At 46.9% G+C, this 57,671-nt stretch carries 47 protein-coding genes (2 of these 47 running past the window's edge); 24 read left to right on the forward strand and 23 right to left on the reverse strand.

The window, feature by feature from the left end:
• Positions 1-352, reverse strand: partial view of an aspartate ammonia-lyase gene (locus tag NST33_RS05655; RefSeq protein WP_221819019.1) — the start only. 1,082 nt of this gene lie to the left of the window's left edge; only the first 352 of its 1,434 coding nucleotides appear in the window; its start codon is at positions 350-352; its stop codon lies beyond the left edge, outside the window.
• 334 nt (positions 353-686) lie between these two features.
• On the opposite strand from NST33_RS05655, the gene NST33_RS05660 reads away from it, so the two are divergent.
• The 3 genes from NST33_RS05660 to NST33_RS05670 all read left to right on the forward strand — a co-directional run bounded on the left by NST33_RS05660 (position 687) and on the right by NST33_RS05670 (position 3,985).
• The gene (locus tag NST33_RS05660) at positions 687-1,964 is read left to right on the forward strand and encodes a methyl-accepting chemotaxis protein (protein WP_221819020.1); all 1,278 of its coding nucleotides are present in this window, start codon (positions 687-689) and stop codon (positions 1,962-1,964) included.
• Positions 1,965-2,163: 199 nt separating this feature from the next.
• Positions 2,164-3,009 (forward strand): hypothetical protein, encoded by an 846-nt coding sequence (locus NST33_RS05665; protein WP_221819021.1) that lies wholly within the window; start codon positions 2,164-2,166, stop codon positions 3,007-3,009.
• Positions 3,010-3,277: 268 nt separating this feature from the next.
• Positions 3,278-3,985: a stalk domain-containing protein gene (locus NST33_RS05670; RefSeq protein ID WP_221819022.1), complete on the forward strand. Its 708-nt coding sequence runs from the start codon at positions 3,278-3,280 to the stop codon at positions 3,983-3,985.
• Positions 3,986-4,069: 84 nt separating this feature from the next.
• Here NST33_RS05670 and NST33_RS05675 read toward each other — a convergent pair whose 3' ends face one another.
• Positions 4,070-5,044, reverse strand: coding sequence for a ring-cleaving dioxygenase (locus NST33_RS05675; protein WP_221819023.1), 975 nt, complete (start codon positions 5,042-5,044; stop codon positions 4,070-4,072).
• 264 nt (positions 5,045-5,308) lie between these two features.
• Here NST33_RS05675 and NST33_RS05680 point away from each other — a divergent pair, with 264 nt between their 5' ends.
• Entirely contained in the window at positions 5,309-6,070 is a 762-nt protein-coding gene (locus tag NST33_RS05680; RefSeq protein WP_221819024.1) for a TIGR02206 family membrane protein, read from the forward strand.
• A gap of 142 nt (positions 6,071-6,212) precedes the next feature.
• On the opposite strand, the gene NST33_RS05685 is transcribed toward NST33_RS05680, so the two are convergent.
• From NST33_RS05685 to NST33_RS05695, 3 genes are all read right to left on the reverse strand, one after another.
• A complete protein-coding gene (locus NST33_RS05685; RefSeq protein ID WP_076214533.1) occupies positions 6,213-7,007 on the reverse strand; it encodes an SDR family NAD(P)-dependent oxidoreductase in 795 nt (264 codons plus the stop codon).
• A 209-nt stretch (positions 7,008-7,216) separates the two neighbouring features.
• Positions 7,217-7,480, reverse strand: coding sequence for a YqkE family protein (locus NST33_RS05690; protein WP_036612099.1), 264 nt, complete (start codon positions 7,478-7,480; stop codon positions 7,217-7,219).
• Between the two features lie 483 nt (positions 7,481-7,963).
• Complete coding sequence (locus NST33_RS05695; protein ID WP_221819025.1) at positions 7,964-8,611, reverse strand: peptidylprolyl isomerase; 648 nt, start codon at positions 8,609-8,611, stop codon at positions 7,964-7,966.
• Positions 8,612-8,868: 257 nt separating this feature from the next.
• Between NST33_RS05695 and NST33_RS05700 the strand changes: the two genes are divergently transcribed.
• A complete protein-coding gene (locus NST33_RS05700) occupies positions 8,869-10,083 on the forward strand; it encodes an MFS transporter (RefSeq protein WP_339308621.1) in 1,215 nt (404 codons plus the stop codon).
• A gap of 102 nt (positions 10,084-10,185) precedes the next feature.
• Here the strand turns inward: NST33_RS05700 and NST33_RS05705 are convergent, their stop codons facing one another.
• The 3 genes from NST33_RS05705 to NST33_RS05715 form a co-directional block, all read right to left on the reverse strand.
• Positions 10,186-10,377 carry a hypothetical protein gene (locus tag NST33_RS05705; RefSeq protein WP_221819027.1) on the reverse strand — a complete coding sequence of 64 codons (192 nt, stop codon included), beginning with the start codon at positions 10,375-10,377 and terminating at the stop codon, positions 10,186-10,188.
• 39 nt (positions 10,378-10,416) lie between these two features.
• Positions 10,417-10,788 (reverse strand): hypothetical protein, encoded by a 372-nt coding sequence (locus NST33_RS05710; RefSeq protein WP_221819355.1) that lies wholly within the window; start codon positions 10,786-10,788, stop codon positions 10,417-10,419.
• 121 nt (positions 10,789-10,909) lie between these two features.
• Entirely contained in the window at positions 10,910-11,071 is a 162-nt protein-coding gene (locus tag NST33_RS05715) for a hypothetical protein (RefSeq protein ID WP_221819028.1), read from the reverse strand.
• Positions 11,072-11,216: 145 nt separating this feature from the next.
• On the opposite strand from NST33_RS05715, the gene NST33_RS05720 reads away from it, so the two are divergent.
• Both NST33_RS05720 and NST33_RS05725 read left to right on the forward strand, forming a co-directional pair.
• On the forward strand, positions 11,217-11,498 hold the full coding sequence (locus NST33_RS05720) for a hypothetical protein (RefSeq protein ID WP_017690238.1): 282 nt from the start codon (positions 11,217-11,219) through the stop codon (positions 11,496-11,498).
• Between the two features lie 153 nt (positions 11,499-11,651).
• Complete coding sequence (locus NST33_RS05725) at positions 11,652-13,550, forward strand: HAMP domain-containing sensor histidine kinase (protein ID WP_221819029.1); 1,899 nt, start codon at positions 11,652-11,654, stop codon at positions 13,548-13,550.
• A gap of 74 nt (positions 13,551-13,624) precedes the next feature.
• Here NST33_RS05725 and NST33_RS05730 read toward each other — a convergent pair whose 3' ends face one another.
• Positions 13,625-13,867, reverse strand: coding sequence for an NHLP leader peptide family RiPP precursor (locus NST33_RS05730; protein ID WP_091015589.1), 243 nt, complete (start codon positions 13,865-13,867; stop codon positions 13,625-13,627).
• Positions 13,868-13,921: 54 nt separating this feature from the next.
• Positions 13,922-14,869 (reverse strand): hypothetical protein, encoded by a 948-nt coding sequence (locus tag NST33_RS05735; RefSeq protein WP_221819030.1) that lies wholly within the window; start codon positions 14,867-14,869, stop codon positions 13,922-13,924.
• A 219-nt stretch (positions 14,870-15,088) separates the two neighbouring features.
• On the opposite strand from NST33_RS05735, the gene NST33_RS05740 reads away from it, so the two are divergent.
• Positions 15,089-15,826, forward strand: coding sequence for a hypothetical protein (locus NST33_RS05740; protein ID WP_221819031.1), 738 nt, complete (start codon positions 15,089-15,091; stop codon positions 15,824-15,826).
• A gap of 38 nt (positions 15,827-15,864) precedes the next feature.
• On the opposite strand, the gene NST33_RS05745 is transcribed toward NST33_RS05740, so the two are convergent.
• Positions 15,865-17,118, reverse strand: a complete 1,254-nt coding sequence (locus tag NST33_RS05745) for an acyltransferase (protein ID WP_221819032.1) — start codon at positions 17,116-17,118, stop codon at positions 15,865-15,867.
• A gap of 175 nt (positions 17,119-17,293) precedes the next feature.
• Complete coding sequence (locus NST33_RS05750; RefSeq protein WP_221819033.1) at positions 17,294-18,289, reverse strand: LCP family protein; 996 nt, start codon at positions 18,287-18,289, stop codon at positions 17,294-17,296.
• 184 nt (positions 18,290-18,473) lie between these two features.
• Here NST33_RS05750 and NST33_RS05755 point away from each other — a divergent pair, with 184 nt between their 5' ends.
• The 5 genes from NST33_RS05755 to NST33_RS05775 all read left to right on the forward strand — a co-directional run bounded on the left by NST33_RS05755 (position 18,474) and on the right by NST33_RS05775 (position 28,977).
• A complete protein-coding gene (locus tag NST33_RS05755) occupies positions 18,474-19,025 on the forward strand; it encodes an undecaprenyl-diphosphatase (protein WP_221819034.1) in 552 nt (183 codons plus the stop codon).
• A 208-nt stretch (positions 19,026-19,233) separates the two neighbouring features.
• Complete coding sequence (locus tag NST33_RS05760) at positions 19,234-20,970, forward strand: methyl-accepting chemotaxis protein (RefSeq protein WP_260632570.1); 1,737 nt, start codon at positions 19,234-19,236, stop codon at positions 20,968-20,970.
• 336 nt (positions 20,971-21,306) lie between these two features.
• Positions 21,307-24,291, forward strand: coding sequence for a glycoside hydrolase family 9 protein (locus tag NST33_RS05765; RefSeq protein ID WP_339308623.1), 2,985 nt, complete (start codon positions 21,307-21,309; stop codon positions 24,289-24,291).
• Between the two features lie 88 nt (positions 24,292-24,379).
• Positions 24,380-27,655, forward strand: coding sequence for a glycoside hydrolase family 48 protein (locus tag NST33_RS05770; RefSeq protein ID WP_339307200.1), 3,276 nt, complete (start codon positions 24,380-24,382; stop codon positions 27,653-27,655).
• Between the two features lie 527 nt (positions 27,656-28,182).
• On the forward strand, positions 28,183-28,977 hold the full coding sequence (locus tag NST33_RS05775; protein ID WP_221819036.1) for an SH3 domain-containing C40 family peptidase: 795 nt from the start codon (positions 28,183-28,185) through the stop codon (positions 28,975-28,977).
• Positions 28,978-29,097: 120 nt separating this feature from the next.
• Here the strand turns inward: NST33_RS05775 and NST33_RS05780 are convergent, their stop codons facing one another.
• A complete protein-coding gene (locus NST33_RS05780) occupies positions 29,098-30,006 on the reverse strand; it encodes an ArsR family transcriptional regulator (protein ID WP_221819037.1) in 909 nt (302 codons plus the stop codon).
• 179 nt (positions 30,007-30,185) lie between these two features.
• Between NST33_RS05780 and NST33_RS05785 the strand changes: the two genes are divergently transcribed.
• Positions 30,186-31,691 carry an alpha-N-arabinofuranosidase gene (locus tag NST33_RS05785; protein WP_221819038.1) on the forward strand — a complete coding sequence of 502 codons (1,506 nt, stop codon included), beginning with the start codon at positions 30,186-30,188 and terminating at the stop codon, positions 31,689-31,691.
• A 151-nt stretch (positions 31,692-31,842) separates the two neighbouring features.
• Here NST33_RS05785 and NST33_RS05790 read toward each other — a convergent pair whose 3' ends face one another.
• Positions 31,843-32,601 (reverse strand): MBL fold metallo-hydrolase, encoded by a 759-nt coding sequence (locus NST33_RS05790; protein ID WP_221819039.1) that lies wholly within the window; start codon positions 32,599-32,601, stop codon positions 31,843-31,845.
• Positions 32,602-32,730: 129 nt separating this feature from the next.
• On the opposite strand from NST33_RS05790, the gene NST33_RS05795 reads away from it, so the two are divergent.
• Complete coding sequence (locus NST33_RS05795) at positions 32,731-33,162, forward strand: Lrp/AsnC family transcriptional regulator (RefSeq protein WP_221819040.1); 432 nt, start codon at positions 32,731-32,733, stop codon at positions 33,160-33,162.
• Between the two features lie 34 nt (positions 33,163-33,196).
• Here the strand turns inward: NST33_RS05795 and NST33_RS05800 are convergent, their stop codons facing one another.
• The 3 genes from NST33_RS05800 to NST33_RS05810 form a co-directional block, all read right to left on the reverse strand.
• Positions 33,197-33,697: a hypothetical protein gene (locus tag NST33_RS05800; RefSeq protein WP_221819041.1), complete on the reverse strand. Its 501-nt coding sequence runs from the start codon at positions 33,695-33,697 to the stop codon at positions 33,197-33,199.
• A gap of 104 nt (positions 33,698-33,801) precedes the next feature.
• Positions 33,802-35,619 (reverse strand): ABC transporter ATP-binding protein, encoded by a 1,818-nt coding sequence (locus NST33_RS05805; protein ID WP_221819042.1) that lies wholly within the window; start codon positions 35,617-35,619, stop codon positions 33,802-33,804.
• Complete coding sequence (locus NST33_RS05810; RefSeq protein ID WP_221819043.1) at positions 35,612-37,354, reverse strand: ABC transporter ATP-binding protein; 1,743 nt, start codon at positions 37,352-37,354, stop codon at positions 35,612-35,614. Before NST33_RS05810 ends, NST33_RS05805 begins: the two co-directional genes overlap by 8 nt.
• A gap of 361 nt (positions 37,355-37,715) precedes the next feature.
• On the opposite strand from NST33_RS05810, the gene NST33_RS05815 reads away from it, so the two are divergent.
• The 8 genes from NST33_RS05815 (at position 37,716) to NST33_RS05850 (ending at position 49,270) form a co-directional block, all read left to right on the forward strand.
• Entirely contained in the window at positions 37,716-38,639 is a 924-nt protein-coding gene (locus NST33_RS05815) for an S-layer homology domain-containing protein (RefSeq protein WP_339307206.1), read from the forward strand.
• A 977-nt stretch (positions 38,640-39,616) separates the two neighbouring features.
• Complete coding sequence (locus tag NST33_RS05820) at positions 39,617-40,588, forward strand: ABC transporter permease subunit (RefSeq protein ID WP_221819045.1); 972 nt, start codon at positions 39,617-39,619, stop codon at positions 40,586-40,588.
• Positions 40,589-40,603: 15 nt separating this feature from the next.
• Positions 40,604-41,512 carry a carbohydrate ABC transporter permease gene (locus NST33_RS05825; RefSeq protein WP_036668765.1) on the forward strand — a complete coding sequence of 303 codons (909 nt, stop codon included), beginning with the start codon at positions 40,604-40,606 and terminating at the stop codon, positions 41,510-41,512.
• Between the two features lie 41 nt (positions 41,513-41,553).
• Complete coding sequence (locus NST33_RS05830; RefSeq protein ID WP_221819046.1) at positions 41,554-43,149, forward strand: extracellular solute-binding protein; 1,596 nt, start codon at positions 41,554-41,556, stop codon at positions 43,147-43,149.
• Positions 43,150-43,198: 49 nt separating this feature from the next.
• The gene (locus tag NST33_RS05835) at positions 43,199-44,485 is read left to right on the forward strand and encodes an alpha-L-fucosidase (protein ID WP_221819047.1); all 1,287 of its coding nucleotides are present in this window, start codon (positions 43,199-43,201) and stop codon (positions 44,483-44,485) included.
• Between the two features lie 63 nt (positions 44,486-44,548).
• The gene (locus NST33_RS05840; protein ID WP_221819048.1) at positions 44,549-45,571 is read left to right on the forward strand and encodes a carbohydrate-binding family 9-like protein; all 1,023 of its coding nucleotides are present in this window, start codon (positions 44,549-44,551) and stop codon (positions 45,569-45,571) included.
• A 7-nt stretch (positions 45,572-45,578) separates the two neighbouring features.
• Complete coding sequence (locus NST33_RS05845) at positions 45,579-48,212, forward strand: transglutaminase domain-containing protein (protein WP_221819049.1); 2,634 nt, start codon at positions 45,579-45,581, stop codon at positions 48,210-48,212.
• 5 nt (positions 48,213-48,217) lie between these two features.
• Positions 48,218-49,270 (forward strand): glycoside hydrolase family 18 protein, encoded by a 1,053-nt coding sequence (locus NST33_RS05850; RefSeq protein WP_221819050.1) that lies wholly within the window; start codon positions 48,218-48,220, stop codon positions 49,268-49,270.
• 151 nt (positions 49,271-49,421) lie between these two features.
• Here the strand turns inward: NST33_RS05850 and NST33_RS05855 are convergent, their stop codons facing one another.
• Positions 49,422-51,722, reverse strand: a complete 2,301-nt coding sequence (locus NST33_RS05855; protein ID WP_221819051.1) for a helix-turn-helix domain-containing protein — start codon at positions 51,720-51,722, stop codon at positions 49,422-49,424.
• Between the two features lie 317 nt (positions 51,723-52,039).
• Positions 52,040-53,554 carry a glycoside hydrolase family 43 protein gene (locus tag NST33_RS05860; RefSeq protein WP_221819317.1) on the reverse strand — a complete coding sequence of 505 codons (1,515 nt, stop codon included), beginning with the start codon at positions 53,552-53,554 and terminating at the stop codon, positions 52,040-52,042.
• A gap of 171 nt (positions 53,555-53,725) precedes the next feature.
• Here NST33_RS05860 and NST33_RS05865 point away from each other — a divergent pair, with 171 nt between their 5' ends.
• On the forward strand, positions 53,726-54,592 hold the full coding sequence (locus NST33_RS05865) for a helix-turn-helix domain-containing protein (RefSeq protein WP_221819052.1): 867 nt from the start codon (positions 53,726-53,728) through the stop codon (positions 54,590-54,592).
• Positions 54,593-54,663: 71 nt separating this feature from the next.
• Here NST33_RS05865 and NST33_RS05870 read toward each other — a convergent pair whose 3' ends face one another.
• From NST33_RS05870 to NST33_RS05885, 4 genes are all read right to left on the reverse strand, one after another.
• On the reverse strand, positions 54,664-55,233 hold the full coding sequence (locus NST33_RS05870; RefSeq protein WP_221819053.1) for a YdeI/OmpD-associated family protein: 570 nt from the start codon (positions 55,231-55,233) through the stop codon (positions 54,664-54,666).
• Between the two features lie 11 nt (positions 55,234-55,244).
• Positions 55,245-55,754, reverse strand: a complete 510-nt coding sequence (locus tag NST33_RS05875; RefSeq protein ID WP_221819054.1) for a DinB family protein — start codon at positions 55,752-55,754, stop codon at positions 55,245-55,247.
• An 83-nt stretch (positions 55,755-55,837) separates the two neighbouring features.
• Positions 55,838-56,755, reverse strand: coding sequence for a YafY family protein (locus tag NST33_RS05880; RefSeq protein ID WP_221819055.1), 918 nt, complete (start codon positions 56,753-56,755; stop codon positions 55,838-55,840).
• Positions 56,756-57,029: 274 nt separating this feature from the next.
• Positions 57,030-57,671 carry the 3' portion of a winged helix-turn-helix transcriptional regulator gene (locus NST33_RS05885; RefSeq protein ID WP_017690213.1) on the reverse strand. Its footprint extends 276 nt past the window's final position, so the window shows 642 of its 918 coding nt (coding positions 277-918); its start codon lies beyond the right edge, outside the window; the stop codon is at positions 57,030-57,032.

Raw genomic sequence — 57,671 nt, forward strand, 5'->3', positions numbered from 1 at the left:
CCAGCCCGCGGTTGGCCAAAATTTCGTTCATATTCATATTCATGGAGGTGCCTGCACCACCCTGAATGGAGTCTACAATAAAATGATCCAAATGATGGCCTTTCATCATTTCTTCAGCCGCCATGACGATCACATCGCCAATCTTGCTCGGCAGCATTTTCAACTCCATGTTGGTAATCGCTGCTGCCTTCTTCACCGCAGCCAGAGCCGTGATCAGCTCCCGGTGTACCGGAACGCCGGTAATCGGGAAGTTTTCCACGGCCCGTACCGTCTGAATTCCGTAATAAGCATAAGCCGGGATTTCTTTTTCACCGATAAAATCTTTCTCCGTCCGTGTGGACATAGTAGACATCTCGTTCGCCTCCAGTGGCATCAATAAAAATAGTTCGGCTTCAGTGTTGCTGAAGCGCACTCAGTATATCATTTAAGCAAAATGGATGCCAATCTAAATCATTTGTCCTCTTGTGCCGATAATAAATAAAATTAGGGATATTAAATTGGGATATTATTCAATTTTTAAGAAAGGGAGGGGGGCCAAGCTTGTCTTATACATTATGCGCTTTATGATAGAGAAGTCATGCATGAACGGCAAGTATGGGAGGAATAGAACGTTTTCAGTGATGTATATCACATGATATTTGGTACCTGATTGGTAAAATAGGAAAAAAGGACTACGGGGTGTGCACATGAAATGGACTTTAGGAGCAAAGACTGTCGCAGGTCTGGTACTGATTTCGATTATTACCTACGGAACTAGCGGCTTTTTTATATTTTTTGTCAAAGACTGGATTACGTTAGATATTCCGAATTGGGTGTACATATCGATTATCCTGATCATGGGAGTATGCTGGAACGGGATTCTGGGATGGTTTGCCTCACGCTGGCTGACTCGTCCAATCGTTCACCTGTCCCGGGCTGCACAGCAGGTTTCAGCGGGTGACCTGACAACCGAAATTCCGCAGCGACGCACGCAGGATGAACTTACCGTATTATATGATGCTTTTCGCGCAATGGTTTCTAACCTTCGAAGCATTGTAAATGATATTGCAGACAGCACAAGAACGACTTCACAGAACGCACAGTCTCTGAGTGAAGCGATTACCCAGGCCGCGGAACAGATCGAGATGATGTCGGATGCGGTGGATCATATTGCGGTAGGCGTAGAAGAACAGAAGGTCACTTCCCATCAATCTCTGATCACTGCGGATGAGATGCTGAACGATTTCCAGCGTATGCATAGCCAGTCCATGGACATGACAGAGATGTCCGGTCAGATGGAACGATCGGTGGATCATACTAAACAGACTTTTTCATCGTTGATGAAAGGGATGGACGAGCTGGCCGAGTCGCACAATCGTTCCCGTGACATTATGCTGCTGCTGGAGAAGGAAGCCTCCGATATCGAGGTAATTACCCATTCTGTCAAAAACATTGCTGAGGAAACAGGGTTACTTGCCCTGAATGCTTCAATTGAGGCTGCACGAGCTGGAGAAGAGGGTTCTGGTTTTGCAGTCGTGGCGCAGCAGATCCGCAAGCTGGCAGACGAAAGTAAGGAATCGGTACATCGTATTAATGAGCTGATAAGTCGTGTGCAGCAACGGATCAGGGAGACAGCCCAACTGTCTCATGAGCAGCATGGTCTCGTGGTCAATGAATCGGAGCGGACCATCTCTGTGGATCAGACGTTGCATGAGCTGACAGGCACAGTGGAAGTATTTATGAAGGGTGCTCATGATATCGGTTCCAAGATCGCGGAACAGACCGGTCGCGTGGAGCAAACGCACGGTCATGTGAAGAAGATCCAGGGGAAAGCCGGATCGTTCTCGGATGAGGCGAGACGAATTATGGATGCCGCACATGAAGAGACAGCCATCATGGAGGAGATTTCATCCTCGGCTGAAGAACTGAGACAATTAACCGATCGGTTATTGGACAAAACCAAAGCGTTCCGGATGCAGCCTTAAGCTGTGTTCGGGATTTTTTTTTGTTTTTGGAGAACAGTTTTGGCATGAGAATTTGCTTATTCTGGTTAAAACCGAACGTTCTTTCGTGAAAACGAAAATTTGTAAAGATTATTTTATGAAAGATTAACAAATTCGCAACTTGCAAGCGATAAATGAAGATATAATAGGATTATCACAACAGATAAAGGAGCCCAGTATATTGAAAACTTGGACAGGTATCCTGCTGATGATTATTTTGGCGGTAGCTACGATTAGTACAACTTCGGCTGCCAGAACCATGAATGAATCGCAAAAACAGCTTAACATAGATGATCAATCCAGCCAGACCGCAGTGGTCGAGGCTTCCAATATAGATAAAATGCATGACACAACGAAGACAACACAGGAATCCATTCCCGTGAAAGAGGAATACGTTTCGGTAGCTCCAGAGAATAAGAAAGTCAGATTATACCCTATGAAAGTTGAGGGTTCAGGTTATATATATAACGGAATGATTCTGGAAGTGGACGGCAAAACGCGAGAATTTAGGGATTGGCAGGGAGAAGGTGGGTCTTACAAACCCGAAGTGCACGAGCTGGATCTGAATGGAGACGGCCAGAAAGAGATTATTGTTCTGTACACGGAAGGTCATGGAACAGGTATTTATTTAGGACAAGCACGTATCATTAATCCGGTAACGCTGGAAGAGATGAAGATGCAATCTCTGGATGAGATTGCGAAACAACATGTGAAGTCGAAAGTTACGGTTAGATCAGACCGTGTGGATGTTGATGTCACCGTTGATGGCGTTCAAGCAGAACCTTTACGGATCGAGGAAGATACGAGTGGCGGCGTATATAACGAAGAGTTGGGATTCGGTGGAGTAACCTATTACAGTATAGAAGATGGCCAGCTTGTCGTATCAGCAGCAGGATCTTACGGTGCGGCTTTATATGCCGGTGATCTGACATTTACTTATGAGTATCAAGATGGTGAGTGGAAGGCCGTAGATTTGAAGTACAGTATGGAAGTGTATGAAGAAGAATATTATGAAACTTTTGATTAATGGTGTCATGTTGATATCGTAATACAACGGGAATTGAAAGTTCTCGAGTGTGGAGTTAAGTGAACATCTGACAAGAATATCTTCCTTACTCCGTATACGGACAGTGGGAAACAGGGCGAGGCTGAAAAAAATCGGGACATACAGCCTCGTTTTGTGCTGCCCGGAAATAGGCACTGTGCACTAAAAATGCAGGAAACAATTGACTTTATCACTTTAGTCGTTTAAATGTATAAAGGACAAATCATTTTAACATTCAGGAGGGATTTTGATGAAGAAAAAGGTTGTACTGGGTTTGATGGTAGGCACATTAACGCTTGGAATCGGAACAGGTGCACTCGCAGCAACAGGACTGGAACAGATTAAAGCCTATCTGAACAGCAAGATTACGCTAAAAATGAATGGTGCCACGGTGACAGCCAAAGATGCAAATGGTAAAACAGTGTTGCCTATCACCTACAACGGAACGACTTATTTGCCTGTACGTGCTGTAGGATCCTTGCTTGGGACAGAGATCACTTATGACAGTGCAACTTCATCCGTCCTGATTGGTGGGAAAAATGAAACCGGGCCAGTAACCAACGATAAAGTAACACTAAGTACACTGGGAACGACGGTGTTGGGATCTACCGCATGGCATACCAAAGATCCTGCGGAGACTACTTACAAAGGCAAGGATTATAAAGATGTATATCTGCATACAGATTCCGTGAAGCAAGGAGACGACTTCCAGATCATGACGGGCAAAAAGTATTCTTCCCTGCATCTGGAACTGGCCGCTCTTCAAGGGAATCAGGAGATACAGGTAATCAACCAGGACAATACGGTTCTCAAAAAGTTGAGTATATCGCCGGGAAGCGGATTGGTTAGCCTTGACGTGGATGTATCGGGCACTGAAGCTGTGTTTGTTGAGATTGTTTCAGAAGATCCAGGTTCATCGCTATTTGTACCTCTTACAACATCGTATTTGGTTAAATAAAATAGACGTAATAAAAAACGATTATCAACAATGGTGTTGCTGGATCAAGTCCATAACACACATGGTGATAATCGTTTTTAATGTTTAACGAATGACGGTATCCAGCGGTTTGAGATTGGCTTCAATCTCGGCGCGGCGACCTTCAAGGAATGGAGGCAAAGCAAGCGATTCACCCAGATGCTCCAATTCTTCGTCTGTATCAAATCCCGGACCATCGGTTGCAAGTTCGAACAGAATACCGTTTGCTTCACGGAAATACAGGGAGCGGAAGTAGAAGCGATCTACAAACCCGGAGTTAGGGAATTGGAAGTTACGAACCCGTTCCACCCATTGTTTCAGTTCTTCCTCATTATCCACACGGAACGCAACATGGTGTACGCTGCCACGTCCAGGACGCTCTTGGGCAAGGTCATTCCGTTCCTCAACATGCACCTCGGAGCCGCTGCCACCTTCACCGGATTCAAAAACGAGTACATCAGGTTGACCTGGAGTAAAGGCAGGGTAACTTCCTTTAGCTCTGAAACCGAGCAGTTCGGTAAGAACCGGAGCGGTAAGGGAAGCATCTTTTACCGTAAGATGGATAGGGCCAAGGCCTACAACGCCATACTCGGCAGGCACAGGGCTCTGATCCCAGGGTTTACCACCAGCGACACCTGTATTATTTTCATCCGAGACCAGAATCAGACGTTGTCCTTCAAAGTCTGTGAACGAGAGTGTGGCACGACCACCCCGTTCAACAATCTCTCCATGTGGGACTTCGAATTCGTCAAAACGCTGCTGCCAGTAAGTAAGTGCCGCATCACTTGGAACGCGCAGTGACGTGCCAGATATGCTGTTCACACCTTCACGAGTCTGTCCGGCCATCGGAATCTCGAAGAAGGTAAGTTCGGTACCCGGATTGCCTTTCTCATCGCCATAGAAGAGATGGTAGACGGACACATCGTCCTGATTGACCGTTTTTTTAATGAGGCGCAAACCCATGATGTTGGTGTAGAAACGATAGTTCTGATCGGCATGTGCTGTTAGAGCTGATACGTGGTGAAGTCCTTTGATTTGCATAATAAATTCCTCCTAGATGAAATGGGATAGTGTAAAAGTTCAGTTGAACATTTTTTGAGTTTATTTAAATTTATTCTTTATTAAGAAAGTTACTAACTTTTCGTTTGTTTTGGTTCTGGATTTATCTTAACATAAAGATATTTAAATTACAATGCTTATTTAGAATTCCAACTGGACAGCATTTTCATTCAATGGCAAAATGAAAAAGTTAACATTAAAGAGAGATAATGTTGGTGAGATAATCGAAAAGGAGAGAAGAGATGCGTGGCGTATCCACCATGGCTGGACCCTTATGACGCAGAGCCGTTTATCCTGTTCTCCCGTTCACATATCGTTTCAATTAGCGTAATTACAGCATGTATTGTACTAATGTTTTTGCTTCGACACCATCTTCGATCATGGTCAGAGAGGGCACGCCGCATACTGCGAATCGCTCTGGCCTGTGTCATGTTTGCCTGCGAAATCGTGCTGCAACTCTGGTATGTGTATGGAGGGATTTGGAGCCTGCAGACCTCACTGCCGCTCGAACTATGCAGTCTGTCTCTGCTATTATCGGCGTTGTTACTACTGACACGCAGTCGACTGTTACATTCTGCACTGCTGTTTGCAGGTATTGCTGGAGCCCTTATGGCGATCCTGACGCCTAATCTGGGTTATGGTTATGCTCATTTTCGATTCATTCAATTTTTCGTTGCTCATGCCTGTATCATTATGGCCTTACTATACATGACCTGGGTGGAACAGCTGCGACCTAGCTGGAGATCTGTAACAGGTTCGATGATATTTGTGAATGTGGCAGCATTAATCGTATACGTTGTAGATATTATGCTTGACGCGAATTATATGTTTTTGAGACACAAGCCGAGTACACCCTCGGTGCTTGATATGTTAGGTCCGTATCCCATGTACATCCTTGGGGAAGAGATACTTGCGCTAGTTTTGTTCTCGCTGATGTACATTTTGCTCTTTGCCATTCCAGATCGGTTGAAGCATCGTGTGAAAAAAGGTAAAAGCTCCGCGGTATAGGGATAATCCTTGTAGTTGCGCCTGCGCCGCATTATAAACTCTATATAAATAAAACATCCCGCAGTAATCTGAATGGAACGAATCAGATCGCTTGCGGGATGTTTGGGCGTTGTCCCTGAAAAAGGCCAACTTATATTTATATTTATCCACGGAGCAGAGATTCCGCACCATCCACATAGATTCGTGTACCTGTAACATGAGAGGCTTCATCGGAAGCGAGGAACAGAACGAGGTTCGCCACTTGCTTCGACGTTCCAGGTTCGCCCTTGAGCGGATGTTCATGTCCTTCGGGGAATTCAACAGGAATCTGCACTTCTTTCAGATCATCCGACGGGTAGGTGTTATCATCAATGTTGGTATCGATGGCTCCTGGGCAGACAGCGTTAACACGGATCTTATAACGAGCCAGCTCCAGTGCGGCCATCTTCGTAAACGCAGTTTGTCCTGCTTTGCTGGAAGCGTATGCAGAGAAACCGATCCCTGAGAAGACCCGGTTACCGTTGATGGAACTGGTAATAATGATGCTGCCGCCATGTTCTTTCAGATGGGGGATGGCATATTTGACGGTTGCGAAGGTTCCGCGCATATTGATCTCCATCGTCTGGTCCCAGTCCTCGATGTCCATGGTTTCGATCGGGGCCATCGTTCCGTTGATGCCAGCATTTGCAAATATGATATCCAGTTTACCCGCTTCAGCCGCAGCCTGATTGATCGCCTTCTGCACATTATCCGGTTTGGAGATATCACATTCGATCACATACGCTTCTCCGCCAGCTTTTTCAATCGTCTGCTTGGTTTCCTCCGCATTTTCGGGTGTGCGATCCAGCATGTACACTTTGGCTCCATGCTCGGCGAAACGAATAGCGGTCGCCTGGCCAATACCCGATCCACCTCCGGTTACAATTGCGACTTTTCCTTCCAAACGCTGTTCAGTCATCTCTGATCCCTCCGTATGGTATAGATTGTCGTTGTACGCTCTACTTTTACATACCCGGCTCAAGACTGATGAATCATATGTGTATATATCAAAAAGAACAGGACCGCAACGCGGCCCTGTTCTGGAACAGATCAACTTCATCATCTGTCTGCTGTTAACTTATTTTGGCATGTGAATGGTGGGAAACTCATTCAAGTCATGTCCGATACTTACTTATGTTTCTTCCAGTCCATTGCACTGTTATTAAGCAAATATTCGAAGTCGTTATCCCGGCGCTTCTGCTCCGCTTGGCGAGCTTCTTCTGCTTGCTGACGTTCCTGTTCTTTAAGAGCCGCTTCGGCAGCCTTGGCTTCATCCGCCTGAGCTTTCAGCTTCTCCAGCACATCACTGCTAAGCAGATCCTTCAGTGTTGTGGGTTTATCCTGTGCTACTGCTGCTTTGGGAGCAGGAGTGCGTTTTTTGGATTTTGCCATAGGAAAATCTCCTTTCCAAACATGAATCAGGTTCCATTTATCGTACAGTAGTCATAGTATATCAGGTTCCCGTAAAGCATTCCATGAATCTGCGGAACAAAAGCAGGAAAACGAGTGTTGCGTGACGAATGAAAACGGGTATAAAATCATATACTATTACCGATACTGCGACTATTCCCTGGAGAAAGGAGTCGTTGTTCGTGGAAGTAAACCGTGGTTTACTGAAAGGGCTTGCATGGGGCGTTGCCTTTAGCTGCCCGTTATGGATTGCGATTATCGGCTGGTTACGTTTGATGGGATGGATGTATTGAGGATGATGCCGGAAGAGGTCATTTTTTATAAAGTCATATATGTAACCGTTATCATTAAAATCAATAAATAAAGCTCTGCCTTGCGACATTCGCACAGGACAGAGCTTTTGTTTGTTTAGAGCTCATTACAAGTCATACCCAAGGATTATCATCCGTTTGGCATGGATATTAATTAAGGCATTTTTACCGGTTCTGGATACTCCAGACCGTGGGTGTCTACCGTAACTTTTTTCATAACTTGATCGGTAACCGGTTTGTCACCTTGACCTATTTCCTGAGCAGCAATACTATCAACAACTTCCATACCTTCGGTTACTTTACCGAAGGAAGCATAGGCATTATCCAAATGATCCGCGTCAGCTAACATGATGAAGAACTGAGAACCAGCCGAATCCAAATTATCTCCGCGTGCCATGGAAATGACTCCGCGGGTATGATTCAGGTGGTTTTTGTGACCGTTGGATGTAAATTCACCCTTAATGGCATACCCTGGGCCACCTCGACCATTACCTTCTGGATCTCCGCCCTGAATCATGAAACCTGGAATAACACGGTGAAAGATTGTGCCATCATAGAAACCCTGATTCGCTAGTGAAATAAAATTGTTCACCGTATTGGGTGCAATTTCGGGATATAGCTCAATGACGATCTTCTGGCCATCTGCCATTTCAATAGTAGCTACTGGATTGGGACCCGTTGGTTCAACTGGAGCTGGTGTTTCTGTAGCGCCACTCGAAGGGCGTCCACAACCACTAATGACGATAAGCAGCATCGCGAGTACCAGCGAAACTACTGTATTTTTTTTCCATGTTAAAGACATGAAAACGTTCCTCCTTGCATCTCTGCATCATATATTTTCTCCAAATCCCTATTTGGATATTTACCCAACTATCATACCGTTTTTGTGGACAGGATGGCAATGTAATACATGTGTTTGTGGTGAACAAGGGATGGCCTTCATGGAATGATGGGTGTAAAATAAGGAAAATGCTTCCGCATCGGGGACGTACGGGTCTGTTCCGTCCGCTCCAATACACGGCAGTCCCGGCGTCAGTAACGGAAAGGGCGTGTGGGTATATGAACTTCTCGTGGAAGCGCAATCTGGTCATATTGTGGATTGGTGTATTTTTTTGCAGCACCGCGTATTCGATCTCGATTCCATTCCTGCCCCTGTTTCTAAGTGCTGACTTGGGGGTTCGTGATCACCTGGAGTTATGGTCAGGATTGGCCTTCGGTATTACGTTTCTGGCGAGTGCGCTCGTGTCTCCTTTCTGGGGATCACTGGCTGACAAATACGGGCGTAAGCCCATGCTCATCCGGTCGGGATATAGTCTTGCCGTCTTGTATTTAATTAATTACTTCGTGCAGGACCCCTATTCACTGATTGTTGTTCGATTGTTCCAGGGTCTGCTTGCAGGGTTTGTTCCAGCAGCGATTGCCCTGGTTGGCACGAATACACCGGAAGAGAAGACAGGGTATGCACTGGGCATTATGTCTACAGCGGGAGCAACAGGTGGTATTATCGGACCGTTAATCGGTGGCGTGGTCAGCCATTATTATGGTAACCGGAATGCATTTTTGTTTTCGGCCATTGTAGTGCTGGTCTCTGCGATCATCGCAACCTTCTGGGTAAAAGAGGAGAACTTCAACCGGAACAAGGCGCGTTCCCATGTCATGGATGATATTCGTGAAGCGAGAGCGAATCGGCTGTTTATGACAGTGCTTGGCATGATGGGCATATGTACATTCTCTGTCATGATTCTGGAGCCATTATTGACGGTCTATGTGATGGAGATGGGTGTGCAACCTGATCGTGCCTCACTTAGCTCGGGTATTATTTTCTCCGCGGTAGGTGTAGCAACAGTCATCATGGCACCGCGCTGGGGCAAGATTGGTTCAAGGATTGGATACGGTAAAGTGCTGATCATTGGACTGGTTGGCGGAGCTATAGGTAACCTTCTGCAGTTCTTCACAACAGGGTATATCGGATTCGGTATATTGCGGTTTGTGTACGGTTTATTCTTTGCAGCTGTATATCCAGCGATTAACGCCATGATTGTGCAGGCTACCGCATCGGGTTTCAGGGGAAGAGCATTTAGCTTGAATCAGTCCGCTGCCCAAATTGGGACGATGGCGGGGCCGATCATTGGTGGTGTTCTCGGTGGCTGGCTGCCGATTCGCTGGATTTTTATCATTAACGGAATTGCATTGTTAATCACTGCAATTGTAGCGAAGTGGTCTGGATTGGATCACAAGCTGCCTGGAACAAGTAAGGTTGCTGCAAAGCGGTGACGCTGAATTGCGTACAGAAAGTGGACTGAAAGGTAACAAAAAAGATGACGCTGTGAAATTACAGACGTCATCTTTTTTAAGTCTACTACGGATCTATATAAGTTAGTCATCCGAAGAGGGCTTACGAGAAGCCTTCTCTTTGGGAATAGCATGCTCGACCGCATCACGTTGATCCTCATCCTCAAGTGCTTCGGGGAAGGAGTCCTCAGTGAACAGTCCGAAGTCCGGGTCAATATCCCGTTCGGTCACGAGATTATCCGGTTCATGCACCTGCTTTTGGCGATCTTCCTTCATCGTGTATGCACCTCCTCATTCAGGATGTCATAACAGCTGTTAATGGCGTGGTGGAATGTCGTTCTCGGGTTTGGCGTCCGCACCAGCACCATTAAGCAGATCGGTACCATGCAATGCATCCGGATCGGGTGCAGCAGGATCAACCGGACTGTTCGGTTGCAGAAGATCTGCATCCGGTACAGATTCCAGCGGTGTCTCAGCCAAACGTGAATCCAATTCCGGCTCGTCCACAGCGGCTACAGCTACGGGTGCCAGATCCGAATCTTCCGTTACAATCCGTCTGCCGGAAACTTCATCAAAGCTATCCATATCGCCTTCCGGGACTTCCGTCTCTGGGGGAATATCGCGGGACCTCTGATAACGGTCATAATAGCGGTCGCTCTCTTCGTTACTAATTGGTTTGTCAGACATGAGTAACACTTCCTTTCATTGTCGGTTGTCCAAAGCTTCTTACCCCGTAGTTACCCAAAGCGCTAGTATTGTAATCTTGCACAGGTTATTATCTCCGGGTGTTCACTACGATATGAATGCCTTAGAATTTGGGGAATACATATTTAACCAAGAAGTATAAGAATCCGAAAAAGATAATGACATATGCGGCATATTTAATAAATGTGGAAGCGACCATACTTGAATCCGACTTATGCTGAACATCCTTATGTTCCACCTCAACCGTACGATGTGGCTCATTCATTGTAATCATCTCCTTAGCGTGTTTGTTTGCTTTGAGAAACCATTACACCCGGAGCAAAGGATTGAATCGCAGCCATCGTTTTTACAGCTTTTCCTGTTTTGCCTATGTTATGATGAAGCTTGAATATGTAAGGGAGGAATTTCATGTGGACTGGTTCACACTGGGCAATATGATCACACGCATTCGTATCGGGCAAAAGGCTTCCACACCCGGGTTCTCCCGTACCGTCATCCGTCGTCCGGATGGTTTGTTTTGGGTAGGTGGTATATGGTCCGGGCAAGTTGTTCAGTTACGGGATTTCCTTTTTTCCGACATATGGACCATCTATGATGATGAGGAGACAGAGCAGTGGCTTGAATTTCGGAGTCAAGTTGAACAGAAAGAACGAGAAATGATCGTGAACCAGTTCGAAGACTTGCGTGATTAATCGAATATCTTTAACAATAAAATGGAAATAAGACTATAAATCGACTTAAATGTGAAATTTCATTTTATCTCAAGAAGGTGACGTGACAAACGGTGGCGAATGATAAATGAGAGAATCTAAGATAGGGAAAATTAGAACTTTGAGGTGCTGTGAATGAAAAATGTGCCCAAAGCTATCGTCATCTTATGGATGAGTGTATTGATTATTCTAGGCATGCCACATGGGATAGTCTTTGCAACTACAGGAGTGGTTCAGCAATCTGTATCCATTACAGGATGGGAAGTAAAATGGGGGAACGTCGACGATCAAGGGTTCATCAGTGAGGTTAAGGGAGCAGACGAGATATGGGAAAAGCAGGGCAGCGATAAGTTAGAGTATAGCAATACGGATCGCTCGAATTCTTTATGGACTCGCCTGACCATTCCTGAGTTGAGTGAGGAAAGTTCAGCCATTCGATTTGAGAACATTAAAGGCAATCATATTGTAGTTTATCAGGAAGACCGCAAGGTCTACGAGAACTACCATTACAATTATGATAATAATGCTGTGCTGCTGCCCTTATCCAGCGAAAATTCAGGTGACACGCTCTATGTATGGTCGCAAAATGAGAAAGGCCGTCTGGGGATACAAGGTACTGTTCAGGTTGGACCTTATGCCGCGTTACAGGAGAAATATATTCATAACGGACTTATTGATGTAATTTTGGGCGCGACCTTTGTCTTCACAGCGATTACGATGCTGAGTTGTACGTTCTTCCTTGGCAAATTCCATAAGGGATTATGGATCTCGCTATGCATCGTGATGGGTTCCATCGGCACGATGATCATCACGTACTCGCAATTTTTGTATACGTTCTATCAGGTATATGGTGACCTGTATTCCGTAGTATTTGATCTGGCGATGCTGCTGGGTATGCCAGCGCTATGTTATTTTTTTGAACAGATTATCGGGCCAGGACTGCATGGAATCTTCACCAAACTGCGAAAAATACTATTCATATATTCAGTTATCGCTGTGTTCTCTTTATTTATCTATGTTACTTCAGGTGGGCAATGGGAGATCCTATACAATCTACTCGTACAGCGTGTGGTTGGTATTGTGCTGGTCATTCTGCTAACAATCCTGTTGGTTGGTACCATCGCCAAAGCGTTGCAACGAAATCGGGAAGCTATGCTGCTTGCGACGGGATTCGGTACATTTGCCTTGATCAGTGTGGCTGAACTGTTGTGGTATTATCAGCGGAGTGGGACGTATCATCTGTTATGGTGGAAATGGTCCATGGTTGCATTTGTGATCTCGTTGATTGCCATTCTCGGAAGTCGTTTTGCCGAAAAACATACTAAAGTTCTAGAGTATTCCAAGGAACTGGAGCTGTTTAACAATGAGTTGCAGCGATCCGAAAAGATGGAGATTATTAGCGAACTGGCTGCTTCCGTTGCCCATGAAGTACGTAATCCGCTTCAGGTGACAAGAGGCTTCCTGCAACTTATGACGGAACAGGAAGACAACAAAAACAAGGGGTATGTGCGAATTGCACTGGAAGAACTTGATCGGGCTTCGGGCATCATAACGGATTTTCTTACCTTTGCCAAACCTGAGTTTGACCATATTATCTCGCTCAATATCTCGGATGAGTTCAATCATATTGAAGGCATTCTTGTACCGATGGCTAATCTGGAAGGTGGTAGAATCACCACTGACATTCCGCCAGATCTATATATTCGGGGCAATTCCTCGAAGTTCAAGCAGGCTTTTATCAATATTATCAAGAACAGTATTGAAGCTCTGCAGGGACAAGGCCAGATTGATATCTGGGCGTACAAGCAGGATGGAATGATTAAGGTGCATGTCAGGGATAACGGAGAAGGAATGGACGAGGAAGCACTCTCCCGGTTGGGCGAGCCTTATTTCTCCAATAAAATCAAAGGCACAGGCCTGGGCATGATGGTGACATTCCGAATTGTTGAAGCGATGCAAGGACAGATCAGCTTTACAAGCACCAAAGGGGTAGGAACAGAAGCGGTTGTATCTTTTGCCGAGTTCGTCGATTGACGAACTCACAGAAGGATACAGCGGCTTTTTTGTTCCTACCCCTGATTTCTTACATTACCAATAACTCACCCGGTTTAACTTCTCCACGGTCCGCAATTCACATCATAATTTACTTTGGAAGGATTGGGAGGTATGACAAGCACATAGTCATTCTGCTGCTCCTCAACAGTACGTACCTGAATGTGCTCCGGAATTACGATGCCAAACGCTTCACGAAGCGCCTGCTTCGGATTGGAGTGCAATTGTTGTCTGAAGTGCTCGTCAGTCCAAGCCTTTTCAATAATATCCTCATGCAACGTTTTCTCTGATACCATCATCGTCAACATTCCCTTCATATTTAAAATTAAACTGAATCAGCTTAGTCCTTATGTTTATAATCCCAACTGTTGCTCGCTAATCCAGTGATGAAACCCGCCTTGGAGAAGCTGTTTCTTCCGTTGTGTAATGTCCTGAACAGTTTGTACTAAAGTGCTGCATAAATAAGAATTAAACGCCTCAAGATGCGATATTCCTAAGTTAGACGATGTTAGTATACGATTATAGTGATAAGCAATGTCTACGTAAGAGTTCATGAGTTGTGTATTGTATACATTGTCATGTATACGTTCGCTTAGAGGATGAACTGGATAGTTGTGATTTAGTGCTGCGGATATGTGGGAGAGGTAGCTGTTGTAGTTTCCATGCACAGCATCTTGTTGCGTGTCTGTGAAGTCATCGGTCATCTGGAGAGTCATGAGTGTGATGTTGATGGCAGAACACACCGGGATGATCCGGTCGGACTGATTCTGAAGAAGGAGTGCACCAGTAGCTCCAATGAGGAGAGGGGCAGCCTTTTGCGCAATCAACAAGGGATTCTGCTGGAAATAATCAATGGAATGCTCACCCGTAACACTCAAGGCCCAATCCACTACATATTGTCTGAAATAGACCCAGAACGTGGAGGAAGGATTAAATAATACCGAGTAAGATTGAAGTGCATCCATGTAATATAGATTACCCAGGGATAACTTCAATGTGGCATTCTCCGGTTGTTCATCCATCACGTCGTCCTGATTCAGAAAATATAACATGTGAATGAGACAGGCTGTACTTAATTGGTGTGCTTTCTCTGGGGGTAGTTTATCTGAGTGTCGCATCCAAAGTGGAATGATGTACCCGATGTAGCTGTGTCCCGAATCTTGTAACAGCGGATTAACCGAACGTAGCTGCTCTAATGCATGTCCTGACAAGGGTTCGGGATATTCCCGTACGCGTTGTTCCGCTGAAGCAAACACGACCTCCAGATCAGATCTAAACGGATCTAACCAATCTTTCCGCATTATTACATCTCGTCCTTCCTGCGATAAGATGACTAAGGACTGTTCGACTAGATCATGAAGTTACATTTAGTATAGCGGAAATAAACTGAAAAAAATAGGATTTTTTGTGATCAATTGTGAGAAAAATGATGACTTTTTGTATTTTATGGCATAAAAAAGTGGATTTTAGGTTCAAACTAGGAAGGCACAGGATTTCGACATCGGAAAGGCGGCAGAAAAATGAATTTGAAATGGAAAACATGGATGGCAGCCGGATTGGCAGCCGTAGTCATAACAGCAGCAACAGGGCATGTAGCATTCGCTGATTCAACGGTTCGGGCTGAGGAACATGAAGATGCGTCAAAAGCTTCTTCCTCCGGCAAACCAGCGAAGCCATGCATGCAGGCAGGACATGGTCTGTTTATGATTGGTGAGACAGCAGACTTGCTTGGGATTGGACTTCGGGATCTGAAAGAACAGATGGAACTTGGCAAGACGTTGTCCCAGATTGCGAAAGAGCGTAAGGGACTTAGTGAGGAGCAGTTATTGCAGAAGTTGAAGCCTACACTGGCACAGCGTCTGGATCAAGCCGTAGAAGAAGGTTGTCTCACCAAGGAACAAGCTGCAGCCACGAAGGCGGACATGGATACCAAGTTGAAAAAGGTCATCAATACCCCGCTGGGTGATTTGCGGCGTGAATTTGCCCACCATGGCAAACGTTCCATGGTAGATAAGGGCGAAATTGCCCGGTTTATTGGAGTCACTCCTGCGCAACTGCACGAGCAGCTTCAGGGAGGGAAGTCCCTGGCTGAGATTGCTCAGGCAAAAGGCATTAGTGAAACGCAGCTGGTGGACAAGCTGAAGGAACAATTAACGGGTGATCTGAAGAAATTTGTGAATCAGAAGGGCAACGTGCATCCAGCCCCGGGTCCCCAGGAACCTGTTCCTGGACGATCAACTTCGAGCGAAGTGAAATAAAGAAGAGCGTCTCCTTGAGGGGACGCTCTTCTTTATTTTTAAAACGGCTCACTCGTTCCCGGACTGCGAGTTGGGCCGGGTGACGGAGTTCGCTCAGGTGAATTTCTTTTGTCCACAGCAGCTGATGAATTAGGTATAGAACGTGGTTTACGCATTAACCCTACGGTGAAACGTGAGCCAGGAAGCTTGGATAGCGCCCAACTGATTGCAAGAGCAATACCAACGGTTACAAGGAACGATAGCAACGTTACAGGCAGATGCCATCCACTGAGTTGTAGCGGTCTGGTTACATAAGCGATCGCGTAGATCACCAGTGCATGAACCAGATATCCACCAAATGAATAGCGGCCAATCCAGGCTAAGAGGCGCTGAAACCGTGTATCTTTGCCCTGCATCACTACAAGGAAACCATACATCATAAACATCTGAGCCATAATGATCAGGAATGTGGTTGGTTTCAGATAGGTCGAGATATTCAGATTAACAACATCCCCGGACCCACGCAGCACATCGTATCCAAGCCATATATACATCCCTATGAACAGACAGATCGTCCATGGCAGCACCTTGGTGGTCCAACTCCTCCAGCTATCCACTGACCAGGCACACACGGCACCCAGTAAAAAGTAGAACCAGTACATCACCCATGAATAGGAGCGATATTGCAGCAACGTTGACCAAGGCTCAGACATGGATTCTGTCCAGCCCCCCATATTATAGTAGGACCATTGCATAAGCAGGGCATATAGTGCTGCTGCAAAGAGAATTAGCCCCATAATGACTTGCATGGGCGTGAAACGTGAGGTGTTCTGGATACGTCTCTGAATGGCTTTTGCTCCTGTCCAGAACAGGGGGAACAGAATATAGAACTGAAACACCATAATGACAAACCAGAGATGATATCCCGTCTGTGGTATAAATAGTTCACGAACAAGACTGCGCAAATCGGGTATGCCTCCACGCCAGAACGCGGGAGTGAAGATACGGACAGCAAGCCAGTAGATCAGTGTCCATACGACAAACGGCATATAGATATCGCCAAATCGCTTTCGAATGAAGCGAGGATATTCCGGTTTGGTGTTACGGTGATGGTAAAACAACAGTACACCCGATAAAAATACAAACGTTGGCGTACCAAATCGGGTCAGATGATAAATCATAGTCAGCATAATGGAATCCGGTTGTTCAATATCAGCACGATAGATATACTCAGCGATACTATGCTGCATGACGATTGCCAGAAAGGCAATGCCCCGCAGTTCGGTCCATTCCGCTATTCGCGGTTTTTTCACATTATAATCCTCCCTCCAGAAACCGGAGTTCATCCTATAAGGGTAGCTGTTATACATTAAGACTGCATTAAATGGAGAAAATAGGTACTAAAAAAGACGGCTGTGGCCGTCTTTTCTGTCGATATATCACTCAGGCAGATCTTGTTCAATCAATGCTCCAGTTTTTTGATTGTTTTTAGTTCAGGTCCTCTGATGATGGAGTCTCCGAGGACGCGGCATCTTCTTCAAACAGTTTCTGAATGTAGGACTGGAGTTTCGTTACATCGACACCCAGCACCTGTGCTGAGCCCACGAGTTCATTGGTGAGCAGCTTATTTGGAGGAATCTGCTGCTGATCGATATCGTTCACATGGATATCGAAGCCAAGTGATGCGAGTTTTAACATCTGGGTTGGACTAAGGTCCGTCTTAATATAGGGAGCGATCGCTTCCAGGATATCCGGGATTTTGAAAAGTGACGTGGTGCTCTGCATTTTCTTGGCCAGCTGGGTCATGAAGATCCGCTGCCGTTCGGTGCGCGTAAAATCCGAGGTGGCATCATGCCGGAACCGAACATATTGCAGGGCGGTCTTGCCGTCCATATGCTGCAATCCTTTTTTCAAGTCAATGTCGTACATATGTTTATCTGCTTTACTGGTGTAATACATGTCTTTCTCCACATCGATCTCAATACCGCCTACCGCATCAACAAGTGCCATGAAACCTGTAAAGTCTGTGTAGACATAATGCTGGATGGGAATACCGAGCAGATCACTTACGGTTTGTTTGGTCAACTCCGCACCCCCGTAGGAAAAGGCTGCATTAAGTCTGCTTTTGCCATGCCCGGGAATTGCGACATAGGTATCTCGCAGTACGGAGAATAGATGGGCTTTCTTGGTGACCGGATCAATGGAAGCGACCATGACCGAGTCCGAGCGTCCTGCATCGTCGCCTCTTGAGTCTCCACCAAGGAGCAGAATGTTCACCCGTTCCTGGCCCTCCCATCTGGGAATCGTTGTCGTTGGTGTGTCTGAATCGCTGTCTGTGCCGGAAGAGGACGAGTTGGATGAAGTCCCGGAAGCCGTGGAGATGCTATTGGCAAAATGAACAATCGAATATCCGTAATATACAACGACACCTGTAATCGCAAGTGCCAGGGTCAGGGCTGTACCCCATAACCATTTTTTAAGCATAATCTTCACCTTTCTATGATTGAACTGATATGTAACCCAAACTAGTTTAACAAAAAGAAAGCAAAAAGTCCTCTTTGATTTCGTAACATCGGTCAATGTGAGGAATGTTTGACAAATAGTTAGTGTATATTTATTATGTAAAAACTAATCTTGTTTTGTGTAATGGGGGTATTAAAAGTTAGTTATGAATCAATCACTATTTAATTGGATTAATCAGTATGCAGACCAAATACCGTTTCTGGACTGGTTTATGATCACATCATCCGAGTATGCGGTTTGGGTCATGATCGCACTGCTTGTTATCGTATGGTTTCTCGGCGAACCATCGAAACAGCGAATTGTTTTCTATGCCTGTGTGGCATCCATTGTAGCGCTAGTTCTGGCCAAATGGGGGATATCACCAGCGGTCGGTCATCCAAGACCTTTTGTAGAAGGGACTGTGCATCAGCTGGTTGCCCATGTACCTGATCCTTCTTTTCCAAGTAAACATGCTTCCTTTGTATTTGCTCTAGCGGCTGCTTCATTCTTTATTGGACGTCGCTTCGGGTTATGGATGTTGTTACTCGCTGTGTTGACAGGGGTGTCGCGGGTATATGTTGGTGTACATTATCCAGGAGATATTCTGGGAGGATTCATTCTCGGAAGTCTGCTTAGTGTGGTTCTGATTACAACACGCAATTATACCAAGTCGATTCCCGACTTTTTCATTAACATACACCGACGTGTTTTCCAGTAATGTCTGATAAACAATGTCTAGTGAAGTGGTGGTAGTTTCATTGAATGAAAGAAGTCTCTTAATCTCTGGTTCTGCCAAAGATGGGAGGCTTCTTTTATGTTATGTTCGAAGTTACAAGAAATTTAGAGAAATTGAATTCTAACATCTACAATTCATGACTACAGGTGACGATATACTATAAATATGTATTATTTGAGGAGTGGGACACATGGAAGACACGCGGGGAAACATGTTGGGGAAATTGAAGTTAACGATTCGAGGCAAGTTACTGACTGGTTTTCTCATAGTCGTAGCTTTGTTGATTATTGTAAGCAGCTATGCGCTAATTCAGATCCATGAAATGTCTGGCAAAGCCAATGATGTGGATCAGACCTGGATGCCGAGTGTAAGCCTCTTGGGCTTGATGAATGGTGACATCTCAGACGTAGAACGATTGGCGCTGGCGATTATCGTTGAACAGAACGAAGATGAAACAGCTAAGTTAAATGAAGCATTACAGCTGCTGCTTACGAAGATTGAAGGTGAGCGTAAACAGCTGCTAACGTTCATTGAGAGCAATGATGAAGCGATGAAGCTCTACAATGATTTTAGTACGAATTATGATGCTTATGTGGCGAAAATGCCAGCATTTATCGAATTTGGTTTGAAGAACAATTATGAAGAGTCCAGTCGTTTACATACAGAGGCTTACCCGATGTGGTACACAGCAAACGACTCTATCACCAAGTTAATCACTTTAGGTAATGAAGGATCAGACGCGGCAACAAATGAATCGGTTGTGATGGCCGAAAATACATTTAATGTAATTTTGGCAGTGACGATTTTTGCTTTCCTGGTTGCGATATTCATTGCATTCTTCATTGCAAGTATCATCTCACGTCCAATCAAAAAGATGAATGAAGCGGCCATGGCTATTGCCAATGGTGATCTGACGGGTGAAACGATTGTGCTCAAGAACAAAGACGAATTGGGAACACTTGCGGCTTCTTTCAATACCATGAGTGGCAATCTGCGCTCCATGATTGAATCGGTATCGATGACTTCCGAACAGGTAGCTGCTTCATCGGAGGAGCTTCTTGCAAGTGCAGAGCAAAATACTCAAGCCTCGGAACAGATTTCCCAAACAGTCGAGGAATTGGCTGTAGGTACATCTGATCAAGTTGATATTGTGAAGCGTTCTTCACAGGCGATGAATGAGATGGCTCTTGGATCGGAGCAGATTGCCGAGCTTGCTCAGAGTGTATCCGTATCTGCTGTGGATGCGGCGAATCAGTCTTCCGAAGGAAATATGATTATTCAGCAAGCGGTTGAACAGATGGGTTCTGTTCGAAATTCCATTGCTTCGCTGACTGAATTGGTTACAGGGCTGGGGGAACGTTCAGCAGAGATTGGAACCATTACCGAGGTAATCAACAACATTGCCCGGCAGACTAATCTGCTTGCACTGAATGCAGCCATTGAAGCCGCACGAGCAGGAGAGCATGGACGTGGTTTCGCCGTAGTTGCGGGAGAAGTGCGGAAGCTCGCTGAGGAATCTTCCACATCTGCGCAAAGAATTACGGATCTCGTTCAATTGATTCAGAAAGATACGGATCATGCTGTTCAGGCAGTTAAAGTGAACAGCAGTGAGACAGAGTCAGGAATCGAGATGGTTACTGCGGCAGGACAAGCGTTCGAACAGATCTCGGATGCGGTCAACAAAGTAGCGGGTGAAATCCAGGAAGTATCTGCAGGTTCAGAAGAAATGTCGGCGAGTACAACTGAGGTTGTAGGCTATGTACGCCAGATCTCCAACATTGCCGGAGAGGCAGCGGGCGGCGTTCATAATGTATCTGCCGCAACTCAGCAGCAGTTGGCTTCCATGGAAGAGATCGCTTCATCCGCAGGTTCATTATCCAAAATGGCGGAAGAACTGCAGGAGCAAATTAACAAGTTCAAAGTGTAACTAATGAGATATTCCGATACTTAAGGTATACAGGAGCATATTGATGGTCAGAATGCCATTCGATTTGTACTGTTGATGATAACAACGGCGAGAAGCTGTTTCTCTAACGCACATATGCGTCAGAGGAACAGCTTTTTTTGTCGCATGACGCAGAGCAGGTCACAACAATGTTATTTCAGAAGTCACCAACGCTTATATAGCAAGTGAAACAAACGGCTATAATGGTAATTAATGGTGGAACTTACACTGAAATACACCATGGGGAGGAGCGATATAAACTTGCAGTCCAGAGTAATGCATACGGAATATTGATGAAGAGGAGATGAATAGTTGAACATGAAGGGGAGCTGGTGGAGACGAGTCGCTATGATCGCGTTATCGGCAGGACTACTGGCAGGGAGTTTATCGATGGGCACAGGAATTCGTAAGGCGGATGCGGCCGCTGGAGATCAGAACTATGCTGAAGCACTGCAAAAGGCCATTTACTTCTATGAGGCACAGCGTTCGGGTCCGTTGCCAGCCAGTAATCGGGTCGAATGGCGTGGTAATTCGGGCATGCAGGATGGGGCTAATGTAGGCGTTGATCTGACCGGGGGATGGTATGATGCCGGAGATCACGTGAAGTTTGGCTTTCCGATGGCTGCTTCCGCAACGATGCTCGCCTGGTCTGTCGTGGAATACGGCGACGGTTATGAACAGGCTGGACAACTGGAGGAGATCAAGGATAACATCCGATGGGCGACCGACTATTTTATGAAAGTGCATACGAAACCTAATGAATTATGGGGACAAGTCGGAGCCGGGAATACCGACCATGCCTGGTGGGGACCGGCAGAAGTCATGCAGATGAACCGTCCTTCGTTCAAGATCGATGCTACATGCCCAGGCAGTGATCTGGCGGCAGAAACGGCTGCAGCACTGGCAGCGTCTTCGATTGTATTTGCAGATGATGATCCGGCATATTCGGCCAGACTGCTCCAACATGCGAAAGAGCTGTACAACTTCGCAGACACATATCGGGGGGAATACACCGATTGTATCACGGATGCCGCAGCGTTTTATAACTCGTGGACAGGATACGAAGACGAGCTGGCATGGGGCGGAGCATGGCTTTACTTAGCTACTAATGATAGCGCTTACTTGTCCAAAGCCATTGCAGCTACGGACCGGTGGTCTTCTAGCGGCGGCTCAGCCAATTGGCCGTATACCTGGACACAGGGCTGGGATAGTAAACATTATGGTGCCCAGATCCTGCTTGCCCGAATTACGTCCAGTTTGAACATGCCGGAGGCAACGAGATTTATTCAGTCCACCGAGCGTAATCTGGATTATTGGACGGTTGGAGTCAACGGGACACGAGTCAAGTATACGCCAGGAGGTCTGGCATGGCTGGATCAGTGGGGCTCGCTCCGATATGCAGCGAATGCATCCTTTATTTCTTTTATATACTCCGACTGGGTCAGTGATCCAGTGAAAAAGTCAAGATATCAGGATTTTGCTGTCTCACAGATGAATTATATTCTGGGCGATAATCCGCGTCAGAGCAGTTATGTGGTCGGATATGGGCAAAATGCACCTCAACATCCGCATCATCGGACCGCTCACGGTTCATGGCTGAATAATGAAGATATCCCGGCTAACCATCGCCACATTCTGTATGGTGCCATGGTCGGTGGACCGGATGCATCGGATGGATATACCGATGATATCGGGGATTATGTGAGTAATGAGGTCGCAACCGATTACAATGCTGGTTTTACCGGCGCACTGGCAAAGATGAATTTGCTATTTGGTCAGAATCATCAGCCCCTTGCGAACTTTCCTGCACCTGAGGTGAAGGGAGATGAGTTCTATGTGGAGGCTGCGATCAAATCATCAGGTGCCAATTATACGGAAATCAGAGCACAGCTTAATAATCGTTCCGCTTGGCCTGCCCGAATGGGAGATCAACTGTCCTTTAAGTATTTCCTGGATTTGAGTGAAGTGTATGCTGCCGGACGTACGGTATCGGACGTGCAAGTGACAGCCTCCTATACGGAGGGGGCGACGGTATCCCAACCAGTTGTGGTGAATGCAGCCCAGCATATCTATGCCATTACGGCAAACTTCGGTAATACCAAGATCTATCCAGGCGGGGAAGGAAATTATCGTAAAGAAGTACAGTTCCGCATTACAGGCCCACAGGGTGCATGGAATGCCAGCAATGACCATTCGTTCCAGACACTGACCACAGGAACTCCTGTGAAGAGTATATACCTTCCAGTCTATGATGCAGGGGTGAAGGTGTATGGACAGGAGCCTGGTGTTACACCAGTCACGGTTCCAGGCGCACCTGCTGGCGTGCAGGCTGTAGCGGGAAGCAGTCAGGTTAACCTGACTTGGGCTGCTGTATCCGGGGCCGAATCGTATACGGTGAAGCGTTCCGAGGTGAGTGGAGGACCATATACAACTGTTGCGACGGGTGTTAATGGATTGACCTACACAAACACGGGACTGACCAACGGGACAGCTTATTATTATGTAGTGACTGCTGTGAATTCAGCAGGGGAATCATCGGGTTCTGTACAGGTGTCGGCTACCCCGCAAGCAGTACCGGGAGCGCTGACTTTAAGTGGGACAGCTGGTAATGCGCAGTCGGTCCTGACTTGGACAGCAGCCTCGGGCGCTACTAGCTATAAGGTACAACGTTCGGTGGTAGGCGGAACATATGCAGATGTGGCAACCGGTTTGTCCGTGTTGACGTACACCGATACAACAGCGCTGAATGGCACCACGTACAATTACCGGATTGCAGCTGTGAATGCGAACGGACAGACACTGTCCAATGTCTTGGCACTGACACCTTCTGCACCTCCGGTGACGACCGGTACACTCGAAGTGCAGTACCGCAGCGGAGGGTCCGGGAATTCAAGTAATGCGGTGACTCCGCAGTTCAACGTGAAGAATACCGGAACACAGGCGATTGATCTCAGTACCGTGAAGATCCGATATTATTTCACCAAGGATGGTGCGGATCAAATGACCTTCTGGTGTGATTATGCCGAGATGGGCACGGCCAATGTTGAAGGTACATTTGTCGCAGTGAATCCGGCGAAGGGTACCGCAGATACGTATCTGGAGATTAGCTTCAAGTCGGGAGCAGGCAGTTTGTCCGCTGGAGCAGAGACCGGCGTGATTCAAGCACGCTTTTCCAAAAATAACTGGAGCAATTTCGATCTAAGTAATGATTATTCTTATGATGCTTCCAAGACGGATTTTGCCGCATGGAACAAGGTAACCGCGTATCAGGGAAACACCAAAGTATGGGGCTTGGAACCGTAACTGGCTGAATGTCAGAAGCAGAAGAGCAGCATGGACAGACCAACAGCGTTTATATTCAATTTCCACTATTCCAGGGAGGTATATATTAATGTTGAAATCAGCTGCGAAAAAAAGTTTAACAGCCATGCTGGCGGGAACCGTCATGTTGACCGGATACACCGGACTCTGGGCAGGGCCGCAGACGGCACATGCCGCAGATCAGGCCATCGAGATTCAGGCAGACGGCATTAATGAAGCCCGGTTTTTGCAATTGTATGATCAGTTGAAAGATCCGGCGAACGGATATTTTTCGCCAGAGGGTCTACCGTATCATGCCATTGAGACCCTGCTGAGTGAGGCGCCGGATTATGGTCATATGACGACGTCAGAGGCATACAGTTACTGGCTGTGGTTGGAAACCATGTATGGTCACTACACGGGAGACTGGTCCCAACTGGAAGCAGCTTGGGACAGTATGGAGAAATACATTATCCCGGTCAACGAAGGTGACGGCAAGGAAGAACAGCCTACGATGAGCTCGTACAATCCGAACAGCCCTGCTACGTATGCAGCGGAAAAACCTTTTCCTGATCAATATCCATCGCCACTTAATGGTCAATATGCAGCGGGTAAAGACCCGATTGATGCCGAACTTAAGGCGACCTATGGTGACAATCAGACTTATCTCATGCACTGGCTGGTCGATGTGGATGACTGGTATGGATATGGAAACCTGTTGAATCCATCACATACGGCTACCTATGTGAACACGTTCCAGCGTGGGGAGCAGGAGTCTGTGTGGGAAGCCATTCCGCATCCATCCCAGGATGATAAATCTTTTGGTAAGGCAAACGAAGGTTTCATGAGCTTGTTCACAAAGGAAACTCAGGTACCGTCAGCGCAATGGCGTTATACAAACGCAACGGATGCGGATGCACGTGCAGTACAGGTGCTGTATTGGGCGAAGGAGATGGGATACAACAATCCGGAATATCTGGATAAAGCGAAGAAGATGGGGGACTATCTGCGCTATGGTATGTATGATAAATACTTCCAGAAAATTGGGAGTGCAAAGAGCGGTACACCAACTCCGGGTACAGGCAAGGATTCCAACATGTATCTCATGGCTTGGTATACGTCTTGGGGAGGTGGCTTGGGTCAAGGTGGGGATTGGGCTTGGCGCATTGGAGCGAGCCATACCCATCAGGCTTATCAAAACCCGGTTGCAGCGTATGCTTTGTCTGATCCGGCTGGCGGCTTGATTCCGGAATCAGCAACAGCGAAGGCAGATTGGAATGCTACGCTGAAACGTCAGTTGGAATTCTACACTTGGCTACAATCCCATGAAGGAGCTATCGGCGGGGGAGCAACCAACAGTCTGGATGGTTCATACAAAGCCTATCCGGCAGGCGTAAGTACATTCTATGACATGGCTTATCAGGAGGCACCTGTATATCGTGATCCGGATTCCAACACCTGGTTTGGATTCCAGGCATGGCCGCTGGAGCGTGTAGCCGAGATGTACTATATTCTTGCGGAGAGCGGGGACTTGACCTCTGAGAACTTCCAGATGGCCAAGAAGGTAATCACGAAGTGGATCGACTGGAGTAAGGATTATGTATTTGTAGGTGAGCGTCCGGTGACGGATGCGCAGGGCTATTATCTGAATGCGGCTGGACAGCGCATTTTGGGTGGAACTAATGTTCAGGTAGCAACAACGCCTGCTCCGGGAGAGTTCTGGATTCCGGGTGGTCAGGAATGGCAGGGTCAACCGGACAAATGGAATGGATTCAGTTCGTTTACGGAAAATCCGAACTTCCGTGTAACGACCAAAGATCCAGTGCAGGATACAGGAGTTCTGGGAAGTTACGTTAAAGCTCTGACCTTCTTCGCAGCGGGAACACAGGCAGAGAATGGTACACTTAGCGCGGAAGGCCAAGAAGCCAAGGATTTGGCTGAGGCTTTGCTGGATACAGCTTGGGATTACAATGATGGTGTGGGGATTGTTACGGAAGAAGAACGTAAAGACTACTTCCGCTTCTTCGCGAAAGAGATCTATATCCCGGCAAACTGGTCTGGAACCTTTGGTCAAGGCAATACGATTCCAGGTACAGCAGGTGTACCTTCCGATCCGGCGAAAGGTGGCAATGGCGTATACATTGGATACTCCGATCTGCGTCCGGCCATCAAGCAAGATCCGGCATGGGCTTACCTGGATAACCTGTACAAAACGTCGTATAACACAACCACGAAACAGTGGGAAAACGGTGCACCTACCTTTACGTATCACCGGTTCTGGTCACAGGTGGATATGGCTACAGCGTATGGAGAGTATGATCGTCTGCTCGGTGATACCGATACGCCGGAAGTTGAAGTCCCGGCTGCTCCTGCCGGCGTAACGGCTGCTGGTGGCAGCGAGCAAGTTGTATTGAACTGGAACGCAGCCGCTGGTGCAACGTCATATACGGTGAAACGTGCAGAAGTGAACGGTGGCCCTTATACGACTGTAGCGACAGGAGTCACAGGATCAACATTCACGGACACAGGCTTGACCAACGGCACAACGTATTATTATGTCATCACTGCGGTGAATGCCGTAGGTGAGTCTGCACCGTCGACACAGGCATCTGCAACACCACTCGCAGGTACCGTTGTGCCCGGCGTATTCAACCTTACTGGAACGGCTGGCAATGCCCAGGCGGTACTGACATGGACCGCATCAACTGGAGCAGCGAGTTATAAGGTACAGCGTTCGGTAGGCACCGGGGCATATGCTGATCTGGCAACAGGTTTGACCGCACTGACGTATACCGACGCTACAGCGGTGAATGGTACGGCGTATAATTATAGAGTCGTAGCCATTAATACGAGTGGTCAGACGAATTCAAATGTATTGGTGTTGACCCCATTGGCACCTCCAGTTACAACGGGAACGCTTGAAGTACAATACCGTAATGGTAGTTCAGGAACTTCGGTCAATGCGATTACTCCACAGTTTAATGTGAAGAATACAGGTACAACTGCTGTGGACTTGAGCAAAGTGAAGGTCCGGTATTATTTCACCAAGGATAGTGCAGCTGATCTGAGTTTCTGGTGTGATTATGCACAGATTGGCAGCGGTAATGTGGAAGGACATTTTGTTTCGGTAGATCCGGCCAAGGGCACGGCAGACACCTATCTGGAGATTGGATTCAAACCGGATGCTGGCAGCTTGGCTGCGGGTGCCGAGACCGGAGTCATCCAGGGACGTTTCTCCAAAAACAACTGGACTACTTTTGACCAAACGAACGATTATTCCTTTGATTCCACCAATACGGCCTTCAGTGCCTGGACTAAAGTGACAGCGTATCAGGATGGCGCCAAGGTATGGGGAATTGAACCTTAAATGAGTTGATCAACCAATTGTAGAGTGATGTTACTCATCATACAGGTTAAGCCGGGGAGAAATCCCTGGCTTTTCTTTTTTTATGGAAAAGCAAAAATGAAATACAAAATAATCAAACGGACACTGCTGATAAATCGATCCGTATTGAGGTTGGAGGCAAAAATGTGAATTCGGGGAACGGTAATCGGCAAATGAATCATAGTAATGTTTACCATATTTGCGGTTTTAAACATTAAAATCTAGGTCATATGGCATATGCACTGAATGAGAAACGGCCTAGCTCTTGTATCGAGGAAAAATCAAGCATATCAAATAGTTACAATAATTTAACCTTTCAAAAAGAAGGAATCAGCAGTGAATTTTTCCAGCAATCCATGGACACACCCTGATACTTAGTGCTCAAGTTCGCCTCTATCAATACAGGACTTTCGACTGATGAACGTTATGGATAGCCCGTTTACAATGGGGCAAGCCCGGGAGAACCAAGCCAGGTTAAAATTCTGTAACATCAGGGGGAACTCGACATCATGAACTGGAAAAAAACGATTGTTACGGCAAGTGTCACAGCAACGATGCTGATGGGAAGTCTGACGACAGGAGCACTAACGGCACAGGTATCGGCAGCTGCTGTTAACAATTCACAAGTAAAAGTAATCTGGGGCGTAAACCTACGCACAACACCTTCTTCTTCTGCGAAGATTGTTCGCATGGTCGCTAAAGGGGAAACGGTAACGGTGCTTCAGCAATCCGGTTCGGATTGGTATAAGATTAAGGATTCTGCTAACCGGACAGGCTACATATCTTCTTCATCCAAATACACACAAGCGATTAGTGGCAGCACAAGCGGATCAGGTTCGAATAGTGGTACATCGGTGACCGGTAATGCATCTGTGGAAAAAGTGATTGCGGCGGGAATGAAATATTTGGGAACACCGTATGAGTTCGGAGCCAGTCGTAACAGCACAGCTACTTTTGACTGTTCCAGCTTTGTACGCCAGGCATTCGTCGATGCACTTGGTATCAAACTTCCAGCGGATTCCCGCAAACAGGGAGACTATGTAAAAGCCAAGGGTACAGTTCAGACGAACTGGAAAAACCTGAAACGCGGCGATCTGATGTATTTCATGTCGTATAAAGGCAGCTCTGCATCATCGTATTCGGGCGTGAATAAATCTAGCGCAACCATTACGCACACAGGGATTTATCTGGGCAATGGCAAGGTATTACATACGTATTCCAACGCTGGCGGTGGTGTAACCACTAGTGATATCTCCGGCAAACACTGGGAGTATCGCTTCCTGTTTGGTGGCAGTGCGCTGTAGGTTAGAACAAGAACCTTCTTAAATAATCCACGCATGTTCATATGCATACAAAACACCTCCCATTCTGCCTTTGACAGGCGACTGGGAGGTGTTTTGGTGTTGTTTATTATTTTGAAGAACTCAATCGTGATAGTACAGTCGGAACAGGATATCCTGATTGTAGTTGCCAAATCCCTCGCCATATAAGGTAAGCCCGCCTACATGCTGAGCATCTTCCTCCACCGAAAGACGAAGAGTCCATTGGTTGCGTTCGACCGGGATATCTGCGAGTGTAATGTCGGATAGATGTTGTCCATCGATAAACGTACCTTCATTCGTAATTCGCAGCACCTTGAGCATGCCATATTGATTGATACTGTCACTCCACCATTCCGGGGTGAACATGCCGCGTCCGTTGCCTGAATCTCCAGGGCTTGTCCATTCCCCCAATCGAATGCCATTAAGCATAAATGTAATATCCGAGGGCCAATTCGGATTCACCGAAGGGGCTTCTGATCCAATCTCCAGAGATAATTCAATGGCATTGATCTGCTGTCCGGATAAGATATAGTTTGGGATTTTGTACTCCACAAATCCACGGCCAAACCACAGAATATGAGCATGCATCCGCTCAGGGTCGAGAAAATAACGAGGATCATCATACTGTCCGATAACATGATTGGATGTAGCCAGACCACATGTCGGATAGACGTCAAAGTGAGTATAGTGTCCCACAGGGACGGAAACCTCGTGAAGCTTGCGGGCTGTCCCGCTTTCCTGCGGCATGGAGATGCCAATCCAGTCTACAGCAAGGCTGTTCATTTTATGTGTGCCGCCGTCTTTACGTATCATTTTGGACTGAATAATGCCCACATCCTGAAGTTTGCGGACATGCATGGTCACGATGGCACTACTCAAACCCAGTGAAGCAGCGAGGTCCTTCACATTCATGGGTGTCTCTGCAACAAGGCGGATGATCTGTAAACGGACTTCACTGGCAAGTGCTTCATATAGGGGTAGCCATTCGGCATCGGTATTTGCTCTGATCACAATTGTTCCTCCAATATATCTGTATAGAATTAAGTTAAACATAAATTCAGTGAAAAGAATAACATTTTGCAAAATTCAGGTTGAAATTAAGGCTATAATCGATTTTAATATAAATATGAACGTTGATCCATAGAATATCAATTAATTTTTATATTAATCTTAGGGAGTTGAAATTCATTATGGAAAAAGCAAAAATGACGGTAGACAAGGATTTTACAATTGGCGTAATTGATAAGCGCTTGTACGGATCATTTATTGAGCATCTGGGACGTGCCGTGTATGGTGGAATATATGAGCCGGGACACCCATCTGCGAACGAACAGGGTTTTCGCACGGATGTGCTGGAGATGGTCAAGGAGTTGAATGTACCGATTGTACGTTATCCTGGGGGTAACTTTGTATCCGGTTACAATTGGGAAGATACAGTAGGACCTGTGTCTGAGCGCAAACGCAGACTTGAACTGGCTTGGAGAACGATTGAAACCAATGAATTTGGCTTCAACGAATTCGTGGATTGGGCGAAACAGGCCAATTCCGAAGTGATGATGGCGGTCAATCTGGGAACACGGGGTACGGATGCAGCTCGTAATATTGTGGAATACAGCAACCATCCGGAAGGTTCGTATTATAGTGATCTTCGCATCAAGCATGGTTATAAAGAGCCTCATGCGATCAAAACATGGTGTCTGGGCAACGAGATGGATGGCCCTTGGCAGATTGGTCACAAAACGGCAGAAGAGTATGGACGGTTAGCTGTGGAAGCGGCAAAAGTCATGAAGTGGACAGATCCGACGATTGAACTGGTAGCCTGTGGAAGTTCAAACCTGAATATGCCATCCTTCCCGGAATGGGAAGCAACGGTGCTGGATCATACGTATGATCACGTGGAGTATCTGTCATTGCATCAATACTACGGCAATCAAGAGCAAGATACGCCAACGTTCCTGGCACGCTCGCTTGAAATGGATCGTTTTATCGATACCGTGAAGGCAACTTGTGATTATATCAAAGCGAAGAAGCGCAGCAAAAAGACGATGTATCTGTCCTTTGACGAGTGGAATGTATGGTATCACTCCAATGAAAATGATTCGAAGATGGACCCATGGCAGATTGCTCCGCCACAGCTTGAGGATATCTACAATCATGAGGATGCACTGCTTGTTGGTTGTATGTTGATCAGTATGCTCAAACATGCGGATCGGGTTAAAATGGCCTGTCTGGCACAACTCGTTAACGTGATTGCGCCGATCATGACAGATACGGGTGGTGGTTCATGGAGACAGACAATCTTTTATCCATTCATGCATACGTCCCTCTTCGGACGTGGAACAGCATTGGTGCCATTGATCCAGTCTCCAAAATACGATACAAAACAAATCACAGATGTACCTTATCTGGAAGCTATTGCAGTGCATAACGAAGAGCAGGGTGAAGTGACTGTATTTGCAGTCAACCGCCATCTGGAAGAATCCCTTCCGCTCGAGGTGGACCTGCGCAGCTTCGGGAAGTGTACCGTGATCGAGCATATCGTGCTGGAAAGTGATGATCTCAAAGCATCTAATACGGCAGCACAACCAAACCGCGTTGCTCCTCATAATCGCGGGGGTGCAGTTGTATCCGAGACCCTGATTACGGCGAGCTTGGCAAAAGCATCATGGAACGTAATCCGTTTGAAAGTCCAGTAAGGGATAGCATAAAGGCACGGGACACGTGAGAGCGCAATGGCAGACATGATGCTCGAGAAGGAAGCCAGCGGTTCAGCGTGTTCCTTCAATCAAAAAAGCTGGGTGCGAGTTCATCGCATCCAGCTTTTTTCGTCACGTGCTACGGTCTCACTTACGCTTTAAACTCAAAACTTTCGCCGTCACGTGGAATGAGCACCTGACCATCCAACTGCTCGGATGCCAGATAAGTCGCAAGGTCCGTGCGAGACACCACACAATGGTTAATTGCATCCATGTGCACAGCGATGACATGAGCAGATGGTGCATGGCGCTTCACGGCTGCAACGTCTGGCCCGTCCATTGTAATGGGATCACCCTCTACGAAGCGAGCTCCTCCGGCGTTTAGGACAATGACTTCAGGGCTATATTGGCGAATAGCCTCGGCGGGTTCTTCACACCAGATGGTATCCCCGGCAATGTACGTGACAGGTTCTCCATTTGCTTCGAGTACAAAACCGGACACCTTGCCCATACGTTCGCCGATTTCACCCGTACCATGACGCCCGGAAGTACGTGCGAATCGGACAGAATGATGCTCATGTTTTTCATCTATAGCGGTTACATCCGTGAATCCAGCCTCCAGAAATACGTTCTCGTCCCCAGGTTGGCAGATCAGCGGGATGTCCTTGCGAAATTGCTTCGCTGCTGCTTCATCCCAGTGGTCCAGATGGGTGTGTGTGACAATCAACAGATCCGGATTCAGATAATCCGTTTCGATTTCAGGCAGACCGACTCTCGGGTTACGCAGCTCATTCGGTGTGTTTGGAAATGCAGGCATGACTTCAGCGTCCATCAACATCGGATCAACGAGGATATTCAGCCCTCCGAATTTCAGCCAGAGTGTAGCATGGCGAATCAATTGAATTTTCATTATATTTGCACTCCTTCAGGTTGTTTAATAGTATTACCCTTATGGTATACAACCCGTTTAACGGCGTACATAACATGATGAATGGAATTAGGCCACACTAATTTCACGGTGAAAGGATTGCTGAAGCTAATGAATGAAACGATAGATCACACAGATATACGCATTCTGCAGATCCTGATCCGGGATGCCAAGCGTTCTCATAAAGAAATTGGTGAAGAGGTGCATCTTACAGGGCAGGCTGTTGGTGCAAGGGTGCGTAAGTTGCAAGATCTGGGTGTAATCGAAGGGTACACGGTAAAATGGAACCCCGAACGTATAGGCCTCGGCCTACAGGCTTTTGTCACGGTTTTTCTGAACTCCGGCGACAGACATACCGCCTTTCGTGCATTTATTGCCGAACGTGAGGACATCGTTGAAGTCCACCGTGTGAGCGGGGAAGGCTGTTATCTGATGAGAGCGCAGACCGGCACCACAGAGCAGCTTGGTCAACTGCTGGAAGCATTACTTCCTTACGGCAATTACAAAGTTAGCCTGTCCATAGGTGTAGAGAAATCACAGTGATGTGTGGGAAGCTTGTCCTCATCCATCCCGATGCTCAACGATCCTGCTGCTGTTCCTGTAAAGCCTGCTGAAGCAAAGTCACTGCCTGATTCAGCTCTTTTTTGCTGAGCAGGTGATCGGTCTGAACGTGAGATCGCGTGCCGTCCTTCAGGTACAGGACGAACATGGGTGAGGTGGATAGTAGCCACTTACTACGGGCGGGTGAGGCGAGTTCAACTTTGCGAATCTGGCTCCAAGGAATCTTCCGTTTGCCCGTGCTCAACGCATCATCATCCCAAGACAACAAAACAGTGGGAGTTCTGGTTAGTCGAGACAGGAACATGAAGAACAATGGACCGATCAACCACATACCCAGCACGGCTGCAATGGAATAGTATATCGTCTCCAGTCTTTCGGCTTGTCCGTCCACGATGATCCATAATAAGCTCACGCACAAGAGAAGGAACAGGAAGCATAAACTTCCTTTCCATAGAGCTGTGCTGCGTTGGTAACGAATCTGCTGATGGTCACGCTTGGGTGTTTCGGGTTGTTGCATAGATGTTCCTCCTAATTAACTATGCTGATCGATATGCCAAACGTGCCGCCTGCATAAGCAGAGCGGCATGTTCAACGTTCTCTATCTACTATAACTCAGGTTCATTACCCTGATATAGCTGAATTTTTACCTGCATCACGCGCATGGGTGTACAAGTCTGCATATACACCTTTGGCTGCGATTAGTTCCTGGTGCGGTCCTTCCTCCACAATCTCACCATTCTCCATCACCAGAATTCGATCAGCATGCATCACAGTGGACAGACGATGAGCAATGACAATGGTGGTGCGTCCCTGGGATACCGATTCCAGCGCCTGCTGCACAAGCTGTTCGGTGTGTGAGTCCAGATTGGCGGTTGCCTCATCCAGGATGAGCACTCGGGGCTGAAATACCACAATCCGGGCAAATGAGATCAACTGCCGCTCCCCGGCGGACAGTCCGCTTCCGCGTTCGGATAGATGCGTATCATATCCTTGAGGCAAACGTGAAATCATCGCATGTGCTCCGACAAATCGGCAGGCCTCAATTGCCTGCTCTCGCGTAATATCCTCACGAAACATCCTCACATTATCAATAATGGAACCGGAGAACAGGAAGGGTTCCTGTTGAATCAGACCGACGATCCGATGAAGCTTAGCCTGCGGCAGATGCCGGATATCGGTACCATCAATCTCGATACTGCCCTTGTCTACATCATAGAAGCGATTGAGCAGGGAGATCAGGGTGCTTTTGCCAGCGCCTGTTGTGCCCACAATACCTACCATTTCACCCGGATAGAGGTGCAGGTTCATCTGCTGAATCAAGGGCCGGTCAGCCAGATAACCAAACGACACATCATTAAAATCAATCTGGCCCATCACATTTTGTGGTTCAAGCGAGGAGGCCATCCCGGGTTTGGGATCAGCAACTTCAGGCCGTGTATTCAGAATGTTCCAGATGCGATCCATCGAAACGGTCGTGGACTGGAATGTATTCCATTGCATCGTAATCTGGTTAATCGGTTGAAAGAACTGACGGATATAGCTGATAAATGCATACAATACCCCGACTTGCAGGGACTCACCCAGTACGGCGCGACCTCCAAGCCAGACCATCATGACCAGTGCCGCATTGCCAAGGATATCAAACGTTCGGTTGAAGATGACATTGGAGCGGGCTTGCGCAATGTTGGCTTTCAGATGAAGTGCGTTCTGTTCCGAGAAACGTTTCTTCTGTTCTTCTTCCTGGTGAAAAGCCTGAATCAGGAACATGCCGGACAGGTTCTCTGCTGTAAATGCGATCAAACGGGAAAGCCGGGTACGCGCATTTTGATAAGCTTTCCGCAGTCGACTACGGAATAATACAGCCACCACCGCAATGACAGGCAGAACGATCAGGGAGTATGTCGCCAGCACAGGATCAAGTTGGAACATAAAGACGATAATGAGCACCAGCATCATACCATCCCGAATCAGACTGAGCAGTACTTGAGTGAAAAAGCTGCTGATGGTCTCCGTATCACTGGATACGTTTGTAACCAGACTGCCGATATGAAAACGGTCAAAGAAGGACATGGACATTTTGGAGATATGCTTGAACAGGTCCTTTCTGATCCGGGATACAATGTTCTGTCCTACGTGCTGCAACAGATTATTCTGGATATAGGTAAAAATAAAACTGATGACAGCCAGCCCAAGAAAGATGGCTGCGAGCTGAACGAGAAAGCCCACACTGGTCTGGCCCACGGCCAGATGATCATCGATGGCGATCTTCACCAGATAGGGTTGTAACAAATCTGCCGATATGCCAAGCAGTGAACAGAAGAAGATACCGGCAAAAGCCCATTTATGCGGTTTGGCGTATGCCATCATGGCCTTAAACGAAGTTCGTTTACTCTGATCGGCCTCTGCATCTGGGTGAAGTTCAGCGTTAGCTTTAGACATGATGTAATCCCTCCTCCTGCAAACGGTAGGTGGCCGCATATAATCCCTTGGCAGCCATCAGCTGAGCATGTGTTCCCTGTTCAGCAACTCGCCCTTCATCCAGAACGATAATATCGTCCGCATGACGGACTGCGCTGATGCGGTGAGAGATGATTAATGTAGTCTTGCCCTTGCCGATCTCGCGCAAACTGCGCAGAATACCACTCTCCGTGACGGCATCAACCGCGCTCATACTGTCATCCAGAATAAGTAACTGTGCTTGTTTGATCAGTCCTCTTGCAAGGCTGGTTCGCTGACGTTGTCCACCAGACAAGGTGAGTCCACGTTCGCCAAGCAGTGTATCGAAGCGATCAGGAAAACGGACAATATTGTCATAGATCATGGCTTGCCGTGCACTATGTTCCACCGTATCCAGCGATACTTCCCGGTCGCTGAATGCGATGTTATCCCGGATGGTGGTACTAAACAGGAATCCATCCTGAGGGACATAGGCGATGCGCGTTCTTAGACTTTCCAGCGACAGCTGCCGAATATCGGTACCATTGATGCGAATTGTTCCTTCAGGTGGTTCATATGTACGCAGCAATAGCTTAACGAGGGTACTTTTACCTGAGCCGGTCTTGCCTACAATACCGACCGTTCGCCCGGCACGGATATGGAGTTGAATGTTTTTGAGAGCAGGAGATGAACTGCCTGGATAGGAGAAGGTTAGATTCTCCATGGTGATATCTTGTACGGTTTGGAGCGCTGTGGCTTCAGGGAGTTCACGTACATCCGCTACTTCGCTGAGCAGGTCATTTACCCGCTCCAGTGATGCGCCTGAGCGCTGAACGGTATTAATAACATTGCCGATCTGTTGAAGCGGTCCCATAATAATGCGCAGATATAAGGTTAAGGCGACAAAACTCCCGAGTGTAATAGAATTCTGCATGGTCATAATACCTCCGACAAGAAGGGAAACAACCAATGAGATCGCTCCCAGCAGCGGGAGCAAAGCCTGAAACAGGGAAGACAGGCGGACAAGCCGCAGCTGTTTGCTTTTGATCGCATCGACGGTGGTTCCAAAACGTTCACGGGCACTGTCTTCGATGGCAAATGTCTTGGTTACGCGAATACCACCCAGTTGTTCTTCTGCGGACTCCGTCATGGTCGCAAGGGCCTCTTGTACGTCACGAGAGCGCTTGCGAATTCGCGGACCGAAAAACACGACCAGAAATGGAATCGCCAACAAGGGCACAACACTGATCAGAATGAGCGTCAGTGGAATCCCGCTAAGCAGCATCATGACTATGCAGGATAACAGCAGGAAAGTAGCATTGGTCATAAGCGTTACGCCATTGGATATCGCTTCACGGACGGAAGTCACGTCATTCATGACATAACTGAGCAGCTTTCCGTTTCCCTGTTTGGAGAAATAGTGCTCACTAAGTTCGGAAAACTTACTGAATATACGCTCACGTGTCATGAATTCGAAGCGTCGACCCAGCTTCATAATCATGAATTGCCCGGTACCGAACAGCAGATTATACCCGATGGCAATAGCCAGAAGGGACAGGCTGTACCTTACGACCGTCTGCATCTGAAGAGAGTTCTGCATCAACTGATCCGTGAAGCTGCCGAGTATGCGGGGCAGGGATGCTTGCCCGACATTGGAGGCGATGATCAGAAGAACAGCAACCAGATAAACAGGCCAGTTCGACACAACATAACCGCGAAGTAATCCTTTCTTGGACATAAGCGTTGTTCTCCTTTTGTTATAGGTGAAGTCAGTTCAGGCAGGTGGAGTCAAGAAAAGGGCCGACACCTGTTATTAGCGCGTCGTGCCCTCTTACTGTATGCGATCCAGTTCGTTGTTTATCCGTCATCCGATGGATTTCTCTATTCTTATTTTTGCGCTAATCCGATGGGATGTCAACGAAGCCAGTTAGCAATAGTAGGTGGCCCCGATTAGTGACAGCGGAGAAGAGTTGTATGCCGTGTTCTCGTGTTGTATTCACCAGATGTCGAAATTACTGAAACATTTTCTAGGGATACCCCGTCTGTAGGAATGAAGAGGTAACAAATAGGCTTTACTAAACATATGGAGGTGCCAGGAAATGAAACATAAAAAAGGATTGGCTGCAACACTTGCGCTCTGCGTTTCTTTGACAGCAGGAGGTGCATCGGTATTTGCTTTCACAGATGTGAAGGATGAAGGGCAGAAGTCGGTTGTAGATTCATTGAAATCAAAAGGCATTGTTAACGGAGTAACAGCGGATCTGTTCCGTCCAGATCTTGCATTGTCCGAGCCACAGGGTGTTCAACTGATTGTGAATGCATTTGGTCTGAAAAATGAATTTGCGGAAGCATCCGCTCAGAATAAAATCAGTCCGGACACTTGGTATGCTGACGCTGTTCAAGCCGCTACTCAGAATGGACTGTCCATTCCGGTTGAAGTGAACCCGCAGGGCAAGATGACGCGTGAACTGTTTGTCATTTTGCTACATGAAGGGATTAACACAACCGGGAATTATCCGGTCATCATGAAGTATAATCTTGTTAAGGACGAAAATAAAATCGGTAAGGACGCCATATCTGCAGTCCAGAACCTGCTGAACATGAACATCATTGAACTGGATAAGGACGGTAACTTCCGTCCAGATCAGTCGCTTACCCGTATGGAGGCTGCAAGCATGATCTTCAATGCACTTGAATTTGTGGATAAACACGGCAATGGCGGCTCGGCAGAGCCAGCTCCAACTAATCCAGGTGAAGGCCAACAAGCGATTGTACCTGAAGTAACAATGACCAAGGTTGATGACAAAACAACCAAAGTTAAACTCAGTGCTGAAATGCCACACCCTGGTTATGGATTGAAGATTGATGATGTGAAATTGGAGAAGGATGGACGCGCTATCGTGCTCTACTCCATTATTCAACCTGATCCAGACATGATGTATCCGATGGTTATCACAAATGTGACCGCAGAAACGGATATCCCAACGGGATATACGGCAGAAGCTCAACCTTCTGGTAAGTAAATTCACTGCAAACCATACAAACTAAACGCTGATTAAACGGATATGTATCCTCAAACCCACCTTCCATATATGTATGGAAGGTGGGTTTTTCATTTGAGTTGAAGTGAATTCATCTCAGTCGGGTTACATGACAACTTTTCCTTTGTATGATAATTTAAATTACACTTTATGAAGTTTTATAAATCATTTATGTTATGTTTATTAACATAAATATATAATCTATGAAATATATAATGGGTATTTGTTAAGGTTATATAGCTAAATTGTGTTATCGTAGCGGCTTACATTATGGTCTTTTTCCAAATAACTCACCGGACCCAGTTTACAAGCCTTGTGCAAAATCTACATATACGACTCGATATTCCCAGTGTTTACAGGCATTTATGTATCCTATAGGCAAAGATAAAAACAACATATATACGAAAGAGGGAGGAGAATTATAGAATAAGGGCAAGCCAATTACAGGCATGTAATATGCGATAGGTATATGGAAGATAATATTACACTTCGATTTAACATTTAAGTGGCTTTCCCTGCAGTATGATGCGTTTAGACATGAACACCCTGGTCAGGTAAGTATGTGGGTTTTGACTTTGAGGCCTGTTTTCTAACCTCCGTTTAGATCCAACATCTTTCCAAGTTCGTAGGACACAACTCCAAATGACATCTAAAGGAGGGATAAGGGTCAAATTCTACATGTTTTACTTCCCAAAAATGACAATGACAAGCTGATAACAAAAGTGTAAACCCCCGTTATAACAGTATATTCCGTGATTTTAAGAGTGAAGATAGAAATGGCATATTTACGAATTAGAGAATGATCCATAAACTCAGTATGTAAGCGTTACCAAATAGGAAGGGGAACAGAGTTGCTCGTCATGGAAACGGTTCGGAAATCCTTCCTTATATTTAAACAGGTGTGCTGGGCTCTTCCTCACAAACGGCCGGATTTTCATTATAAAAGGAGGAAACAACTGATGCAGCTAAATGGGGAGTCTCCCTCGACGCAAAACTTAGCGGTAAACACGATTCCGAACAGCAAGAAAAATAAATTATGGAGAAGGACGATTCGGAACTGGGAGTTGTATCTGTTTATCGCGCCAGCCTTTCTATACTTTCTGATATTCCATTATGGTCCGATGTACGGCATACAAATTGCATTCAAAAACTTTATTCCAACGCTTGGTGTCACAGGAAGCCCATGGGTCGGATTCGATCATTTCATCCGTTTCTTCAATTCGTATTATTTCTGGGATTTACTATGGAATACTCTTAGCATCAGCTTGTATGAGTTGGCCATAGGTTTTCCGCTGCCAATCATTCTTGCGTTAGCGTTCAATGAAGTAAAGGACTCCTTTTTCAAACGTACCGTACAGACCGTCACGTATGCACCGCATTTTATTTCGGTCGTTGTCATGTCGGGGATGATCATTACCTTTTTATCACCATCGTCAGGCATGATTGTCAATTTGGTACAGGCCCTTGGATTTCAGTCACCTCAATTCCTGACGGACCCTGCGTGGTTCAAGACAGTGTATGTTCTGTCGGGAGTCTGGCAAAGTGCAGGCTGGGGCACCATTATATACCTTGCCGCTCTATCGGGTGTGGACCCGCAACTGCATGAAGCGGCTGTGGTAGATGGTGCGAGCCGGTTTAAACGGATTTTGCATATTAACATTCCAGCGATCATCCCTACGATCACCATCTTGTTAATTCTGAATATGGGCAGTATTCTGGGCGTCGGATTCGAGAAAATCCTGCTGCTGCAAAATCCGCTGAACATGGGCTCGTCCGATGTCATCTCAACATTTGTCTATCGGTCCGGTCTGGTCGATGCGCAGTACAGTTTCTCTACGGCGGTGGGATTGTTCAACTCCGTAGTGAATGCGATTCTGCTTATTACCGTGAATCAGATTGCACGCCGCACCAGTGAAAACAGCCTGTGGTAAAAGGAGGGAATACACATGTCATCCGCTGTGAAAGAAAGCAGAAGTGATAAATTGTTCTTATTGTGCAATTACATCTATCTGACGGTAGCGCTCGTCATTGTGCTGTATCCGCTGTTATACATCATCAGTGCTTCAATCAGTGATCCCAAATATGTAGCCTCCGGTGAGATGTGGCTACTTCCAAAAGGGATTACGTTTGAAGGTTACGCCCGGGTATTTGAGAACACCAACATCTGGATTGGGTACAAAAATACGATTATCTATACCGTTGTAGGCACCATCGTTAACCTGATTGTTACACTACCCGCAGCCTATGCGCTCAGCCGCTCGGACTTTGTGGGACGCGGATTCTTCATGGCGATGTTTATGGTAACGATGTTCTTCGGCGGAGGGCTTGTCCCAAGTTACCTGCTGGTTAAGGATCTTGGTATGGTGAACAGCATGTGGGCACTTATACTGCCAGGAGCTGCATCCATCTGGAATATTATCGTTTGCCGGACGTTCTTCCAATCGACCATTCCCAAGGAGCTGCAGGAAGCGGCGCATATTGATGGGTGTACCAACACGCGGTTGTTCATCAAAATCGTGCTTCCGCTTTCTATGCCAATCATTGCAGTGATGGCACTCTTCTACGGAGTTGGACACTGGAACAGCTACTTCAGTGCCATGATCTATCTGAATGATTCCTCCAAGTACCCGCTGCAGCTCTTTCTGCGCCAGATTCTGGTGCTTCAGGAAATGGCGGCTCAAGGGGGAGGCGCTATCGATACGTCTTCAGCAACGGCGATGAATACCAAAGCGGAGATCGCTGCGCTGGTTAAATATGCCGTCATTATTGTTGCCACCCTTCCGGTTATTGCAGTCTATCCGTTCCTACAGCGTTACTTTGTGCAGGGTGTTATGATCGGTTCCGTTAAGGGATGATCTTAATCCATATACCACATTAAACAAGGGGAGTTGTTGTCATGAAAAAGCTTCGCAAGGCTTCATCCATTACACTCTGTCTCACCTTATTAGCAACATTGCTTGCAGCTTGTGGTTCAACCAATGAAGACGGAAGCACAACCTCTAATGTTGAAGGGGTCAAAAAAGAAGGCTTCCCGATTGTAGACGAAACGCTAACGTTAAAGGTTATGTCTCAGGATGCGGGTGTGGCTGACTGGAGCACGATGCCTGTGCTGCAAGAAATGGAGAAACTGTCGGGCATCAAGCTGGAGTACCAGCTCTCACCAATCGACAGCTTTGAAACGAAGAAAAATCTGGTTTTCGCGAGCGGGGACTTGCCAGATATGTTCTATGCTGCGGACCTCAAGCCAGCTGAGCAGGTGACTTATGGTAGCCAGGGCATTCTGATTCCGTTGGAAAAATACATTGACGAAGGTTACGCCCCAAATATCAAAAAGATTCTCGATGAGAACCCGGATGTTCGTAAATCATTTACAACGCCTGACGGGCATATGTATGCACTCCCATTCATTGATAAAGCGGCCGTGTGGTATAGAGGCCCAATGTGGTACAACGGGGAATTCTTGAAGGCACTTAACGTAGAAGAGCCCAAAACTACTGAAGAATTGTATACGTATCTTAAGCGTGTAAAAGAAGAAGACCCTAATGGCAATGGCCAGCAAGATGAAATACCGCTTACTTCTGTAAAACTGGATGATCTTCGCATGTTTTTCTTCGGCTTCTGGGGAATGTACAACGAAGGCATCTATTCCGATAAGGACGGAAAAGTTCACTATCCTTATCAAGAAGAAGGTTACAAAGGTTATCTGACATTCATGAACCGCTTGTGGAAGGAAGACTTGCTGGATCATGAGACCTTCTCTCAAACAGGTGATCAGAAAAAAGCTAAAGGTGAGAGCAACAAACTTGCACTGTTCAACGATTACCATCCATACTTCACGCTTGGTGGTGAACCTAGCACGGATCATCCGCTGATGACGCCAGTAAAAAGCGAGATTGCAGACTCTCCGGTGTACGGCAAGCATCCGGGCATGTCGGCTCGCGGTACCTTTGCTATTACAAGCAGCAACCCGTCACCCGAGGCGACGATGCGATGGATTGATTATTTATACAGCTATGAAGGTGCGACCCTGTTCAATCAAGGTCCGGAAGGTGTGCTGTGGAAATTCAAAGACAAGGAAAATCACGTGAAAGAGTGGCTCCCCGTTCCTGGCGGCGGTGATCGTGAGGAATACCGGGGTAAAATCACGCCGAACTTTGGTATCTTGACACCGGGTATTAATGATCCGGATGTAGCGAAGGGTCTTCGCACCGAATTTGATGAGTGGATTGACCAGCAAAATCAAGAGAAGTTGGTCCCTATCGGAAAAGCACCATTTCCTAACGTTTATCTGACGAATGAAGAGCAAAGCGAAGCAACCGCTCTATTGTCTGACCTGGATACGTACGTCAAACAGATGGAAGCGAAGTTTGTGACCGGCCAGGAACCACTTGAGAACTGGGATAAGTACATTGCACAGATGAAGAAAATGGGCAGTGACCGTATCATCGAACTGTATCAGGGGGCATATGACCGCTGGAATACTGGAGAATGACCTAAAGATTTTTCACAGATAAGGACTCTCGAAAGAGGTGTGGACAGCTATGCAGAAATGGTTTGAAGAAGCCAAACTGGGGATATTCATCCACTATGGCATCTATGCGGTGGACGGGGTTGCGGAATCCTGGTCCTTCTATAATGGCAGGATATCCTATGAAGAATATATGAAACAGTTGGATGGTTTTACGGCATCGGAATTTAATGCGGAGAAGTGGGCGGACTTGATTGAGAAGTCTGGTGCCCGTTATGCCGTATTAACAACGAAGCATCATGATGGCGTTGCTCTATGGGATACGCAATATAGCGATCTCAATGTTGTCAAACAGACACCAGCGAATCGTGACATTGTGAAGGAATATGCGGAAGCGATTCGGGAAAAGGGCATTCATCTGGGGATGTATTACTCGCTGATTGATTGGTCACACCCGGATTATCCTAGCGTGTATGAAGGTGGAAAAGTACCCGAGGATCTCAGCAGAGTCAACCGGCATTCAAGTCCTGTGGACGGCGTTCAGGATCAGGTAAAGTGGCAGAAGTTCCTGCAATTCAATAACCACCAACTGGGAGAGATTTTAACAAATTACGGAAAGGTGGATCTGCTGTGGTTTGATGGGGACTGGGAACGGAGCGCCCAGCAGTGGAATCTGCCGGAGTTCAAGCATTACCTGCAATCTTTCAATCCGGATATTATCATTAACTCCCGTCTGCAGGGTTATGGGGATTACAAAACGCCTGAGCAAGGCATTCCGATCACAAGACCGGAGGGACCCTGGGAATTCTGCACCACGATCAACACATCATGGGGTTATGTGCCAACCGATCATAAATACAAATCGTTAAATCAGATCATTCGAATGTTCTGTGACTGCATTTCGATGGGCGGTAATATGTTGCTGGATATCGGTCCGCGTGAAGATGGCACCATCGATCAGAGGCAGGAGGACATTCTGCTTGGGCTGGGAGCATGTATCCGAACCCATGAAGAGGCCGTCTTTGGTACGGGCGAAGGCATTATGCCCCGCTATTATCTGGGGGGAAGCACCGTATCCGAGGATCGAAAGACGCTGTACCTGTTTGTGTATGACGATCCAAAAGAGAATGTGTGCATCAAGGGTCTCTGCAATCCGATCAAGAAAATTACCGTGCTGCATTCGGGCAAAGAGCTGAATCATGAGATTCATGGGGGCGTGCCTTGGTTCAATATCCCGGGGACAACGTGGATCAAGATGACCCCGGAGGACACGCATGAACAGGTGACCGTTCTTAAGCTCGAATTTGATGAGGAGCTGGAAATGTACGGCGGCTCTGGAGCCGTTGTCACCCATAACTAACCATTACGGGGAGGGCATGTGCTGGTAGATGCATGCCCTCCCTTACGAATTGGAGAGAGTGACATGAACAGAAGTGGAGTGCCAGAACCCAGGATTGAGTATGCTCCCAAACATTATATATGCAAGCGTGCGCAGGAACCGTTGGTGTTAGACGGTCGTGTGGATAAGGCATTTTGGAATGCGGCTCATTGGACGGATGATTTCGTTGATATCGAAGGGGATCTTCGTCCGAAGCCAGAGAAACAGACACGGGTAAAAATGCTGTGGGATGACGACTATTTCTATTTTGCTGCCGAGCTGATTGAAGATCAGATCTGGGCTACCCTGACTGAACGTGATTCCGTTATTTTTTATGACAATGACTTCGAAATTTTTATCGATCCCGACGGGGATTCCCATCAATATTATGAGTTCGAGATCAATGCGCTCAATACGGTATGGGACCTGTTATTAGTGAAGCCTTATCGGGATGGTGGGCCTCCGGTTAACGGTTGGGATATCAGCGGTCTCAAGACGGCCGTATATATCGATGGGGAACTGAACAGACCTGATGCAGAGAACCGGAAATGGAGCGTGGAAGTTGCGATTCCCTGGGCCAGTCTAAAGGAATGTGCCGAAGGAAACCGTCCACCTGCGCCGGGTGAGTTCTGGCGTGTCAACTTCTCGCGTGTGGAGTGGCAAACCGAGGTACAGGACGGTGAGTACCGCAAGGTGTTGAATCCAGATACGGGTAAACCTTATCCGGAGGACAACTGGGTGTGGTCACCTATGGGCATCATCAATATGCATTACCCGGAGTTGTGGGGTTATGTTGTATTCTCGGATGACGGAACGGATCATTCGTTTGAGTTGACGGAAGACGAACGAATCAAATGGGAGCTTCGTAAGCTCTATTACCGTGAACGCAATTATTATGAAACCCATGGTGAATTTACACAGGATGTGAAGCTGCTTATGGGTGAGGAATCGTGGAGCTGTGAGCCTGTTATTGAAACGACTCGCAGCCTGTTCCAGATTACTGCGCCTTCCGCGGATGGCACGGCCTTGATCTGTATTCGGGAAGACGGAAAGCTGTGGAAGGAGTGAGAACGCAATGACCAGCCAAACCTTGGTGTTTTCCCTTGATGCACAGTCATTGGAGAGGATTGAGCAGAAGTTCCAGGAGAAGGTACGTTTTGCAGAGGCCCGCAAATCGGAATTGTTTCATGTTTTTCAGCAGGAGCTAACGCAAGAAGAGACATGGGCACTGAAGTATGTCTATGCCTATATGCCGGTAAACGACATGGCTGATTATAACGGGGCCTTGTTCTTGAGCCATGTGCGCCAGGCTTTGGACACCCGCAAACGTGTGCCTTGGGGAGAACGCGTTCCTGATCATTTGTTCCTTCATTTTGTACTGCCTTATCGCATAAATACGGAGAATATTGAAGATTTCCGCGGTTTGATATATGACGAATTAGCCGAGCGGACAGCGAAGTTATCCATGGCGGATGCCATTCTAGAGACCAATTACTGGTGTCATGAGAAAGCGACCTATATTGGCAGCGATCTGCGTACGATATCACCGCTGACGATGATCCGGAATGCTCGTGGTCGATGCGGCGAAGAATCCACGCTGGCGGTGGCCGCTCTTCGCAGCATTGGCATACCCGCCCGTCAGGTCTACACACCGCGCTGGGCTCACTGTGACAGTAACCATGCTTGGGTAGAAGCCTGGGCAGATGGTCAATGGTATTACATCGGGGCATGCGAGCCTGAAGCCCGTCTGAACCAAGGGTGGTTCAGTCCGCCAGCCCGCAGGGCCATGCTGATTAATACGAGGATCTATGCCGACTATCCCGGACCGGAGGATATAACGCTCTCCGAGAAGGGATTTACGGAAATTAATTTGCTTGAGAACTATGCGCCCACACGCAACATTTATGTGAAGGTGAAAAATGAACAGGGAGAGCCTGTACTCGGCGCGAGTGTCCGTTTTGAGCTGTACAATACCGCTGAATTCTATCCGATTGCCGAAATCAGGACGGACGCACAAGGGGAAGCTGCTTTTAAGACAGGCTATGGCGAACTTTTGATTCGTGCGGTCAGCGGCGGCAAGTGGAGTGAAATCCTATACAAGGCTCAGGACAGCGATCATGTTGAGCTAGTGTTGAACTCGTCAGAGCAGCCATCAGGGATCGTGGATTTTGATATGGTTCCCCCTCCGGAAGGGGAGGGAGAAGTAGTGACTGCATTACCGGAAGAGAAGATCCGGGATCACAACCGCCGCCTGGAGGAAGGCACGAAGATTCGGAGTGGATATGAGGGTACATTCCTGAGTGAGGAAGAGGCGTTTGCTTTGGCTCGTTCGGCTGGACTGCCTTCGGAACGGGTATGGGACATTCTACGGAAGGCACGAGGGAACAGTCGCGAAATCGCAGCTTTTCTGGAGGAACGTTCCAATGCATATGGTGAGTGGCCGCTCCGGTTGTTGGAGTCGATGAATGAAAAAGATTTAATGGATACCTTTCGTCAGACGCTGGACGATCATCTGATCGGTGCGCTCTCGCAGCAAGGGTCATGGGCGGAAGATACGTTCGTGAGATACATCCTGTGTCCGCGGATCTCCTATGAGATGCTGGTCCCTTATCGGGGTGTATTCCAGAATGCCTTTTCGGCAGATGAAGCGGCAACTTTCAGGGAGAATCCCTCGCTAATTGCCCAAATACTGGAACAGCAGTATGAATACTATGAAGATCTTCCCAATCTAAAAGGCAAAGGGAATCCAATAGGGACGTATAGTCTAATGAAGGGAGACTCTCAGTCGCTGGATATTTTGTTTGTGGCTGTATGTCGCAGTTTGGGTATTCCGGCCCGATTACATCCGAGCGCACAGAAACCACAGTATCTAAGTGACAGAGGCTGGGAGGATGCAGTATTTAGTCTCACCTCACCTCTAACTCAGGAGAGCAGAAGCTGGGGAATGCTCCAACTTCATTGGGATATAAAAGCTCCACAGGACACACCTGCAGCATCTTATTTCGAAAACTTCTCGTTTGCCCGTCTGAAAGATGGCATCTACACGACATTGATTTATCCTTATGGCAGTACGGATGTCTATAGTGAGCCATATGAGGTTGAGGCAGGCGCTTATCGCTTAACGACAGGCGTTAGGCTGAAAGATGGAACGGCTAAAGTACGCTTTATTTACTTTACCGTGAGCGCCGGAGATACCACTGAGGTTGTATTATCTTATCGCGAGAATGAGGTTGATATTCCTGTACTGGGTAAACTGGTACCAGAAAGTATTCTGACCCGTCTGGATGGCTCAGAGGTAGAACTGGAGGAACTTCTGGGATCGGAGGGTGCCATTGCTGCCTGGATTGAACCGGAGCGGGAACCGACCAAACATCTGATTCGTGAACTGTGCGAGCTGGCAGAGCCGCTGGATAAGCTGGGTATACCAATCGTACTCATAATCGGAGATGCAGAATGGAACGCTGCCTTTGACCCTGCTGGTTATCCAAAGCTGCCTGTACGTACGGTTTTTGTACGAGATTCCAGTTATGCTTCCTTGTCCGGCTTCAATTCGAAGCCTGCAGCTCACGAAGCGGGTTATCCACATCTATTTGTACTGGATACTCAGCATCAAATCCGTTATACGGCTTCCGGTTACAAGATCGGTACGGGAAAGGAAGCCTTGCAGATAGCTGCTGCGATATCTCAATCATCGAACGGATTGGAGTGAAGAGAGTGACCAAATATATTGCTGCGGGTTATGCTGTTGATTCAGTTCTCCCCGATATGGCACATGAGGATCTGTCGAAGTTAACACATCTGAACGTAGCCTTCGGACATGTCAAAAATGATGCAATCACCACCGAGCATTTAAAAAACGGCCATGTGATCCGGAACATCAAGCGGGAGCATCCGAATCTTACAGTGCTGTTGTCTGTTGGCGGATGGAGTGCTGGCGGTTTCTCAGAGGCCGCCTCAACTCAAGTGGGGAGGGACACCATGGCCGCATCGGCAGTCCGGGTGTTGGAGGAATACCCTTTTGACGGGATTGATCTGGACTGGGAGTATCCTTGTTATGGTGAAGCTGGTATCGCATCCAGTCCTGATGATAAACGGAATTTCACCTTGCTACTCAAGACAATTCGGGAGTCACTGGATGCCAAGGGAGCCGAGGATAGCCGTCATTATCTGCTCACCATTGCGGCAGGGGCTGATCAATACTACGTTGATGGTACAGAGATGGCCGAGGTGCAGCAGTACCTGGACTATGTTCAGTTGATGACCTATGATATGCGTGGCGGTTTTCAGGTTCTGACCGGACACCATACGAATCTGTACACGCCAACAGGAGATCTGTTTCGAATTAGTACGGATGCTTCCGTGAACCTGTTTGTTCGCGCTGGTGTCCCGAAGGAGAAAATTGTGATCGGAGCTGCGTTCTATTCCCGGATCTGGAATGAGGTTCCTGACCAAAACCACGGGCTCCATCAAATGGCTGGTAGCACAGGCGGCTACGGTCCGTCATTTGCAGAGCTGGAAGCGAAGTACATCAACAAGAATGGATACATCCGTTATTGGGATGAGGAAGCCTGTGCACCGTTTCTGTTTAATGGGTCCAGCCTCATATCTTATGATGATGAAGAATCGATCCATTGCAAATGTGATTACGTAAAGGAACAAGGTCTGGCCGGAATCATGTTCTGGGAGTACGGTTGTGATCCTACTCACCGTTTGCTGGGTGCAGTGCATCAAGGGCTGAAGGATCTTCCGGTTGGGAAAATCGGATAAGGCCGCCGGCCGCGACGAATCAGATTATGTCTACGGACTAAAAACATACGAAGGGGCCGTCCTATACGTTATGAGCATGACGTATAGGACGGCCCCTTGTTTGCGTTAGTTCGGTCTAATGAATCAGGCACATGTTAGACGATGTCTCCCTTTATCCAATACATTCCTCGTCGTCATCATCAGGGGAATCGGCGGAGCCGTTGGGACGGTGCATTTTACGGTATTGCCCTGGGGTATAACCCGTCTCTTTTTTGAATTTGCGGATGAAGTTTGGTGTATCCAGGTAACCGACACGCGTGATGATATCTTTTAACGGATCGGTAGTATGCAGCAGTAGTCGAATGACCTCATCCATCCGTTTCTGCCAGATATATTGGGTAAAGTTCATGCCGATCTTTTCTTTGAAAGAACGACTGAAATAGGATGAAGAGATCGTGAACTTTGATGAAATCGTACCCAGACTGAGATCATAATCAGAGAAATTGGCATCGATATAAGCAACGATTTCATCCATAAGAGAGCTTTCTTCCGTCTCACTCTTCGCCTCGACATGGGCGCAGATTTCGGCGGCAAGGCCTGTCAGTTTTTTCTCCAAGTCCTCCAACGAGTCGTAGGAAGTGATCCTTGGAAGTTGATCAACCACATGATGGATTCCAAGCTCCGAAGCGGTTTTGAGCATTGTATTCAGAATATCAAAGCAGATGCAACGCAGCAGCGGTACAGATGGTATTTCGGATTTCAGGGTATTCAATGCAGTTGACACCATCTGAACCGCCACATCATAGCTGCCTTGTTTCAAGCTCTGAACCAGCTTCAACAATACATCCTTGGGGACCCAGAAGGAAGAATCCTGTACACCGGAACCGGAAAGGTCGTTAAAGTATGTACTGCTTCCCTGTCCATGCAGCATCGATGCTTCCAGAGCGGTCGAGGCTTCGATGTAGGACTGATTCAGCTGTTTCGGATAAGTGTACTGATTGCCTATCCCGATTGCGGGCGCGACCCTGGTGTGATCTGTCACCATCCATTGCAGTTTTTCAACAATAGGCTCCATACGGGCATTTAGGCTACCTTCATGCTCTATTTCGGCATCAAATCCTATGATAAGGGCCAATTGGTTTGCCTGTGGCTGCTCCACGCCGTAAGCATAAGCGGACAACTCCGGCAGCTCCACATCGTTCATCAGCTGCATGACAGTAGGTTGCTCGGGGTTATCACCGTTAGGAAAAGCATGCATTTCCCAGCCCATGATCATGACAAAATAATGGGATCGGTTAAAGCGTATGCCAAGCTTATCCGTAAACTCAGAGGGGAAATCTCCGGTGTGACCATGCTTCAGCAACATGAGCAAAATGTGATTGCGGGCATAGGGCTCCTGAAGATCTACACGCTGACTATAATCATGCAGTGTTTTCTTGATCCATTCCAGCTCGTTGGTGGTGGAAGATGGATCAGGATCATTCTTCAACCGAATGAACTCCATTAAGTCTGAAATCGGATGATACTGTCTCCGGGCCAACATAATGGCGAGGAACGTGCCCATCACCACCATGAAGGAGAAAACGAGAACAACAAAGGTGCGAATATGAACGATTCGGCTGAAAAATTGGTTGCTGGGCATAGCGGTCACATAAGTCCAACCCGCATCCGATTTAACAGATACAACCGAATGTGGTTCTTGATTTAAGGAGATGCTATGCGTCCCGGGTTCAAGAGTAAACAGAGCGTTAACTTCTTGCTCGGATATGATTTCTCCCTTGTAATTGGCCGCCAGTACTTGCCCGTAATTATCGAAAATATACGTCATCCCGTGATAGTCACTGAGGATGGAATCAATTAAGCCTGTCAGATTGGACTCGTGAATCAGGTACATGACGGTTCCATGGGCGGGTGTATTGTTAGGTGCAATCGGTACAAGATAGGCCAGCATGGAATTGGGTATTCTGGTTCCTTGGACGACCTGCTCCGCTGGACGTATCGTGGGGGACTGCACGTTATTCAAATCCCGGATCATGTCTGTTTTGTTCCACGTAGTAAATTTGTAGCGGCCAGTGAATACATCCAGATTCTCAGAACCTTGAGAAGAATAGATGTTATCATCTCCGCGGAAGAACAGGAATAACTCATCGATAATGGAACTGGTGGCTTTGTATTTGACCAATGCACCGATTGATTCCCGGCTATAGTACGGATGGTGGGTCCAATACCGCGTTAACTGCTCATCGTACGCGATGCGAAAAGCGATGTCCTGTAATTCCTTCATGCGATCATCGATGACGGTTTTGGCTTGAGTGAGCTGATTGACATTGGTCTGTTCAATCTCTGAACGGAGCGTGTTCACAGCGTTGTGATAAATAATGATGGTTAAAATAACAAGAGGGATAAGGAAAATGGAGATATAGGATAGTGTGTACTTAAGCAGAAGCTTGGACTTGAAGTGATTCCATTTCATATCTGCAACCTCCCGTTTTCTTTCGTGCTGCAGCGATAGCGCTCTCATATGGGCAGTGAAGGTATTGCCAGATGAGAGCTGCTGGGGTGTTCTTACTAAAAATACTAGGAGAACTTCTCTAATAAAGCAATGGAGAACTTTAATAAATTTCAGAGCAATTATCGAGAAAGATATAAAGATAGCAAAATCCCCTCAAAGTTCACTCATTTCCTTATGCTACCACACAAGGTTTTTCAAAGAGTATCTACTTTAAGGGGATATATTTGAGCTGATCATATATTATATTTTCTAATTATTGAGTATAGGAGTTAAAACGATTATTCTTCCAGAGGTTCATAGTCAAACAAATCGAAACTTGCAGGCGTACACTCCCCCGATGGAGCATAAGCGTACATGGCGATCATCACACCTGTGAAACCACTTGCCACTTCGGTAGATAACAGATGTGTTTCCCCTGAACCCACTTCGATGGCATCGGACGAACCTTGCTGGTAGAGGAACGTGAAGTTATTCCGGTCAGCCTTGATTTGTAATACAACCCGCCCCGTGTCACAGTCAAGCACCTGTTCGGTTCGCAGAGAGCCGACGGTTCGTCGCAATACGATTTTCTTCTGCCCATCGATCTGTGTTACAGCCAAATCGTAATGATATTTATCATTCATAAATAAGGTTAATCCGGCTTCTTCACCGCTCGCATTTGGCTCATAACGCAGCTCGGTAGCCATATTGCATAAGAAATGGCTCAATCGACGTCCAACAAAGGCTGGATTTTGTCCATCATCAAGTGAAACCGGGTTACCCCGCAGGATGAGTTGCCCGGGATTTTCTGTGAGCGTCCAACTATCCGGAGCCGGGTTTCGCAAGAAGATCCAGTTCATGTCCAATGTTGGTTCGTCAAAATGATCCCGGATAGCCTGAGGTGTCCAAGGGTGCTCAGGCAACGAAGGTTTGGACATCTCCGGCTCAATATGTCCGTCCACACCGATCATTGGCCAACCGTCATCTGTCCAAGTGACAGGTGCCAGGAAGGTTTCGCGTCCCAGATGGTGCCGCATGGGGTAACCTGCTGGACGAAGGCCCAGACATACGGCCCACCAGCTTCCATCCTGGATCTGGACAAGGTCTGCATGACCGGTTGCATGGATACTGGATTTCATGCTTCGATTGGATAGAATCGGATTATGAGGACACGGATCAAATGGTCCGTATGGATCTGTACTCCGAGCAATGGTCTCCATATGACCATACTCGGTTCCACCTTCGGCGATCATCAAATAGTAGAAGTCGTTTATTTTGTACAGGTGGGGGGCTTCGGGGGCTGCTCCTCCGGTTCCGTTCCAGATCAATCGGCTATTGGTTAGTTTGGCTCCTGTCTTGATGTCTATCTCACACTGATAGATGCCCTCGCCTTCATTTCCATTACAGGCTGTTTGGAAATACACACGACCATCTTCGTCAAATAGAAAAGAGGGATCTATACCATCTTGATCAACGAAGATGGGAGCAGACCATGGCCCTTCAGGTTGGATGCTGCGTACATAAAAATTTCCGCCGCCACTGACATTGGTTGTTGTCATATAGAACCAACCATCATGATACCTGAGTGTTGGGGCATAAATGCCGCCAGAGCTGCCTGCATTTGCTAAAGGAAGTTGTTCTGGGGTAGTAAGGACATGGCCGATCTGTCGCCAGTTCACAAGGTCTTTGCTGTGGAAGATGGGCACACCAGGGAAATATTCAAAGGTACTGGTTACCAGATAATAGTCTTCATCTACACGGCAGATACTCGGATCTGGATAAAACCCAGGAATCACCGGATTGGTATATTTTATCATGTTATGCTCCTATTCATTGTGAGAGTTTAGTATGAATCTGGACACATTGAAAATCCCTGCTACAAGGCGAATTATAACGCTTATAAGTATATGGAACCTTGATTTTTCGGTCCTGGAATAGCATGATATAGACATTCAACCCAACAATGTTCGTGGAGGGGAATGCTTTTGAGTAATGCATATTTGAGATGGTTTACTTCAGATCATCAACAATTTCCGTTTTTTATTCAGTACGGTGGACATGTTGAGGACATGGAACTTCATAATCATATGGATTTTACGGAACTTGTGATTGTACTGAATGGTCATGCAACTCATGTGGTGAACACCGAAGAATTTTTTATCAAAAAAGGAAACGCGTTTGTGATCAATGGCGACACCCATCATGCGTACAAAGACCCTCATGATTTTAGGATCTGTAATGTTATGTTCAGTCCCGAGATGCTTGCTTCGGCTGGGCCCGATCTGAGAAAATCTAACGGCTTCCAGGCGCTGTTTGTTTTGGAACCGATTTATCGTAATATTCACTCCTTTCCGAGTAAATTGGCGTTATCCATTTCCAGTCTGGAGTATGTAGAATCGCTGATATCGTTCATGATTGAGGAGTATCAGAGTAAACAGCAAGGGTATCAGACGATGTTGATCTCACGTCTTACGGAGATGGTTGTTTATTTGTCGAGGCAATATGATACACAGGAGAAAGGAATCGAAGGTAATAATCTGATGCATCTGGCAAATGCCATTTCATTTATTGAAGATCATTATCTTGAGCCACTGTCGCTGGAGGATATTGCGGGGAAGTCGAATATCTCAATAAGGCATCTGAATCGGATTTTTCGATCCTATTATCAGATGACCCCGATCTCTTATCTGCAAAAGTTGCGTCTGGAGAAGGCATGTCATTTGTTGAAAAACGGGAACCTGTCCATTACGGAAATTTCGTATGAATGCGGGTTTAACGACAGTAATTATTTTACCCGCCAGTTTAAGAAAGCCTTTGGCAAGTCTCCCAAAACATACAGACAGACTCATTAATACATGACTGAATATAAAACACCAAACAGGGCCTCCTCATATGGAGGTCCTGTATGCTGTCTCGGGTAAATTCAATAGTCCAAAAGCCGTCCATTGTCATGCCACAGACCGTACATTTTATTCTCCTTTGTGCTGGTTATGAACTTATCCAATCTGCTCTGTAATAATGCTGGCTGTTTCTTGACACTTTGGATCGTATCAATCCGAACGTTTTGATACAGGGCAGGGAAGGCCAAGAAGTTCGCATACACCTGTTGGTCCTCTTTCAGCCTTTGTTCGATGACGGCATCGATGATGAAAGCAGTCGGGTCCATCACAGGAAGAACCTTTCTACCTTCGTCATGCATTAAGCCCAACTTTTCAAGACGACGGACACGTTCCTTGTTCAATTCAGTCCAAGAGCTTCGTTTGCTTCGAGGAGATAATCTCTGTGCCAATTGGGTCTCGGATATTTTCTTTTTGACACCATCGATCCAGCCGAAGCATAGCGACTCCTCAACCACATCCAAGTACAGCAGGGTATCAGAAGTTGGTTTCATGCTTACAATGACCCAGCAAGATTGCTGGACTTTTCCGTGCTCCTGCAACCAATTTCTCAATTCTTCCCTCGATGTCACGGGGATACAATGTACATTTTCCATTCGATTGTCAACTATACTTGAGCCGGTTCCTGATACCAAAAGAGTGAATAGTCATTCATGATGGAGGCATGCCCCAATTGACGCAGCATGGTAGAAATATTGCCTCGATGATAGGTTCCGTGGTTAACCACATGGATTACCAATTCCGATAAGCTGGTTTCGCGAACTCCTGCAAATGGATTATCGAGTAGAATGGTTTGCTCCAGATCAGCTTGGCCTCGTAACCACTCACTGTATTGTGCCGACAGGTCGGTAAAACATTGGATGTACTCATTCACAGAACCGTGAATTTCACTATTAAGTGGTATGCATGCTTGCAGTGCCTCGGGCATCCCGGTGCCAGTTAACACCAGATACCACATCTTATCCACTGTATAGATATGGCTGAGTGCGTGAGCAATGGTTGGATATGAACTGTTCACTTCCTGACTCAGGACAGAAGAGGGAAGTTCCTTGATTCTGCCCAGGATGGTTTGGTTGGCCCATGCGTGGTAGTTATACATTTGTTCCGGATAATTCATTGATGATCGTCTCCTTTAATTTGGCGATGGATTGGATGAACTTACTGAGATGATTATAAAAAAAGAAGTATGACAACAGCGTGTCATACTTCTTCATAGAGCTTAAGTGCGTTTCGAAGTTGTTCTTTCAGAATGCCTCGTAATTCAATCGGTTCAAGTACCTCGGCGCCACTACCCAAACTAAGCAGAAACGACCATAACCACTTAGCTTGTAACGGCTGATGAACCGAGATACGCATCGTCATACTTCCATCCTCGTGAAATTGCTTATCTGCCTGTTGAAAATGATCCATGGCTTCCGCGAGCGCTTCCGGGTTCACCCGGAATACCACATCACTTACCTGATCTTGCCATGACGGATCTGACACAACCGTCTCTTGGGGAAGCTCAAGGTGGGGTTGGAAGTGTTCCGATGTCAGTTGCACGTTCATCATCCGGGACAGTCGGAACTCGCGATAATCCTGCCGTGTCTGGCAAAATCCATATACATACCAATTACGATATTTAAAATGGAGTCTTACCGGTTCCAGATGGCGGGGTGTATGTTCATTCTTAGTATTGATGTAGTCAAAACGGACAACCTGATGATCCGTAATACCTTTACGCAGATGAGGGAGGGCATCCGGTTCTGTTCGGCGAGTCTCCAGATCCACCGATAGACTTGAGGTTTGATGCTCCTGTCCAATCGTTTGCAGACGTTCAATCGTGCCTTGTGCACGTGCATCTTCGAATACTGTGGATAGACTGCTCAGGACCGTGATCAGGGAATTCACATCATAAGAACCGAGCAAGCTTTTATCCATCTTGTATCCGTCCATCATGCCGTAGCCGCCTTTGAGTCCCTGATGGGAGACGACCGGGAAGCCGGCGGCACAGATCACATCAATATCCCGATAGATCGTTCTTGGGGACACCTGAAACTCTTCTGCCAAGGTGGAAGCAGACAATACTTCGTGGTTCAGCAGTTTATATATGATTGAGATTAAGCGCTCCAATTTCAAAAGGTATCCCCGCCCGTTATTCCATTTTGTCATTACAGGCCATTATTATATCACGACACAGTGAACAAGATGGATGACTACAGAGGGTCATTATAATCTACTATGTTTTGTCCCAGCCTGAATGAACAAGGGATTGGTTGGGATGAAGCAACAAAAAAGAGTGCTGGATCGCACTCTTTACAAGGTACATTATTGTTGTGAAGAAGAACAGGTATCTTAGGTATCTTGGCAGTTCTGTTGAGCTTTTATTATGGGCATTTAGTCAGAGTAGGCTCTATTCCTCTTGCACGTTATAGAGAACCCGAGCGAGCAGATTCTGTCCATAGTTACCAAAGTTTTTGCCAAAGATCGTTAAACCGCGTTTGTTGAGAGGTCCATCGGTAACCGCAATACGGAAGTGAATATCGCTTTTGTAATCCAGCCCAATCTGGTCCAGCGTTACATCCGAGATACGACACCCATCAATATAGCTGCCTTCCTGCGTGATTCGGATCAGCTTCAGCATGCCGTACTGGTTCAAGTGGGGAGGCCACCATTCCGGGTTGAAGGTACCGCGTGTATTGCCAAAATCCCCTGGACTTGTCCAGCAGCCAATCTCAATCCCATTGACATAGAAGTAAATATCCGAAGGGTAATTGTCACAAAAACCAGGGGCCTCTGATCCCAGTTCCATCGACAATTGAATTTCGCTAAAGGACTGATTGGGTTTGAGATAGTTTGGAATTCGATATTCCAGATAACCTTCAGCCAGCCAGATCATCTCCGCATCAATTCGCAGTGGATCAGCAAAGTAACGCGGATCATCGAACTCTCCAACAATGCTGTCCCGGGTAGCGAGACCACATGTAGGTGCAGCCTGATAATCGCTGTAATGACCGACCTGTATTTCCACTTCATAACGATTGTTAATCTCCTG

The sequence above is a fragment of the Paenibacillus sp. FSL L8-0435 genome, assembly GCF_037965655.1.
Lineage (GTDB): Bacteria > Bacillota > Bacilli > Paenibacillales > Paenibacillaceae > Paenibacillus.

Coding starts and splice junctions, on each gene's coding strand:
- NST33_RS05775 (WP_221819036.1), top strand. CDS start 28,183: ATGAACTGGAAAAAAACGATTGTTACGGCAAGTGTCACAGCAACGATG.
- NST33_RS05700 (WP_339308621.1), top strand. CDS start 8,869: ATGAACTTCTCGTGGAAGCGCAATCTGGTCATATTGTGGATTGGTGTA.
- NST33_RS05670 (WP_221819022.1), top strand. CDS start 3,278: ATGAAGAAAAAGGTTGTACTGGGTTTGATGGTAGGCACATTAACGCTT.
- NST33_RS05825 (WP_036668765.1), top strand. CDS start 40,604: ATGTCATCCGCTGTGAAAGAAAGCAGAAGTGATAAATTGTTCTTATTG.
- NST33_RS05835 (WP_221819047.1), top strand. CDS start 43,199: ATGCAGAAATGGTTTGAAGAAGCCAAACTGGGGATATTCATCCACTAT.
- NST33_RS05695 (WP_221819025.1), bottom strand. CDS start 8,611: ATGTCTTTAACATGGAAAAAAAATACAGTAGTTTCGCTGGTACTCGCG.
- NST33_RS05690 (WP_036612099.1), bottom strand. CDS start 7,480: ATGGCAAAATCCAAAAAACGCACTCCTGCTCCCAAAGCAGCAGTAGCA.
- NST33_RS05870 (WP_221819053.1), bottom strand. CDS start 55,233: ATGGAAAATGTACATTGTATCCCCGTGACATCGAGGGAAGAATTGAGA.
- NST33_RS05685 (WP_076214533.1), bottom strand. CDS start 7,007: ATGACTGAACAGCGTTTGGAAGGAAAAGTCGCAATTGTAACCGGAGGT.
- NST33_RS05735 (WP_221819030.1), bottom strand. CDS start 14,869: ATGCGGAAAGATTGGTTAGATCCGTTTAGATCTGATCTGGAGGTCGTG.
- NST33_RS05785 (WP_221819038.1), top strand. CDS start 30,186: ATGGAAAAAGCAAAAATGACGGTAGACAAGGATTTTACAATTGGCGTA.
- NST33_RS05730 (WP_091015589.1), bottom strand. CDS start 13,867: ATGATGGTATCAGAGAAAACGTTGCATGAGGATATTATTGAAAAGGCT.
- NST33_RS05810 (WP_221819043.1), bottom strand. CDS start 37,354: ATGTCCAAGAAAGGATTACTTCGCGGTTATGTTGTGTCGAACTGGCCT.
- NST33_RS05845 (WP_221819049.1), top strand. CDS start 45,579: ATGACCAGCCAAACCTTGGTGTTTTCCCTTGATGCACAGTCATTGGAG.
- NST33_RS05820 (WP_221819045.1), top strand. CDS start 39,617: ATGCAGCTAAATGGGGAGTCTCCCTCGACGCAAAACTTAGCGGTAAAC.
- NST33_RS05840 (WP_221819048.1), top strand. CDS start 44,549: ATGAACAGAAGTGGAGTGCCAGAACCCAGGATTGAGTATGCTCCCAAA.
- NST33_RS05710 (WP_221819355.1), bottom strand. CDS start 10,788: ATGTCTGACAAACCAATTAGTAACGAAGAGAGCGACCGCTATTATGAC.
- NST33_RS05765 (WP_339308623.1), top strand. CDS start 21,307: ATGAAGGGGAGCTGGTGGAGACGAGTCGCTATGATCGCGTTATCGGCA.
- NST33_RS05795 (WP_221819040.1), top strand. CDS start 32,731: ATGAATGAAACGATAGATCACACAGATATACGCATTCTGCAGATCCTG.
- NST33_RS05705 (WP_221819027.1), bottom strand. CDS start 10,377: ATGAAGGAAGATCGCCAAAAGCAGGTGCATGAACCGGATAATCTCGTG.
- NST33_RS05855 (WP_221819051.1), bottom strand. CDS start 51,722: ATGAAATGGAATCACTTCAAGTCCAAGCTTCTGCTTAAGTACACACTA.
- NST33_RS05830 (WP_221819046.1), top strand. CDS start 41,554: ATGAAAAAGCTTCGCAAGGCTTCATCCATTACACTCTGTCTCACCTTA.
- NST33_RS05800 (WP_221819041.1), bottom strand. CDS start 33,697: ATGCAACAACCCGAAACACCCAAGCGTGACCATCAGCAGATTCGTTAC.
- NST33_RS05760 (WP_260632570.1), top strand. CDS start 19,234: ATGGAAGACACGCGGGGAAACATGTTGGGGAAATTGAAGTTAACGATT.
- NST33_RS05815 (WP_339307206.1), top strand. CDS start 37,716: ATGAAACATAAAAAAGGATTGGCTGCAACACTTGCGCTCTGCGTTTCT.
- NST33_RS05725 (WP_221819029.1), top strand. CDS start 11,652: ATGAAAAATGTGCCCAAAGCTATCGTCATCTTATGGATGAGTGTATTG.
- NST33_RS05755 (WP_221819034.1), top strand. CDS start 18,474: ATGAATCAATCACTATTTAATTGGATTAATCAGTATGCAGACCAAATA.
- NST33_RS05675 (WP_221819023.1), bottom strand. CDS start 5,044: ATGCAAATCAAAGGACTTCACCACGTATCAGCTCTAACAGCACATGCC.
- NST33_RS05660 (WP_221819020.1), top strand. CDS start 687: ATGAAATGGACTTTAGGAGCAAAGACTGTCGCAGGTCTGGTACTGATT.
- NST33_RS05875 (WP_221819054.1), bottom strand. CDS start 55,754: ATGAATTATCCGGAACAAATGTATAACTACCACGCATGGGCCAACCAA.
- NST33_RS05770 (WP_339307200.1), top strand. CDS start 24,380: ATGTTGAAATCAGCTGCGAAAAAAAGTTTAACAGCCATGCTGGCGGGA.
- NST33_RS05715 (WP_221819028.1), bottom strand. CDS start 11,071: ATGAATGAGCCACATCGTACGGTTGAGGTGGAACATAAGGATGTTCAG.
- NST33_RS05740 (WP_221819031.1), top strand. CDS start 15,089: ATGAATTTGAAATGGAAAACATGGATGGCAGCCGGATTGGCAGCCGTA.
- NST33_RS05790 (WP_221819039.1), bottom strand. CDS start 32,601: ATGAAAATTCAATTGATTCGCCATGCTACACTCTGGCTGAAATTCGGA.
- NST33_RS05805 (WP_221819042.1), bottom strand. CDS start 35,619: ATGTCTAAAGCTAACGCTGAACTTCACCCAGATGCAGAGGCCGATCAG.
- NST33_RS05750 (WP_221819033.1), bottom strand. CDS start 18,289: ATGCTTAAAAAATGGTTATGGGGTACAGCCCTGACCCTGGCACTTGCG.